Here is a 57671-nt window from a genome sequence, read left to right as displayed (position 1 = left end):
AACCCTGGAGATCTTTGCCCCCATCGCCAACCGGCTAGGTATTCACACCATGAAGAACGAGCTGGAAGAGCTCGGCTTCGAGGCGCTCTATCCCATGCGCTCCCGGGTACTGCGCGAATCAGTGCGTCGCGCCCGTGGCAATCGCCGGGAGATCATCGATTCCATCCAGAGTGAAATCCAGGGTCGGTTGCAGGAGTCCGGCATCGAGGCGCAGATCAGCGGCCGCGAGAAGAACATGTTCTCCATCTATAACAAGATGGAGAAAAAAGAGCTGCAATTTCATGAGGTAATGGATATCTATGCCTTTCGCGTCAAGGTGAAGGACATAGACACCTGTTACCGGGTGCTCGGGCAGATGCACAACCTCTACAAGCCACGCCCCGGCCGCTTCAAAGATTACATCGCCATCCCCAAGACCAACGGCTATCAGTCGCTGCACACCTCCCTGGTCGGGCCCCACGGGGTGCCGGTCGAGGTGCAGATCCGTACCGAATACATGGATCAGATGGCCGACAAGGGGGTTGCCGCCCACTGGGCATACAAGCAAGATGGCGACAGTTCGGGCACCACGGCCCAGATCCGCGCCCAGCGCTGGATGCAGAGCCTGCTCGAACTGCAACAGAGCGCCGGCAGCTCGTTCGAATTCATCGAGGGGGTCAAAACCGATCTCTTCCCGGACGAGATCTATGTGTTCACCCCTGAGGGTCGCATCATGGAGCTGCCCACCGGCGCGACACCGGTCGATTTTGCCTACACAGTCCACACCGACATCGGCCATGCCTGTGTCGGCGCCAGGGTCGACCGCCACCCCTACCCGCTGAGCAGCCAGCTTCAGTCCGGTCAGACGGTGGAAATCATCACGGCGCCCGGTGCGCGCCCCAATGCCGCCTGGCTCAACTTCGTGGTGACCACCAAGGCCCGCTCCAAGATCCGCCAGTTCCTCAAGAACCTGCGTACCGAAGAGTCAGTGGTGCTCGGCCGCCGCCTGCTCAACCATGCCCTGGGTGCCAAGAATATCGAAGACATTGCCGAGAGCCGCATCAAGCAGGTGCTGACCGATACCAAGCATGAGAACCTGCAGGGGCTGCTGGCCGATATCGGTCTGGGCAACGCCATGAGCGTCATGGTCGCCCGCCGCATGCAGGATGAGGGGCTGTCCCAGGGTGATCAGCCCAAGAACAGCAGCAAGAAGATGCCGATCAGGGGTGCCGATGGCATGCTGGTCACCTTCGCCAACTGTTGCCGCCCCATTCCCGGCGATGCCATCATCGCCCACATCAGCCCGGGCAAGGGGCTGGTCATCCACCAGGAGTCCTGTCGCAACATCAAGGGTTACAGTCGCGAGCCGGACAAGTACCTGCCGGTACAGTGGGAAGTGGATACCGAGCAGGAACAAGAGTTCAAGACCGGTATTCACATCGAGATAGTCAACCATCAGGGCGCCCTGGCCGAGTTGGCCAACGTGATTGCAGCCACCGGTGCCAACATTCACGCCATCAGCACCGAAGAGAAAGATGGTCGCGTCTATCTGGTCACCCTGCTGATCACCACCAAGGGCCGCATTCATCTTGCCAACATCATGCGCAAGATCCGCGTCATGCCCAACGTGCTCAGGGTTGGCCGACAGAAGAACTGATACCACAGGCGGCGCAAGCCGCCTGATGCTTTCATTGAGGCGCCAAGGCCCGCTCATGCACGAGCGAGCGCCCGTGCCAGATAGCGGCACAGGCACCACAGACTTGATAGAGACAGCCATGACCCCCGAACGTTACCAACGTATCTCCAACATGCTGGCCATGCGCCAGCTCGACCTGACCGTCTGTCTGGAAGAGGTCCACAAGCCTCACAACCTGGCCGCCATAGTACGTACCGCCGATGCAGTGGGGATCCACAGGGTTCACGCGGTCTGGCCGAAGAACAGCATTCACAAGCGCAAAGGCACAGCCCGCGGCAGCCAGAACTGGGTCGATATCTCGCTCCATGGTGATATCCAGAGCGCCATCACCGACCTCAAGGCCTCCGGCATGCAGATCCTGGCCACCCACCTGGGGGAACAGTCGGTGGATTTTCGCGAGATTGATTACACCAAGCCCACCGCCATCCTGTTCGGCCAGGAGAAGTTCGGCATCACTCCGGAGGCGCTGGCCCTGGCCGATCACCATATCGTCATCCCCATGGTCGGCATGGTGCAATCCCTCAATGTCTCGGTCGCCGCGGCCGCCATCTTGTATGAGGCCCAGCGCCAACGTGAGCTGGCCGGTTGCTATCAACGCGGCTGTCCCCTCGACGCCGAGGAGCAGAATGCCATCTTGTTCGAGGGGGGCTACCCCATCTATGCCCAACTCTGTAAAGAAAAAGAGATGCCCTACCCGCAGCTGGGTTCCCAAGGCGAGATCCTGGCCGATGACGCCTGGTGGCAACGCATGCAGCTGACCCGCAAGGGCTGGGCTGCGCAACAAGATGACCCCCTGGATATGGAGTGTCCATCCGATGAAATTTAGCTGCCTGCCCCTGCTGGCCCTGACCCTGCTATCCGCCGGAGCCCTAGCCGTGAACAATCCCTATCAGCTCACTACAGAAAGTGAGGTTCCCGCTCTCCATCAACAGATACTCCCCGAATTCTGGCGCGACCACGCCCGCGAGGGGGAGTTTCAGGGCAAGGCTGGGATCCCCATCCGCTACGCCGTGCTGCGCAATCCAGACAGCGATCGCGCCATCATTATCGTCAACGGCCGGGTAGAGACCTACCTCAAGTATCAGGAGCTGGCCCGGGATCTGTGGCGTCAGGGCTATAGCCTCTACCTCATCGATCACCGTGGCCAGGGGCTCTCCGGCCGCCTGCTGGCAGACAAGGAGAAGGGGTATGTGCTCGACTTCGAAGACTATGTCGCCGATCTCAAGCAGTTCCACGATCAGGTCGTCATGGCCGACAAGCCCGCCAAGCTGTTCCTGCTGGCCCACTCCATGGGTGGCGCCATCTCGGCTCGCTATCTGGAACGCTGGCCGGATGACATAAAGGCGGCCGCGCTCTCTTCACCCATGATGGGTATCAACCTGGGGGGCCTGCCCCACTGGCTCGCCAAGGGAGTCGCCGCCACCATAGGCACCGTCGGAGGCTGGTTTGGGGAGCCGCCCTATGGTCCCGGGCAGGGACGTTATCAGGATCAGGGCTTTGCGGACAACGAGCTGACCCACAGTGAAGTGCGCTATGCCGCCTTCCGCCAGCAATATGAACAGACACCTCAGGTCAAGCTGGGCGGCGCCACCGCCCACTGGATTTATCAGGGCATGGTAGGTGGCGAACGCGCGATCCAGGAGGCTGACAAGATCAAGACACCGCTGCTGCTGCTGCAAGCGGGCGCCGACAGCGTGGTCGACAACCAGGCCCAGCTCGATTTCTGCCAGCGCGCCCCCTGCGAGGGAGGCAAGCCCCTGCGTATCGAGGGTGCCTGGCACGAGCTGTTCATCGAGAGCGATGACAAACGCCTGCCCGCCCTCACCGCCATTCTCGACTTCTTTGGCCGCTATTGAACCCGGGCATGCCGCCATCTGCGTGGCGGCATACTTCACAAAACACTCAAAAGCTGCGTATTTTTTGTAACCCTAAATAAATGGGGCCAGTGGGATGGCTGGGGTAAACTGCCCCGGCATTCACGTGAAACCGAGGTAACGATGTTCAAGGTAGTTGTATCCGATCTCGACGGTACCCTGCTCAACCAGCAGCACCAGATCTCCCCCCGCACCCGCGACACTCTGCACCGCCTGGTGGCCCAGGGCATCAAATTCGTGGTCGCCACCGGCCGCCATCACGTGGATGTGCGCTCCATTCGAGACTCCTTGGGATTGGACATCTATCTCATCACCTCCAATGGCGCCATGGTGCACGATAAGCAGGATCGGCTGGTGTTCAACCAGTCCCTGCCAAGCGAAGTGGCCGCCGAGCTGATCGCTCTGCCCCGGGATCCCAGCATTCATCTCAACATCTACCAGGGGGATGAGTGGCTGGTGGAAGAGGAGCTGCCCTGGTTGCTCAACTTCCACGATGAGTCCGGTTTCAGCTATCGACTGACCGATCTCCAGAGCTGTTCGAAGGAGCAGATCAGCAAGGTGTTCTACATCGGCGAACACGAGAAGCTGCTGAGCATAGAGGCCGAACTCAATGCCCGGTATGGTGACCGCCTCAATGTCACCTTCTCCCTGCCGGATTGCCTCGAGGTGATGCACGCCGGGGTCCACAAGGGCAATGCCGTACAGGCCGTACTGGCCCAGCATGGGCTGGATATGTCCCAGGCGGTGGCCTTTGGCGATGGCATGAACGACTTCGAGATGCTGGACATGGTTGGGCGCGGTGTGGTGATGGACAATGCCCATGACCGCCTCAAGCTGGCGCTGCCCGAGCACGCACGCACCCTGAGTTCCGATGAGGATGGGGTGGCCGTCTACCTGGAGCAACTGTTCTCGCTGCCCGCCTGAATCACCCGGTCATAAAAACGCCCCTGACTGAGTTGGGGGCGTTTTTTTTATCGGATCTCAGCCAGCGGCTAGCGCTTGAACCTGTGCTCACAGGCCTTGCAGAAGAACTCCTCGGAGAGACCTCGATCCAGGGCACGCCCCACTAGCCAGCCAACGGTTCCGGCGCCCAGGCCGCCGAGCAGACCTCCACAGATAGCCCCCAGCAGAGCCCCAAGGGGGGTGCCAAGACTCCCCAAAGTTCCTCCCCAGATGGCACCTGCCTTGGCGAGGGTCGCCGCCCCCGCATAGCCCCCCGCGGCCCCAATCCCCAGCGAACAGGCTCGCCCCACCCGCTCATCCAGCACCTTGTCGACCCCCTCGCGCAAACACCTTGGACATCTCATAGCCATCCCCTCGCAGACTCAGCCCCCTGATTATTGGTCAGAAATACCTCAAGGGCTCCCTCAATGGACAAATACCGAATTTGGGCCCTCACTAACCCAAATTCCGCCATCCAGGGTCGCGATCCGTGACTCCTGTCGAGATCAAAGATTCGCCAGCTCCGATAATGTGGCCCTCCTCCCTCACCACGGCGACGCCCCCATGACCCTTCTGAACAACCTCTCGTTTACCACCAAGTTAAGGGTACCCATCCTAGTGGTGTTGCTCATCATGTCCACCGTGATGGCGGTGGCCTACCGCAGCTTCAGTGAACAGCAGCGGATCAACCGGACGGTAACCGAACAGATATTGCCGGTTCAGAGCGCCCTGGAGGATGCCTACCGGGATCTCTACCAGATAGTGGCGGCGGGCCAGGGGTTGATCGTCGGTGGTCTCACCGAGCGCAACCTCGCCTTTCAGCATCAGGAGTTCATCGACAACAGCAGCAAGGCCAGAGCCCGGCTAGCCGACGTACAAGGCCTGATCGCAAGCGGCCTGCTCGGGGCTGAGCATCAGGCCAGCCTGGATCTGATGCTGGCAGAGTTCGATCGCTGGTTGCCGCACTATGGCGCCCTCTGATGGCTCTGATGGCTCTGATGGCTCTGATGGCTCTGATGGCTCTGATGGCTCTGATGGCTCTGATGGCTCAGGGTGAGCCTGATCAGCTCTGTGGCTTGAATAACTCCTTGTCCAGATTATGTTTTTTCATGCGCAGGTAGAGTTTTTTACGGGGGATACCAAGGTAGTTGGCGGCCTCGGCCACCCGGCCGGAGAAGAGGAAGAGCGTGTCCTCTATGATGCGCTTTTCGTACTCTTCGACCAGGTCGTCGAGGGGCTCCCGGGCATTGGCAGCCGGTATGGCTCGCTCAACCCCGGCCAGCTTGATGATGCCCACGGCATAGAGCTCGGCCACGTTGCGCAGCTCCCGGATATTGCCGGGCCACTGGTGGCGCTTGAGGGTCTCGAGATAGGGTCTGTCCACCTGGGGCAGGGGCCGGCCTATCCGCTTGCAGCCCTGACGCAGGAAGGTGCGAAACAGGGGAATGATGTCACAGCTGCGCTCGGCCAGGCGAGGCAGCTTGATCCTCACCTGAGAGAGATAGTAATAGAGCTCGGGCATCAGCAGATGCCGCTCCACCAGCCGCTCCGGGGCCTCATCAAACAAGGCGATGGTGCGCTGCGCCTTGCTGCCATTGCGCTCCTGCTCCAGCAGATAACTCCCCAGCCAACGCTGGCTCTCCGGGCTGAGCCGGGCGGGAGCCTGTAAGACCAGCGTCCCCTTGGCACAGAGGGTCAGGCTCGCCCTGATCTCGGCCAGTTCGGGGGAGGTGGCGCCATCATGGACATGCAGGGGACCCTCCTTGCGATCGCTGATGCTGTGCAGCAAGGTGGCCAGAGTATGGCGTCCGCAGCCAGGCTCCCCCTCCAGCATCAGATCCTTGTCGGTCTGGGCCAACTGGTTGAGCTGCTGGCGGATGGCCACTATCTGCGGACTGGTGCCGATCAGTTGATGATCGACCGCCGTCTGGATCTCGCTGCGATGGGACAGTATGTTGCGCCTCTGTTCGAGCGCCCTGGCCAGCAGCGCCAGCAACGCCTCCGGGTTCAGGGGCTTCTCCAGAAAATCGAAGGCACCCTGCTTGACCGCCTTGACCGCCAGCGGTATGTCGCCATGGCCCGTGATCAGGATCACCGGGATCTCGGCATCGATCCGTTGCAGCTCGGCCAGCAGATCCAGGCCATTCATCGCCGGCATATAGATGTCTGAGATCACCACTCCGGGCCAGTGCGCGTCCAGCAGGGCCAACCCCTCCTCCGGACTGGTGGTCGCCTTCGGCTGATAGCCGGACAGGGTGAGCAGATGGCAATAAGAGTCCAGCACATCTTCATCGTCATCCACCAGGAGCACATCGGGGATACGACTGCGGGTTAACAACATGGGCAATACTCCGTCATGCATGGCCATCGGCGCCCGTGGACACATCGACCTTATCGGCAACAAATTCCAGCACCACCATGGCGCCCCCGGACAGGGCAGAGCCCAACCAGACTTGACCATGGCAACGTTCCAGCAAGGAGCGGCAGATGGTCAGCCCCAATCCCAGCCCCACCGCTTTGCTGGTGGTGAAGGGGGTGAACAGCTTGGGTAACATGGCCTCGTCAAAGCCGGGACCACTGTCGCAGATCGCAATGCCCAGCCGCCCGCCCCCCAATTCGATTGCAAACAGGTTGATCTCCCGTCGCTCCCGGCCAGCGATGGCATCCAGCGCATTCACCAACAGATTGACCAGTACCTGCTCCACCAGACCCGGGTCGGCCTGGATCCAGAGCTCGGCGGGCAGCTCATTGGACAAACGACAGCCATCACGCTTGGCCCTGTTCTCCACCAGCAGCAAGGATTGCTCTGCCAGTTCATGCAAGTCTAGGCGGCACAAAGCACTGGTTGTTGGCGATTTGCGGGCAAAATTGCGCAACGCCGTGATGATGCGGCTCATGCGCTGGGCCAGCCGCTCTATCTTGTCCAGCTCTTCGCCCAACCCCTGACCCTCCTTGGCCGCCAGCTTCACCCGACTGGTATAGAGGTAGGTCATCATGGCGGACAGGGGTTGATTGAGTTCGTGGGCCAGGCTGGTCATGGCCTGACCCACCACCGCCATCTTGGCGGCCTGGATCAGTTCATCCTGGGTTTGCAGCAAATGGCGCTGCGCCTGCTCCCGCTGGGTTACCTCCTCGGCCAGCCGCTGGTTATTCTCGGTCAGCGCCAGGGTGCGCTCCGCCACCAGCCGCCCCAACTCACGGGCCGTCAGCTCCTGGCGGGTCACGTCCGTGATGGTGATGATGAACTTTGGCCTCCTGGCCTGTTCGAAGCGGCGGAAATTGAAATGGAGAAAGCGCACCTCTCCCACCAGCTCGGCCGAGAGGGTGCACTCACTGCTGCCGGTCTGCAGCAAGGGCTGATCGGGTTGGAATTGTGCCGCCAGTTGGGCGCCAGCCTCCCCGGGGAACACTTGCCAGAGCGGCTGCTCCGGCTCGATGGCTGTCTGCTGAAACAGGGCCAGCGCACTGGGGTTGACCGACTCTATGGTGCCATTCGGATAGCAGGTGATCAGACTGGCCTGGGTATTGTTGATGAGATTGAGGGCATTGGTTCTCTCCATCTGCTGCAACTGCTCGCAGAAGCTGCGCAGGCTCTCCCCCAGCCGCCCTATCTCGTCACGCCCCATCGTCTTGATGGGCTGATCCAGTTGGCCGGCCGCCACCCCGGCCAGATCCTGGCTGAGGATATCGAGGCGCTGGATCAGCCGCCGTCCGATCAATACCACCAGTACGAAGCCACTGATCAGCACCGAGGTACCCAGTACCACCAGGATCACCCGCTTGCCGGTTGCCACCTGACGACTGCTGTCCTGCGCCAGGGTACGCAGGGCATGGTTGGCATCGGTGACCAGCAGGCTCACCCTGGCATGGTAGCGGGAGACGGAGCGATCGAGCAGGGGACCTAATGCGATGAGCTGTTGCTGGGTGCGCACATCCTCCGCCAGCAGCCGTTGCAGCTGGCCACCGGGTTTGACCAGGGTCACTATCTCTTTGAGGATCTGACGATAACTCACCGTCGAGGGGTAATCGGCGAGACGGGCCGTCAGGGTGTTTATCTCTGCTATTTTGTAGCCAATGAACAGGAAGGCGCTCTCCAGATCCTGTTGATAGCGTTGGCTGATCACCTCCTCCACCAGGCTCTGCAGCTCATTCTCCTTGAAGGTGAGATCCTGCAGGGTGGAGAACTCCTTGATGACCTCCCCCAGGAAACCATGCTGTCCCCCGTCTTCGACCATGCCGGTCAGATGCCATTCCATCTCTTGCAGCAGAGGGGCCACCTCATCCACCAGATCCTGATGCAGCCAGGCACTGCGTTTTTGTATCTGTGCCAATGTGGCCTGATGATCCATCTGCTGACGCAGGTAGTCCCCATGACGCTCTACCTGCCCCCCCAACTCGGCGAAGGTCTGACGTTGGCTCGGGGTTTCCTTGTTGTCAGGGGAACTGGCGAGGGAGGCCTGGCGCATCTCCTGCAAGGTCGTCGATACCTGACGGGAGAGGCGCTGATAGTCACCCAGATCCTCCGTGTCCCTGAGCTGGGCCAGCTGCAACAGCAGGCGCGAGCTGGCGCGCTCCAACTGGTAGGCCCCGTCGATAGCCGGCAGGTTCTCCTCGACGATCATCCCGACCTGGCGACCGAGCCTGTCCCACATCACATAAGCGGTGCCCCCCATGCCAAGGGTCAGTATCGTGATGGCGATGAAGGCCAGGGTGAGCCGCCGTCCCAGGGTACTGGGCCAGCGCAGCCACCAGCCTCTGCCCCTCATGGCTGCGCCGCCTGTTCGACCAGCGCCATGGCCGCATTCAGGTTGTCCTGGGTGAGTTGACGCCATTGATGCAGCATGCGCTCCGCCTGCGGGCTCGCCTTGTCCCCTTCGTAGAAATCGTCAAACAGCGCCAGCAGTGCCGGATCCTGCGCCTGCTGTTCGGTAAGCGGCGGTGTGCTGGCCCGCACCCTGGCCTGCGCGATCAGGGCGGCCCCTCTGCCGCTCCCGTTCCCATCGGCTTCGTCGATGCCTCGCCAGGTCAGCCGCAAGCTGGGCAGTTGCTGGGTGATGGTCTGCTCGAACAGCACTTTTAGCAGACTGGCACGGCGATAGAGCAACTCCTTGTCGAGCACGAAGTCCGTCTGCTGCGCCAGTTGCGGTTCTGTGAGTGTCACCTTCGCCATCTCGGAAGTACCGACCACGGCCTGTCCCTCGGCGGAGAGCAGGAAGTCGATGAACTGACCCGCCAACGCCGACTGTTGGCTGCCCTGCATCACCGCCAGGTAGGTCGGTAGTATCGCGCCCTGACGCAGGGGGGTGAAACCTATGTAGTCGAAGTGCGCCTGACTGGTGCGGGCATAGCTCTCTATGACCAGCCCCGCCCCTGCCAGGCCACGGCTGATGCCATCACTGACCCCGAAGCTGCGCGCCGTGATAGCGGAGAGATTGCCGCCGATCTGCATCAGGATGGCCCAGCCCTGCCGCCAGCCATATTGCTGCAAGATGCTCTCCACCATCATATGAGTCGTGCCGGACTGGGAGGGAGAACTCATCATCACATGCCCCATGAACACCGGATCCGCCAGACTCTGCCAGTCGTGCGGGACCGGCAGCCGGTATTTCTCGAGATAGCGCCTGTTATACATGATGCCGATCCCGGAGTAACCGACCACGGCCACCTTGCCGTCCAGGCCGAGAATATGCGGACTCAACCAGGCGGGAGGCTGGGTGTGCACGGGCAAGCGGGCGAGCAGGCCCGCATTGTCCAGTGAGTGGAAGAAGGTGGGGGAGGAGGAGAGCACCATGTCGACAGGGGCGCTATCCCACTGGCTCAGCAGCCGCTGGGCCGAGAGGGTGCGTCGGTAGATAACCTCAATCTTGACCTCGGGATGACGCTGGGTAAATCCCTCTACCATGGCCTGAGTCGGGCTCTCCGAGAAAGAGGTCAGCACGGTCAGCGCTGCCGCCTGAACCCCAGCGCTGCACAGCCAGCAGGCGATAGTGAGTATGAACAACGGTCGGCAAGGGCTCTGCATAAGGGGGGACGCATCCTGTGGTGAACGGATTTTGTGCGACAGCTCAAAGATCCGGAACATGGTGAAATATTCGTGGTCGGTGGCATGAGCCACTCCTGACCCATTCCCCCCCATTCATCCCTCTCATTTTCGGTGATCCCCCCAGATCGAACCAGCCGGAAGATGTCATTTATGACTCATCAAATCAGTCAGTTGAGTCATCTCTGACCCAAATTCTCGGCTTTGCTGACCTCTGTTATCCCTACCTACTATGCCAAGGACGGCAGAGCAACTTTGCACTATGGCAGAACATCTCTGCACTACAGCAGAGCATCTCTGCACATTAGTACCCAATTATTCACGGAGAGTACCATGTTCAACTTCTTCAAGACGCGAGCCGACCTTCCGGTCATGGACGCCTCGCCGGACAAGATAAGGTCCATCTATCGCAAGTATCAGTGGCAGGTCTTCCTGGGCCTGGTACTGGGCTACGCCATGTTCTATGTGGTTCGCATGAGCCTTAACGTGGTCAAGAAACCGTTGCTGGATGCCGGGATCGTCACCCTGGATGAACTGGGTGTCATCGGTTCGGCCTTCCTGTTCACCTACGCGGTCGGCAAGTTCTCCAACGGCTTCCTGTCGGATTACGCCAACATAGGCCGCTTCATGTCGGTCGCCCTGGGCGCCTCCGCCGTCTGTACCATCTTCATGGGCATGAACACGGCCACCTTCTTCCTGGTGCTGATGTGGGGCCTGAACGGCTGGTTCCAGTCCATCGGCTCGGCGCCCTCCTGCGTCTCCATCTTCCAGTGGTTCTCCCCCAAGCAGCGTGGCTCCGTCTACTCCATCTGGGGCGGCTCCCGCAATATAGGTGAAGGCATCTCCTGGATACTGACCGCGACCGTCGTCAGCTACTTCGGCTGGCAAGCGGGCTTCATCGGGGCCGGTATTGCCTCCGGGATCGCCGCCATCTTCATGTTCCTGGCCCTGAAGGACCGCCCGCAGACTTATGCTCTGCCCGAGCCTGCCGTCGCCTTCGGTGAAGAGCCGGAGATCGCCAAGAAAGTCGAGCCGGCCGAGATCCGTCGCGCCCAGATGTTCATCCTCAAGCAGCCGACCGTCTGGCTCATCGCCGCCGCCTGTGCCTTCATGTACATGTCCCGCTACGCCATGAGCTCCTGGGCCGTGCTCTATCTGCAAGAGCAGAAGGGATACAGCCTGATCGATGCCGGCTTTGCCATGTCCGCCTACCCCATCGCCGGTTTCGTCGGCGCCATCCTGGCCGGGGTCATCTCCGACAAGGTATTCAACTCCAACCGCCACATCCCGACCCTGCTGTACGGCTTGGCCAACATCGCCGGTATGTGCCTGATGTTCTGGGGCCCCCAGAGCCGCATGATGGACGCCGTCGCCCTCTCCCTGATCGGTTACTCCATCGGTGGTCTGGTGGTGTTCCTGGCCGGTCTGACCGCCTGTGACCTGATGCCCAAGACCGCCGTCGGCGCCGTGAAAGGCTTCATCGGCCTCTGCTCCTACATCGCCGCCTCCGGCCAGGAGCTGGTCTCCGCCGCCCTCATCAAGACCAGCGTGGTCGACGGGGTCACTCACTACGACTTCAGCAGTGCCCAGTACTTCTGGCTTGGTGCTTCGGTCATCTCCATGTTGCTCGCCCTGACGGTGTGGAAAGCCAAAAAAGTCGTCAACTACTGACCATCACGCAAATGAACCCAATAAAAAAGGTGGTCTCTTGACCACCTTTTTTATGTCACGCCCCCAGACAGAGAGCCCACCCCATGCGTAAAACCAAGATTATCGCTACCCTAGGCCCGACCAGCTCCTCCAGAGAGATGGTGGAAAAATTGATCCTGGCGGGAGCCAATGTGTTTCGACTCAACTTCTCCCATGGCTCCAGTGAACAGCATCAGCAACTCGCCCGGCGGATCCGCGAGGTTGCGACCCGGCTTGGGGTGCACATCGGCATACTGGCCGACCTGCAAGGCCCCAAGATCCGGATCGCCAGCTTCGCAGAGGGCAGCATACGACTGCTGCCGGGGGATAGTTTCATTCTGGATGCCAGTCTGGATCCCGCCCAAGGCAACCAGGAGCGCGTCGGCCTCGATTACCCCGAACTGGTCAATGAGGTCAGGGTCGACAACATATTGCTGCTCGACGATGGCCGCCTGCAGTTCAAGGTGGAGCACATTGCGGAGAACCGGGTCTACACCCGAGTATTGATCGGGGGCGTCTTGTCCAATCGCAAGGGGATCAACGTGCTGGGGGGCGGCCTGAGCGCACCGGCCCTGACTGAAAAAGACAAGCTGGACATTGTGACGGCACACCAGTTGGGCGCCGACTTCGTCGCCGTCTCCTTCCCGCGCAGTGCGGCAGACTTGCAGGAGGCGCGGCAATTGATCCGGGCCACCGGCAGCAGGGCCGCCATCGTTGCCGAGGTGGTCGCCTCCATCGAGGCCATGGATGACGTCATCCGCGCCGCCGACATCATCATGGTGGCCAGGGGGGACCTGGGCGTCGAGATAGGCGACGCCAGACTGCCCGGCGTCCAGAAGAGACTGATCCAGCGCTGTCGCCTGCTTGGCCGCCCGGTGATCACGGCAACCCAGATGATGGAGTCCATGATAACCAACCCCATGCCGACCCGGGCCGAGGTGCTGGATGTCGCCAATGCGGTCATGGACGGTACCGACGCCGTCATGCTTTCGGCGGAATCTGCCGCAGGCAGTTATCCGGTTGAAGCCGTTGAGGCCATGGCCCGCATCGCCCTCGGTGCAGAGCAGGAGGCGCTATTCGGGCAGCCACTCTGGCAGAAAGTCGGCTCACAGGAGCAACCCGACCACGGCATGGCGCTGGCTGCCATGACCTCGGCCTTCGGGCAGAACAAGGGGTGCGGTATTGCCGTGCTGACCCCCCAGGGCGCTGCCGTCATCGCCCTCTCCCGCACCCTCCTCGACAACCCGCTATGGGCCCTCTCCAGCGATAGGCCTTTGCTCAATCAGATGGCCATGCTGCGTGGCGTGCGTCCCATCTACTTCGAACAGACGCAGACAGATGGTCACCATGACCACTTGATCGCCACCTTGCGCCAGGCTAACCAGCTGACCGGGCTCGACTCTCTGTTGATCAGCCAACTTGATGCCTTGGAGGGATACGGTCATGAGGATGTCTGTCGCTTGGTGCCCCTGAGCACTGATCCTGTGGCGTTTGCCTGCTGATGGTGAGGCCTGGCTCTGAACAGAGAGGGCCAAATAGCAGGATCCTGAATGCAAAAAACCCCGCCTAAGCGGGGTTTTTCTAAAGATGGTCGGTGATAAAGGATTCGAACCTTTGACCCTCTGGTCCCAAACCAGATGCGCTACCGGGCTGCGCTAATCACCGAGAAATTTTTTTAACAGCAAAAAACAACTTTCGGTCATCTCATGCTTACAGTCAGTATGGTGCGAAGAGAGGGACTCGAACCCTCACACCCTAAGGCACTAACACCTGAAGCTAGCGCGTCTACCAATTCCGCCACCTTCGCATACCGAACTAACTGTCACTCTACAGCTTAATGGGGTGGCTGATGGGGCTCGAACCCACGACAACCGGAATCACAATCCGGGACTCTACCAACTGAGCTACAGCCACCACAGCTGTTTTGTTCCACAACACGCCCGCTAATTCAGCGCACGTTTGATGGTGCGCCCGACAGGATTCGAACCTGTGACCTCTGCCTCCGGAGGGCAGCGCTCTATCCAGCTGAGCTACGGGCGCCACGCTGTCGAACGGGGCGGATTATTCACTACCTGAGTCGGCTTGTCCACTCTTTTTTCATTCAATTGATTCAACCGCTGTTTTTTCAAGCACTTGACTGCATTTGCAACGACTAATCGGCTACTCAGCCAGGTTCGACACCCAGCGCCCCTGTTTCTACAGCTTAGGTGTCCTTGACTTGCCTCCATATGCCCCTAAAATGAATGAACGTTCATTCAGTGATACCGCAAGGACCATGAATAAGAAAGAGCGCATTTTCGATGCGGCACACGATATTCTCGCCGAGCAGGGCTTTCATGGACTCTCTATTGCCATGGTCGCCAAGCAAGCTAAGGTGGCAACTGGAACTATTTATCGTTACTTTAGCGATAAGGAAGATCTGATCCGCCAACTTTATCGGCACACCATCATGGGGTGCCGTGAGCAGATACTGAATGACGTGAATATAGAAGAGACATCTTTCGAGCAATACCGACAGTTGTGGCTCAATATTCATCACATTTTTACTTCCGACCCGAATGCCATCATCTGCAAACTGCAGTATGAGTGCTCGCCTTTGGCCTCGGAACTGGAACGCGACCCCGTCATCATGGCGCTATGGGAACCATTAGATCGGTTTTTTGAGCGAGGTCGTATAGCAGGGCTGTTTATCGATCTACCGCTGAGGGTGCTGCAATCCCTCAGCCTGGACAGTGTTGCCCTCTTGCTACAACAATGCAGGGGGCATCAGTTGACTCTGACCGATACCCAGCAGGAAGCCGTGATACGCGCCAGCTGGCAAGCCATATTACAACCCTAAAATTTCTCTAATCAGGAATCTGTTCATGAAAAAGTGGATGGCCATCATGTTGCTGATCGCGCTGGCCCTGTTTGGCAGCGTTATCGGTTTCAATATGTTCAAGCAGAAGAAGATCGCCGAGTTCATGGCCAACAGGCCCGAGCCCGAATTCCCGGTCACCGCCATGGTCATCAAGTCCCAGGATTGGACCCCGACCATCGAAGCGATCGGCTTCGTCGAACCGAACCAGGGTGTCACGTTGTCGACCGAACTGGCGGGTACTATCGATCAGATAGCCTTCGAGTCAGGCATGGACGTCAAGGCCGACCGACTGCTGATCAGTCTGGACTCCAGCGTCGAGAAGGCCAATCTGCGCTCTTCCACCGCCAGACTGCCTGCCGCCCGAGCCAAGTTCGAGCGCTACAAGAACCTCTATACGAAGAACTCCATCTCCCGTGACCAGCTCGATGATGCCGAAGCCAGCTATCGCTCCCTGGAGGCCGACATAGAGAGCCTGAAGGCGACCATAGCCCGTCGGGAAGTACGAGCGCCTTTCGCGGGCGTCGTGGGTCTGCGCAATGTCTTCCTCGGCCAATACATGGAGCCGGGTACCGAGATAGTGCGTCTGGAAGATATCAGCGTGATGCGTTTGCGCTTTACCGTACCCCAGACCGATATCAGCAAGATATCCCTGGGTCAGACCATCAAGATCAGCGTGGATGCATACCCGCAAACCGAGTTCAGCGGCAAGATCAGCGCCATCGAACCGGCCGTCAACTATCAGAGCGGTTTGATCCAGGTGCAGGCTGACATCCCCAACAATGGCGGCAAATTGCGCTCCGGCATGTTTGCCCGCGCCAGCATTGTTCTACCCACCATCAAAGACCAGGTCGTGCTGCCACAAAATGCCATTACCTTCACCCTCTATGGCGAGAACGTCTACGTCATCCAGGAGAAGGACGGCGTCAAACGTGTCACTCAACATGTAATCAAGGTTGGCGAGCGCCGCGGCAATGATGCCCACATCCTGAGCGGTATCAAAGCCGGTGATGAGGTAGTGCTGTCCGGACAGGTGCGATTGAGTAACGACACCAAGGTCAAAGTTGAGAAAAACGATGCCCTGGCTGTCCCGGCACAAGCCCCGATGCTGTAAGCGCGGAGATCTGTAATGCGATTTACTGACATATTCATAAAGCGGCCTGTGCTGGCAATCTCGATCAGTTTTCTGATCGCCTTGCTTGGCTTCCAGGCCATCTTCAAGATGCAGGTGCGCGAATATCCCGAGGTGATCAATACCGTCATCACGGTCAACACCAGCTACTACGGCGCCAGCTCGGATCTGATCCAGGGGTTCATTACCCAACCCCTGGAACAGGCGATAGCCCAGGCCGACAACATCGACTTCATGACCTCGTCCAGTCAGCTGGGTAGCTCGACCGTGACGGCATTCATGAAGTTGAATACCGATCCGAACGCCGCGCTGTCAGACATTCTTGCCAAGGTGAACTCGGTACGTTCCCAGTTGCCCAAAGAGTCGGAAGACCCTTCGGTCACCTCTTCCACCGGTTCCACCACCGCGGTGCTCTATCTGGGGGTCACCAGTCCAGAGCTGAACTCGAGTCAGATCACCGACTACCTGGAACGGGTCGTCAAGCCCCAGCTGTTTACTGTGGGCGGCGTCTCCAAGGTGGATCTCTACGGCGGGACCGAGTTTGCCCTGCGCGTCTGGCTGGATCCGGCCAAGATGGCCGCCTTCAACCTGACCGCCAGTGACGTGATGACGGTGCTTAACAGCAACAACTATCAGTCGGCAACCGGCCAGTCCACCGGCTACTTCATGTTGTTCAACGGTGATGCCAAGACACAGGTCACCAATACCGCCGAACTGGAACGACTGGTTGTATCGACCCGGGAAGGCAAGGTGATCCGTCTGTCCGACATCGCCAAAGTCAGCCTGGAGAAGAGCCACGACATCTATCGCGCCACCGCCAATGGCCGTGAAGCCGTGGTCATGGCAGTCAACGCCTCGCCGACTGCCAACCCGATCAACATAGCCCACGACGTGTTGGCGATGCTGCCAAGCCTCAAGCGCAACATGCCGAGTACCATGGAGCTGAACATCCTCTATGACTCGACCGTGGCCATCAATGAATCGATCCACGAGGTTATCAAGACCATCATCGAGGCTGCGGCCATCGTACTGGTGGTGATCACCCTGTTCCTGGGCTCGTTCCGCGCCGTTATCATCCCCATCATCACCATCCCCTTGAGTCTCATCGGGGTCGTGATGGTGATGGACATCTTCGGCTTCTCCATCAATCTCATGACGTTGCTGGCCATGGTGCTCGCCATCGGTCTGGTGGTGGATGACGCCATCGTCGTGCTGGAGAACGTGGACAGGCACATCAAGGAGGGGGAGGAACCGTTCCGGGCCGCCATCATAGGTACCCGGGAGATAGCCGTCCCCGTCATCGCCATGACCCTGACTCTGGCAGCCGTGTACGCCCCTATCGCACTGATGGGTGGCATCACCGGCTCGCTATTCAAGGAATTTGCGCTGACCCTGGCGGGAGCCGTGTTCGTGTCAGGCATCATCGCCCTGACCCTCTCCCCCATGATGTGTTCCGTGATGCTCAAGGCCAATGCCAAGCCGAGCAAGTTCGAAAGCACTGTGCATCACCTGCTCGAACGCATGACGGATCGCTATGACCGTATGCTGCACGCCGTGATGCAAAAGCGCATCGTGGTCATCATCTTCGCGGTCATCGTCTTTGGCAGTCTGCCGCTGCTGTTCAAGTTCATCCCGAGCGAACTGGCGCCATCCGAAGATAAAGGCGTCATGGCGGTGCTGGGCACGGCGCCCTCGAACGCCAATCTGGACTACATCGAATCCACCATGAAGGATGTGAACAAGATCCTGGACGACCAGCCAGAGATCGCCTACTCACAAGTCTTCTCCGGTGTATTCAATGCCAATCAGGCGTTCGGTATCGCCTCTCTGAAGCCTTGGAGCGAGCGGGAGGCTAGCCAGAAGGAGGTGCTGGATCGCGTCGGCCTGCAAGTCAAAGACATCCCCGGCATGTCCATCACCACCTTCCAGTTCCCCGAACTGCCAGGTGCATCCAGCGGCTTGCCGATCCAGTTCGTCATCACCACACCAAACAGCTTCGAGAGCCTGTTTATCGTGGCAAGCGAGGTGCTGAGCGCAGCCCAGGCCAGTGGCCAGTTTGTCTACTCGGATCTCGATCTGAACTATGACTCTGCCACCATGAAGATCAACATCGACAAGGACAAGGCCGGTGCCTACGGCATCACCATGCAGGACATAGGCGTCACCATGGGCACCATGATGGCGGATGGCTACGTCAACCGTATCGACCTGGATGGCCGCTCCTATGAGGTGATCCCGCAGGTGGAACGCAAGTACCGCCTCAATCCCGAGTCAATGAAAGGCTACTATGTTCGCGCCGCCGATGGTCGCTCCGTGCCCCTTGGCAGCCTGATCACCATAGATGTAGTCGGTGAGCCGCGCGCCCTGCCCCACTTCAACCAGCTCAACTCGGCGACCATAGGTGCAGTGCCTACCCCGGGTGTTGCCATGGGCGATGCGATCGGCTGGTTAGAAACGGAAGCGGCTGCCACCCTGCCCCAGGGTTATCGTTACGATTTCATGGGCGAGGCTCGTCAGTTTGTCACCGAAGGCAATGCGCTCTATGCCACCTTCGCGCTGGCACTGGCCATCATCTTCCTGGTGCTGGCCATCCAGTTCGAATCCGTCCGTGACCCCCTGGTGATCATGGTGTCGGTCCCATTGGCTATCAGTGGCGCCTTGATCGCGCTGGCCTGGGGTCTGGCAACCATGAACATCTACTCCCAGGTGGGATTGATCACCTTGGTGGGCCTGATCACCAAGCACGGCATCCTTATCTGTGAGGTGGCCAAAGAGGAACAGCTGCTGCACGGCAAGAACCGGATGGAAGCTGTGATGCAGGCGGCCAAGGTGCGACTGCGCCCCATACTGATGACCACGGCGGCCATGATAGCCGGCCTTATTCCGCTGCTGTACGCAGCGGGGGCTGGCGCCGCCCAGCGCTTCAGTATCGGTATCGTCATCGTTGCCGGTCTGGCCATAGGTACCCTGTTTACGCTGTTCGTACTGCCGGTTATCTACACCTTCCTGGCGTCCAAACATGAGCCGCTCAAGGAGTTCGACGAGTCGATTCCTCCCAAGGCGATGGGTGGTCACTGATCCCATGCTCCATATAAAAAAGGCCCCGCGAGGGGCCTTTTTTCTGGGCGGGGATTGAGCTTTCAATGCAGAGTCTTCAACAATAAGCGCAGCTCGGGGTCATCCCCGATCATCACCCATAAAAACGGCCACCCGCTGGGGTGGCCGTTTCTGGATGAGCAAAGCGGATGCGTTTAGCGCAAGGATTTGACCGAGCGGCGCACTATCAGCTCGGGCTGCACCGTCATGGACTCGACTTCCAGCTCCTTGTTGCGGATCCTGCTCACCAATTGTTGCACCGCCAGCAGGCCCAGTTCGGCCTTGGGGTGGCGAATGGTGGTGAGCGGCGGGCTGGAGAAACGCGCCATCTCCACATCGTCATAGCCGATGACGGATATATCGTCCGGCACCTTGACCCCGGCCTCCCAGGCCGCGCAGATGGCACCTATCGCCATGGGATCGTCGAAGGCAAAGACCGCGGTCGGGCGCGGCTCTAGCGCCAGGATATGCAGCATCTGGTCGAAACCGCTCTGGCTCTCGTAGTCCCCCTCGAAGATCTGCTCGCTCTTCAAGGTGAGCCCCTGCTCGGCCAGGGCATCGCGCACCCCATCCAGTCGCTGCTGAGTGGTTGGCTTGTCGAGCTGACCCGTGATGCAGGCGATATTGCGATGGCCCTGCTCCAGCAGATGGCCGACCGCCATGCGGGCACCGATGCGCGCGTTGTCATTGATGACGTTGGCAAAATCGCACTCGGTTCCCCAATCCAGCACCACCTGGGGCACTGACTTGTGGATACGCAGCATGTCGCGCAGCGGCGTGTCTATATCGGTACCCAGTACCAGCAGGCCATCGACCCGCTTCTCCATCAGCATCCGCAGATAGTGTTGCTGACGAGGTGGCTGGTTTTCGGTATTGCACAAGATCAGGCTGTAGCCCTGCTCGAAGCAGTAAGCCTCCACCCCGCGAACCACCTCCGCGAAGAAGGGGTTGGCACTGGTGGTGACCAGCATGCCTATGGTCTTGGTCGAATTTATCTTGAGGCTGCGCGCCACCGAATTGGGTGCGTAGTTGAGTTCTGCCACCGCCTCAAGCACGTTTTGGGTTGCTTCTTCGCTGACCCGACGGGTGTGATTGAGTACATGTGAGACGGTGGAGATGGATACGCCTGCGCGCGCGGCGACATCTTTAATAGTGGCCATCTCTGTCTCCTGAATATCAAAAGCGGAACCTTAGCAGATTTCCCGAATAAAGGCTTGAAATTAACGGGAACTGTCAGGCGATTGCCGATGCTGGCTAATCTAGGTGCCGCCCTGAGTTTGCGCAAACAGATTTTGAACGAAATGGGAGCCTCATCAGAGTAAAAACTCGTCAGGTTTTTCCGCTATCAAATCAACACACCCCAAATGTTAACCTTATGTTACCTATAAAAAACAGCATTAAACACCAAGCAAATGTCTATACATAGTCGTAAGCTTCATTCAACCCCCACCCAGTGCCCCTTATGCCATATCTTTAACAGCTTGTTATTACTGGGGCAGGAATGATAGAACCTTAGCTATTGCCGGATAAGCGGGAAGTCTGTCCGGTGTGAAACAATCCACTGATTAAAGGGACGAATCTATGAATAACTGGAGCAAGGTTGCAGTCAGGGCAGCGGTTTCTATGGCGCTGTTTGGTTCTGTTTCCATGGCCTATGCCGCCGACACCATCAAGATTGGCATTGCAGGCCCGGTCACCGGCCCGGTCGCTCAATATGGCGACATGCAATTCACCGGCGGCAAGATGGCCGTCGAGATGATCAACAAGGCTGGCGGCATCAAGGGCAAGCAGATCGAGGCCGTCATCTATGATGATGCCTGCGATCCCAAGCAAGCGGTCGCGGTCGCCAACAAGGTGATCAACGACGGTGTCAAATTTGTGGTTGGCCACCTCTGCTCCGATAACACCCTGCCCGCCTCCGACATCTATGAAGACGAAGGCGTGCTGATGATCACCCCCGCCTCCACCAACCCCAAGATCACCGAGCGTGGCTACCAGATGGTGCTGCGAACCATAGGTCTGGATAGCGATCAGGGCCCGACTGCCGCCAAGTACATCATTGACGTGGTCAAACCCCAGCGTGTCGCCGTCATCCATGACAAGAAGCAATATGGTGAAGGCATCGCCTCCAGCGTGAAAGCCACATTGGACAAGGCTGGCGTCAAAGTCGTTGCCTTCGAAGGTATCACCGCCGGTGACAAGGACTTCTCCGCCCTGATCGCCAAGCTGCAGAAAGAGAACGTCGATTTCGTCTACTACGGCGGCTACCACCCGGAATTGGGTCTGATCCTGCGTCAGGCAAATGAGAAAGGCTTCAAGGCCAAGTTCATGGGTCCGGAAGGGGTAGGTAACAAGGATATCTCCGCCATCGGCGGTAAGGGCTCCGAAGGTCTGCTGGTCACCCTGCCGAACAAGTATGACCTGGTGCCGGCCAACGCCCCGATCGTCGCAGCCTTCAAGGCCAAGGGTCAGGACTCCTCAGGCCCCTTCGTCTGGACCACCTATGCGGCAGTCCAGACCCTGGCTGCCGGTATAGCGAAAGCCGGTGAAGACCCGGTTGCCGTGGAAAAGGCTATCAAGAGCAGCACCATAGACACCGTCATGGGCCCCCTCACCTGGGCACCGAATGGCGACCTGAAAGGCTTCGAGTTCGGCATGTTTGAGTGGCATGCCGACGGCACCTCTACTCAACTCAAATAATAAATCTGCCGGAGGGGGTGAGCATGCTCACCCCCTCACGTCTTTGCGGGCAAGTACAGGGAACGCAGTATGTCCGAACATATTCTTTATTTGGTTCAGCAATTGCTGAACGGATTAACCATAGGCAGTACCTATGCGTTGATCGCCATCGGCTATACCATGGTCTATGGCATTATTGGCATGATCAACTTCGCCCACGGCGAGGTTTACATGATTGGCTCCTATGTTGCCTTCATGGTCATGGCCGCCCTCATGATGATGGGTATAGACACCACAGCCATACTGCTTGGTTCTGCCTTTCTCATCAGTATCATAGTGACCGGCACCTATGGCTGGACCATAGAGCGGGTCGCCTACCGCCCCTTGCGCGGCGGCAACCGCCTGATCCCCCTCATCTCCGCCATCGGCATGTCGATCTTCTTGCAGAACATGATGCGCATGGCACAAGGATCCCGGGACATCGCCATGCCGACCCTGATCAGTGGCGGCTGGAACTTTGGCGCTGAGGATGGCTTCCAGGCCAGCCTCTCCTACATGCAGCTCATCATCTTCGTGGTGACCTTCATCACCATGCTGGCGCTGACCCAGTTCATCAACCGCTCCCGCATGGGCCGCGCCTGCCGCGCCTGCTCGGAAGACATCAAGATGGCGAACCTGCTGGGCATAGACACCCATGTAGTCATCTCCATCACCTTCGTGCTGGGGGCCACCCTGGCCGCGGTGGCCGGTGTGCTGCTTGGTATGTATTACGGTGTGATCAACCCCTACCTCGGCTTTATGGCCGGACTGAAGGCGTTTACGGCGGCTGTTTTGGGCGGTATCGGCAGCATTCCGGGCGCCGTGATCGGCGGCCTGCTGCTGGGGGTGGTCGAGGCGCTCACCGCCGGCTACCTCAGCACCGAGTACAAGGATGTCATGGCCTTCGCCCTGCTCATCCTGGTACTGCTCTTTATGCCCACCGGCATCCTGGGTCGCCCGGAGGTCGAGAAAGTATGATGAAACGTCAACTCATTCACGCCTGCGTCGCCAGCCTGGTGCTGATGCTGCTCTCTTTCTGGCTACTCGGCTTCAAGCTCGAAACAGACGGCACTCGCTTGCTGGTCATCAGCAGGCTCGATGTCTCCCTGGTCTGGTTGCTGGGTGGGGCGGCTCTGGTGTTCTGTTTCCAGCTGCTGCGCAGCCAGATCCTGGGGCTGTTCAAGGGGTCCACCAGCGGTGTCTCCAAGCTGGTTCTGCCCAGTCCGGAGCAGGCGCCACGCCTCTACAACACGGCGGCGCTCATCGCCCTGCTGCTGGCGGTAAGCTGGCCCTTCATGGCCTCCCGTGGTGCCGTAGATCTCGCCACCCTCACCCTGATTTACGTGATGCTGGGTCTGGGTCTGAACGTGGTGGTCGGTCTGGCGGGTCTGCTCGATCTGGGCTATGTCGGCTTCTACGCGGTCGGTGCCTACAGCTATGCCCTGCTCAACACCTACTTCGGGCTCAGCTTCTGGGAGTGCCTGCCCATCGCGGGGGGCATGGCCGCCCTGTTCGGCTTCCTGCTCGGCTTCCCCGTGCTGCGGCTGAGGGGGGACTATCTGGCCATCGTCACTCTGGGGTTTGGCGAGATCATCCGTATCCTGCTCAACAACCTCACCTCCCTCACCGGTGGCCCGAACGGGATATCCGGCATTCCCAAACCCACCCTGGGTGGCCTGGAATTCAACCGCACCGTCAAGGATGGCGGCTTCGGCACCTTCCACGACTTTTTTGGCATCACCTATAACGCCAACCACAAAGTGATCTTCGTCTATCTGATGGCCTTGTTGCTGGTCATCGCCACTCTGTTCGTCATCAACCGTCTGCTGCGTATGCCACTCGGCCGCGCCTGGGAGGCACTGCGCGAAGATGAGATCGCCTGTAAATCTCTGGGGCTCAATCCCACCATCATCAAGCTGACCGCCTTCACCATAGGCGCCTGCTTCGCGGGCTTCGCGGGCAGCTTCTTTGCTTCGCGCCAGGGCTTCATCAGCCCTGAATCCTTCGTGTTCATCGAGTCGGCCATCGTGCTGGCAATCGTGGTGCTGGGTGGCATGGGATCTCAGATTGGCGTGGTGCTGGCCGCCATTGTCATGACGGTACTGCCCGAGCTGGCTCGCGAGTTCAACGAATACCGCATGCTGATGTTCGGTCTGCTGATGGTCTTTATGATGATCTGGCGTCCTCAGGGTCTGCTGCCCATGACCCGCCCCCATCTGGAGCTGCAAAAATGAATCAGAAGTTATTAGAAGTCTCTGATCTGTCGATGCGTTTTGGTGGTCTGCTGGCCGTCAACGGCGTAAAGCTTGATGTCGACCAGGGTGAGGTCATCTCCATCATTGGCCCCAACGGGGCTGGCAAAACCACTATTTTCAACTGCCTGACCGGCTTCTACCGGCCAAGCGGCGGCACCATCCGCTACCGTGGCGAGGAGATCCAGGGGCTACCCGGCCACCTCATCGCCCGCAAGGGGGTGGTGCGCACCTTCCAGCATGTTCGGCTGTTCAAGGACATGACGGCAGTAGAGAACCTGCTGGTCGCCCAGCATCGTCACCTCAACACCGGTTTTCTCTCCGGCCTGTTCAAGACCCCGGCTTTTCGCCGCGCCGAACAGGAGGGCCTGGATCAGTCCGCCTTCTGGCTGGAAAAAGTGGGCCTCAAGGACCTTGCCAACCGTCCCGCAGGCAACCTGGCCTATGGCCAGCAGCGCCGCCTGGAGATAGCCCGTTGCATGGCTACCAAGCCAGCGCTGTTGATGCTCGACGAGCCGGCAGCCGGCCTCAACCCCCATGAGACCGACGAGCTCAACGAGCTGATCGTCGGGTTGCGCGACGAGTTCGGTGTCTCGGTGCTGCTGATAGAGCATGACATGAAGCTGGTGATGGATATCTCCAATCGCATCTTCGTGGTCAACCAGGGCACGCCGCTGGCTCAGGGTAAACCGGAGGAAATTCGTAACAATCCGGCAGTGATCAAGGCCTATCTGGGCGAGTCGTAAGGACAAAAAGATGTTAGAACTTCGCAACGTATCGACCCATTACGGCAAGATCCAGGCCCTGCACGACGTCAGTGTCGAGGTAAAAGAGGGAGAAATAGTCACCCTGATCGGTGCCAACGGCGCCGGTAAAACCACGCTGCTGATGACCCTCTGTGGCGAACCCAAACCCAGTAGCGGCAGCATCTGGTTCGAGGGAGAAGAGATAACCCCCCTTACCACGGCTCGCATCATGCGCAAGGACATTGCCGTGGTGCCTGAGGGGCGACGCATCTTCGCCCGATTGACGGTGGAGGAGAACCTGCGCATGGGCGCCTTCTTCGTCGACAAGCATGAGCAGGAGGATTTGCTGCAACAAGTGTTCGCCATGTTCCCCCGCCTGCACGAGCGGCTGGAGCAACGGGCGGGCACCATGTCCGGGGGCGAGCAGCAGATGCTGGCCATAGGTCGCGCCCTGATGAGCAAGCCGCGCCTGCTGCTGCTCGACGAGCCCTCCCTCGGCTTGGCCCCCATTATCATCCAGCAGATCTTTGACACCATTTTGCAACTGAGGGAGAAGGGTATGACCATCTTCCTGGTTGAGCAGAATGCCAACCAGGCACTCAAGCTGGCAGACAGAGGCTATGTGCTCGAGAACGGCCGCGTGGTGTTGCAGGACTCGGGAGCCGCCCTGCTCTCCAATCCGGCGGTGCGCCAAGCCTATCTGGGCGGCTGACATGGTTCCTATACCGGTTCCATTGCAGCAAGGATCCAGATATCGCTCGGTGGTGAGGTCGTGAGGCAACCCAGGGTCACCCCGGACAATCACAAGTTTTGGCGTGACCCTGAACTACCTTTTATCGAGGCACGCTCGGTGCAGGATGGCCGGCGCGTCTGCTACGACAAACACAGTCACCCCCACTTCTCCATCGGTGCCATCACCGGCGGCCACAGCAGCTATCTCAATCAGCGCAGCTGGCAAAGTGTTGGCACCGGCAGTCTGGTGCTGATGAACCCGGAAGAGGTGCATGCCTGCAATCCCATCTCGGATCAGCCCTGGTCCTATCTGATGTTCTATCTCGATCTCGACTGGCTGGGTTGCCAGCAACAAGAAGCGGGTCTTGGCAACGAATTTCGCCCCTTCGACATGACGGCCAGTCGGGATCCCTTGATCTATTCTCTCTTGCGGCAGCTCTATCGCACCCTGGTCGATAACAGCCAGGATACCCTGGCCAGGCAGGTGGCCTGTCACACCTTCGGCCACCAGCTACTCCAGCGCCTGACCCCGGCTCACTGGGATGACAACCCTCCCTCACGCCTGCAACGGGCCGCCGAGCTGATGCAAGACGAATACGCCAATGCGCTCAGCTTGCAGCAGCTCAGCGCCATGGCCGAACTCAGCCCTTCCCACTTCGTGCGAGCCTTCAATCGTCATTACGGCATGACCCCCCACGCCTACCTGCTCAACCAGCGTATTCGCCGTGCCCGCATCCTGTTGCAGCGGGGACAATCCCTGGCCGACGTCGCCCTCGCGAGCGGCTTCGCCGATCAGGCCCACTTCCAACGCCAGTTCAAGCGCCTGGTCGCCGCCACCCCAGGCCAGTACCGGGCCCAGATGGCGGATGTCCACGGCGCCTAGTCGTGGAAAACAGCCACAAAGACCGCCTATCGAATGATGGGGAGATCGCCAGCGCGTCCATTCAGGGCTCCATCACCAGATAGAGGCCGCTGAGCAGAAGCAACGCCGCCATGGCCCGATTGAACCAGCGCAATCTGCGCTGGCACAGCAGCGCTCCCCGCAACTGGCTGCCAGCGTAGGCCCAGCAGGCAATGGACGCCAGACAGATCACCAAGTACAGCAGACAGAACAGCAGTACCTGCCCCGGACCGCCGATAGCACCGTAGGCACCCGCCCCCATGCTGGCGGCCAGCCAGGCCTTGGGGTTGAGCCACTGCATCACGGCCCCATGCCAAAACGCCGGAGATCGACTCGCTTTGGCACTCAAGCGCCCTTCATCCCCCAGCAGCAACCAGGCCATGTGGCAGAGGAAGAGCACCCCAGCCCAACGGATCCCGCTACCAAACACCGGCCAGCCCGATAACAGGGCGCCAAGACCCAATCCCATCAGCAATAACAACAGGATAAAGCCCAGGGTCGCCCCGACCACGTGGCGCAGGCTGGCACGAAAGCCATATCTGGCGCCGTTGCTGAGGGCCACCAGATTGACGGGCCCCGGGGTAATGGACATGGCCAGGGCGAACCCGGCCATGGATAACAGCAGACTCGTTTCCATGAGCAACACTCCAAAAAGATGAGAGGAGCCCACCCTAACCGCCCTGCTCTGCCAGGGTATTGAAGGAAATTGCGCACCACAGGCGCACAGCGGTGCATTGCACGCTTAGCGCGGGCTCGCCCATGGGGTAAACTGCAACCTTCTCGTTACTAGCAGGACAATGTCATGGATCAGTTTGCCCACATCAGCGCCCAGGATGCCTACGCCAAACTCGCCGCAGGCGAGGCCCGCCTGGTCGATATTCGCGATCCCCAGTCATTTGAGACATCCCATGCGGTGGGCGCCTTTCACCTGACCAATGGCAGCCTGGTACGCTTCATGGATGAGGTAGACTTCGATACCCCGGTGATCGTCATCTGCTACCACGGCAACAGCAGCCAGGGCGCCGCTCAATATCTGTTGCAACAAGGCTATGACGAGGTCTACAGCCTGGATGGCGGCTTCGAAGCGTGGCGCAAGGAGTTCCCCATCCAGGCGGGCGATGCATGAGCGGCGCCGATGAACGCGCCCCTACTGGCATGATACAACTGCTGGTACTGGACAATGCCCGCATGGCCCAGGCGCTGGTCGACTACCTGGCTACCTTGGGCATCCCTTGCGAGCTGACCCAGTCAGAGCTTGGCGTCAGTGTCTGGCTCGCCGACGAGCAACGCCTCGCCCAGGCCCAGCTTGAGGTGAAGCGTTTCCTGATCGAGCCCAACCACCCCCGCTACATGGAAGCCTCCTGGCAATCCGGGCGGGCCGATGCCCGCATCGACTACAGCAAGGGGATGGCGGACCCCGTCACCGATTTCCTGCACCATGCCGGCCCCCTGACCCTGCTGGTGATCATCGCCTGCCTCGCCATCTATGCCCTGCAGGCCATAGGCCTACCCATCTTTGATCTGCTGGCGTTTCACCCGACCCTGGCCCAGTTCTCCGATTGGCAAGCCTGGCGCTACCTGACCCCGGCCTTCATCCACTTCTCCATACTGCATCTGGTATTCAACCTGCTGTGGTGGTGGTATCTGGGTGGCCAGATAGAGCAGCGGCTCGGCAGTGGCAAGCTGTTCATCCTGCTGCTGGTCGGGGCGGCGCTGCCCAACATCGCCGAGTTCTTCGCCAGTGGCCCGCTGTTTGGCGGCCTCTCCGGTGTCGTCTATGCCCTGCTCGGTTACCTCTGGCTGCGGGGTCGCCTGCAACCCGAATCCGGCTTAGCCCTGCCCCCGGCGCTGATGGGTTTCATGCTGTTCTGGCTGGTGCTCGGCTTCTTCGACCTGCTCGGCACCAGCACGGCCAACATCGCCCATCTGGTCGGCCTGCTGGTTGGCCTGCTGCAAGGCTGGCTGGACCGCCATCACAAGCTGAGCTGAGTGGTATCCAGCCCCATAAAAAACGCCGCCCCGAGGGGCGGCGTTTTGCTGTGTGCTTCTGCCAGGCTGAGGTTATTGCTTGACCAGGCTGGGATCCGTGACCTTGACAGCAGTGCCGCCGCTCATGAAGAAGCTGGCGAACTGGGTCTGCAGCTCGGTGGTCACCTTGCCGGTCGGATCGAAGTTCTCGTCCGGTGCCAGCAGCGAGCTGTGACCACCGGCCAGGATACGCACCGCATGGTGGCTGGCCGCACCGGTTGCCGTCAGCGGCTGCAGGCCGAGCAGCTTGAACAACGGCTCGGTGCCGCCCAGCGGCGCCGTGCTGATGCTGTTCGGGATCACCTGATCCGGCAGGCTGCTGGCGCCATCGCCCACGATCTCGGAGGCAAACAGCGGGAAGTCCGCCTTAATGCCTGCCACCAGGTTGACCGGGTCAGCCGAATCCAGCACCGACTGGGCGGCGAAGCTGTAGCTTTGCAGGGTGCTGGCCGCCGTCGCCTGGCTGGCCGCATCCAGGCTAGGCAGAAACTCGTTGACGAAGCAGGTCGGCACCGCCGTCTGGCAGCTGGGCGCATAGGCGGTAAAGCCAGCCTTGAGCGCCGGGCTGCCTGCGGTCAGCACGCCCATCTTGATGGTCGGGCCGAAGGTCGGCGAGTTGAGCAGCAGGGGCGCTATGCCGCCACCCGGCATGGCCAGGCCGCCGGTGTCGAACTTGAACAGGGCATTTGCCAAGGGGTTGCCGATATCCTGGTTGGAGACGGAGAGCAGATCGGCTCCCGAGATGGCCCCCAGAGAGTGCCCCAGGAAGTGTACCTTGAGCCCGGCGCCGCCGAGCTGGGTGCCCAGGCCTTTGGCATTGGCCAGCCCCACCGCCAGACGCAGACCGAGCAAGTCGGCCACGCTCTGTTTCAGGTTGTCCCGCGCCACCGTCAGGTAGCTCAGATTCAGATAGGGGGTCGGATTGCTCTCGGTCGTGACCGAATCCATGCTGCCGGTCAGGGCGTAGCCGCGCTCCCCGTGCAGCGGATGATCGATCACCACTATGGCCACATTCTTCATGGCCTGCAGGCCAGCGCCAATCTGGCTCAGGGCGATGGCGTAGGCATTCTCCTTCACCGAGGTGACGCCATGCTGGTAGATGATGACGTCTGTGATGGCTGTCAGCGGCGCGGCGGCGAAGATACGCATCGGCACCGACTGCACCTCGGTCAGGGCAGGCAACGGGTTGAAGCGACCAATATTCTGCTCGGCATCCAGCGGCTTGCCGCCCGAAGTGAGAGTCACCCCGATCAGCTTGCTCGCCTCGGCCAACAGCTCGGCCTGACGGGTAGGATCGGCAATCAACTCGCCCAGCAGGGCCGGATCCACGCTGGCACCGACCAGACCGCCGATCACCTCGCTGTCGTTCGCCTTCAGCGCATTGGCGATGGCGTAGAGGCTGGGGATGGCACCGTGCCAGGACTGGGTCTTGGCCTTGTCCCAGGAACCGGCGCTAGCCGGAGTTGCCAGGAAGTAAGGCAGCTTGACCGCCCCCGTGTAGACCTTGGTCGCAGCCGCGATACCGCTCAACTGAGGGTTGGCGCCAATGACGCTCTCCAGCAGGGATTTCTGCTCGTCCGGCAGGAAGGGCTCGGCAGCCAGCTGAGTCAGGAAATCGACCCCGCCATTGAGGTCCGTCATGGTGTAGGTCAGCGGCAGGCTGTCATTGCCCTCGGCATCCTGTTTCCACAAAGCGGCCGCATCCAGGGTCGGGCTCTTGAGAATGGAGGCCGCAGCCCCTTTCACCGCCAGCAACACATCGGCGCCGGACTGGGTACCGAACCAGTCGGAGAAGATGACATGGTCGCTGCTTACCCCGGTGGCCCCCTTGAACAGCGCCTCCTGCAGGGTCACCAGACCGTGTATGGTCTGCTCCTGAGCCGTGCTGCCTGCGCTGCCCTTGAAGTTGCTGTAATCGCTACCGGCCTGCAGCGCCTTGCCTTCGCTGTCTTTCAGGCTGTCGGTGGCGACGATCATGTAATAGGAAGAGGGGTTGAGTGGCTTGAGCGGCACCAGGTTGAGCTTGCCTCCCGCACTGGCGACCACGTAATCGCTGCCGTAGGTCAGCACCTTCTTCACGCCGCTCGGACGCAGAGCTGCACTGTCGAACGCCAGCTCCAATAGATAGAGGGGAGCGACCGAGGCGCCGAATTCAGCCGCAGCGGGAGCAGGCACCTGGGTGCCCGAGCCGGTGACAGGGACAATCTGGATAGCCTGGGTGGTGGACCAACCATCCAGGGTAGACAGAGCTGAAACCGGGTTGGAGAGATCCGCCGTCTCGGTGGAAAACTTGAGGGTACCATCGCTGGCTCGTGCGGCCAGGGCGCTAGGCCGCACCGCATTGGAGCCAGTGAGCAGGTAATCCAGGTAGCTGGACGTGTCGTCATCCTTACTGTCACTGCCACCACAACCCGCCAGCAGAGCACTGAGCACGGCTACATAAACAAGCTTCTTTTTCATATCCATGTCTCTTCTAGTTGTTATCCATACGAGTCGACGCTTCATCGTCGCCACCAACATATTAACAGGCAAGCAACAATTATCACTCATCTGGTCAGTCATCTGATCTGCTTTTTTTGTGTACAAGGTCAAGGAATTGCATTTTCAACAGACTCAATAGGTTATCAGTGACAGCGCCTTCCCCTACCCCGACCAGCCAGCAAAACCGGACGGCTTCGCAAAAATCCCCCTGGGATCGGCAAAGCAGGCAAATAGTCGGTAGAATAACGGCCATCAGATGAGGAGAAGATGTGATGATCGACCCGAAGAAACTGGAAGATATTGCCAAGCAGGTTCAAAACGCCCTGCCCCCCGGCATTCGCACCATGGGTGAAGAAGTAGAGAAGAAGATCCGCCAGGTACTGCAAGCGCAGCTCGGCAAACTGGACCTGGTCAGCCGCGAAGAGTTCGATGTGCAGACCAAGGTACTGCTGCGTACCCGTGAGAAGCTGACCGCTCTGGAAGCCAAGCTGGAACAGCTCGAACAGAAACTGGGTGGCAAGGGCGAATAGCCCCAGGGCTGCCGCGCCAGAAAACGAAAAACCCCAGCCTGGCTGGGGTTTGTTCTATCCACGTGTTCATCTGCAGGTTGAGCCGCAGAGCATTAGATGAATTCGTAAGCGTCGCCGAAGATGCGCTCAGGCTCGGCACCCAGCAGTTTGAACTCTTCCCGCGCCGCGCCTGCCATCTCGAAACGGCCCGCCACATAGATGTCGTAGTCATGCAGACTCACGAAGTCATCCATGATCGCCTTGTGTACCAGGCCGGAGCGACCAGCCCAGTCAGCCTCGGGCTCCTGCACCACGGGGATGAAGGTGAGCGGTTCGTAGCTGGCAGCCCAGCGCTCCATTTCGGCCTGCTCATAGAGCCAATGGGCCTGACGCACGCCCCAGTAGAGGAAGACGGGGCGCTTGCTGCCGTTGGCAATCAAGGACTCCAGTATCGAGCGGGCATAGGAGAAGCCGGTGCCCCCCGCCATCAGGATCAGCGGGCGGGGCGAGCTGTCTCGCAAGAAGGCCTTGCCAGCCGCCAGTTCCACTTCTATTTCACCCTGCTCGCGCATGCGGGCCAGCACCTGGCCGGCATAGGCATTCTCGGGGGTAGCCCCGATTTGCAGCTCCAGTACACCATCCCGGGTCGGCGAGTTGGCGATGGAGAAGGGTCGCTTGTCCGAATCGCTCATCACCACCAGCAGATACTGGCCCGGCTTGAAATTCACCTCTTGCAGTGGCGTCAGAGCCACGTGCCAGATGGTATCGACATATTCACGCAGCTCCGCTACGCGGCACTTGATACGTTGCATTCTATTCCTTGCGACGGGCCGAGCGACCCGCTCCTTTCATTGATTCAGACTCATGACCCAAGGGTCGTATGGTCGAGGATACCCAATTCCGTCCGAATGATATCCATCTTTCCGCCACCGCGATGCTAAGGCCACGCCTATCCAAGTCAGCCGAGAATATTCAACTCTGACCAGATGGCATCAATCTTTTGTTTGACGGCTTCATCCTGAACTATGGGTTGACCCCACTCGCGATTGCTCTCCCCCGGCCACTTGTTGGTGGCATCCAGTCCCATCTTTGAGCCCAGCCCCGAGACGGGCGACGCGAAGTCGAGATAGTCGATGGGGGTATGCTCGATGAGTGTGGTGTCCCGCGCAGGATCCATGCGGGTGGTGATGGCCCAGATCACATCCTGCCAGTTACGGGCATCGATGTCATCGTCGCAGACGATCACGAACTTGGTGTACATGAACTGGCGCAGGAAGGACCAGACCCCCAGCATCACCCGTTTGGCGTGGCCTGGGTAGCGCTTCTTGATGGTCACCACCGCCATCCGGTAGGAACATCCCTCCGGCGGCAGATAGAAGTCTACTATCTCCGGGAACTGCTTTTGCAGTATGGGGACAAATACCTCGTTGAGCGCCACGCCGAGCACGGCAGGCTCATCGGGCGGACGGCCGGTATAGGTACTGTGGTAGATGGCATCCCGACGCATGCTGATATGGGTGATGGTGAACACCGGGAACTCATCCACTTCGTTGTAGTAACCGGTGTGGTCGCCATAGGGCCCTTCCGGCGCCATCTCACCCGGCTCAAGATACCCTTCCAGCACGATCTCGGCGCTGGCTGGTACCTCAAGGTCGCAGCTCAGGGCCTTGGCCACCTCGGTGCGGCTGCCCCGCAGCAAGCCAGCGAAGGCATACTCGGAGAGCGAATCAGGCACCGGCGTCACGGCCCCCAGTATGGTGGCGGGATCGGCACCGAGTGCCACCACGACCGGGAAGCGCTTGCCCGGATGTGCCTCCTGCCATTCGCGAAAATCGATGGCACCGCCGCGATGATCGAGCCAGCGCATGATCAGCTTGTTCCTGGCGATCTTCTGCTGGCGATAGATGCCGAGATTCTGGCGCTGCTTGTAAGGACCACGGGTGATGGTGAGCCCCCAGGTGACCAGCGGGGCAACGTCTCCTGGCCAGCAGTGCTGGATAGGCAACTTGTCCAGATCCACCTCATCCCCTTCCAGCACGAGCTGCTGACAAGGGGGCGATGAGATCCGCTTGGTCGGCATGTTGAGCACCTGCTTGAAGATGGGCAGCTTCTCCATCAGCTCCTTGAGACCACGAGGCGGCTCGGGCTCCTTGAGATAAGAGAGCCAGGTACCGACCTGACGCAAGGCACTCACGTCCTGCTGCCCCATTCCCATGGCGACGCGATCCGGGGTGCCGAACAGATTGGTCAGCACGGGCATCGAATAACCCTTGGGATTCTCGAACAACAGCGCCGGGCCACCGGCCCGCAGAGTACGGTCGCTGATCTCGGTCATCTCCAGGTAGGGATCGATCTCCTGGCTGATGCGCTTGAGCTGGCCTTTCTTTTCGAGCTGCGCAATAAAATCACGCAAGTCCTTGTATTTCATGTGGGTACCGGCTGGATTCAGGAGGTTAGGCATTATAACCCCGGCGGGGTCCCTGTTGTACCCGTATTGGGCGCCAACAGCAGGGAGATGTTCGGTCGACGTTCCATGCGTGTCAATTCATCGGCCAATCGTACCAGCAGTCTGGGTTCATCGACCTCGAGCAACAGGCTGGCGACCAGACCGCCATATTGGCTGTTGCCAAGCTCGGCCAGCAGGAAATCCTGGGCCTTGATGGGCAAGGGCGAGAGTTGGCTGAGAGCCTTCAGCGCGGGTCGTTTCAGCTTGGGACTCTTGGTTGCGGCGATGAGCAGATCGCTCGCCGTTTCCCCATGTTGCAGGGAAGACAATGCCTTGAGAGCCACCAGGCTGTCATCGTCCACTGGCTGGCGCCACAGCATGAGAAAGAGTGAGGGTTCGCCCGTGCGCAGCAGCAATTGGCTCAGCAGCCGGTTATCGGGCAGAAATATGTTCAGCTTGCCCAGCGCTTGCGCCTGCTTATACAGCAAACCGGCCGGCAGCTGGGCTATCGCCTGGAGCAAAGCCTGCTGCTGCTGTGCCAGGAGGGGATTGCGGCTGTTGTAGATGCTCTTCCATTCGAAGCTGCCATTACTGAGTGCCTGTCGGTACTGTGCCTGCCAGTTCTGCTGTTGCCAATGGGTGAGCAACAGACGGGCCTCGGCGGGAAAATCATAGGCTGGCAGTTGCATCAGGAAGCCATCGACCTCCCCCTCGACCAGCCATTGAGGTGCCTTGGTTGACTGGGTCTGTACCCAAGATTGCAATAGTGCCGTGGCGGGTATGTGCTGCAGGTCTCTGATCAGCTGGTAGAGCAGAAATTCACGCTGCCCCAGACTGAGGGAGGCGAGCAAGGTATCCACCGCATCAAACTGACCGGCCTTGAGGTGCTCGAGCAGATAGCGCTGACTCTCGCGCAGTCCCTCATCGGCGACCAGGGCGCTCTTGATCGGGGGTGGCTTGCTGACAGGAGTGGCCATGGCCGTTCCCGTCAGCAGACTGGCCAGCAACAACAAAATCAATCCTTTCATGACGTCTCTATCCATGTGACATCCAGGCTTCATAGTACGGTAAATCCTTTACCAAAAACCGCGATCCCACGCGGATTGCGTCATCTTGTGGCCAAATAGGCCAATCCATCCGCCATCCAGGGACAACGCCGACTGGCTGACCGGGGCCAGCCGCCTGCCCCAACAAGGCACCAAGGCGCGAATAAACAAAAACCGCGACCAAAGGTCGCGGTTTGCACAGGGCTCGGCGAGTGCTTACTTCTGCTGACGACGCATGGAGTCGAAGAACTCGTCGTTGGTCTTGGTCGCGGCCAACTTGTCGATCAGGAACTCGATGCTGTCGATCTCACCCATGGGGTGAATGATTTTACGCAGGATCCACATCTTCTGCAGCTCATCGGGAGCGGTAAGCAGCTCCTCTTTGCGAGTGCCGGAGCGGGTGATGTCGATGGCAGGATAGACACGCTTCTCGGCAATCTTGCGCGAGAGGTGCAGTTCCATGTTGCCGGTACCCTTGAACTCTTCGTAGATAACCTCGTCCATCTTGGAGCCGGTATCGACCAGTGCGGTGGCAATGATGGTCAGGCTGCCGCCTTCCTCGACGTTACGTGCCGCGCCGAAGAAGCGCTTGGGCCTGTGCAGGGCGTTGGCATCCACACCACCGGTCAGCACCTTGCCGGATGAGGGGATGACGGTATTGTAGGCGCGCGCCAGACGGGTGATGGAGTCCAGCAGGATCACCACATCCTTCTTGTGCTCGACCAGGCGCTTGGCTTTCTCGATCACCATCTCGGCGACCTGGACGTGACGGGAGGCGGGCTCGTCGAAGGTGGAGGCGATCACCTCTCCCCTCACCATGCGCTGCATCTCGGTCACTTCTTCCGGGCGCTCGTCGATCAGCAGGACGATCAGTTCACAATCCGGATGGTTGTAGGCGATGCTCTGGGCGATGTTCTGCAGCAGCATGGTCTTACCTGCCTTGGGCGGCGCAACTATCAGGCCACGCTGGCCACGACCGATGGGGGACGCCAGATCCAGCACACGTGCCGTGATGTCTTCAGTCGAACCGTTGCCACGCTCCATGCGCAGACGCTCGTTGGCGTGCAGAGGGGTCAGGTTTTCGAACAGGATCTTGTTGCGGGCGTTTTCCGGACGGTCGTAGTTGACCTCGTTGACCTTGAGCAGCGCGAAGTAGCGTTCGCCCTCTTTCGGTGGCCGGATCTTGCCGGAGATAGTATCACCGGTACGCAGGTTGAAGCGGCGGATCTGGCTTGGGGAGACATAGATGTCATCCGGGCCAGCCAGATAGGAGCCGTCTGCACTGCGCAGGAAGCCAAAGCCATCGGTCAGGATTTCCAGCACACCGTCACCAAAGATATCCTCACCACCCTTGGCGTGAGCCTTGAGGATCGCGAAGATAATATCTTTTTTGTGGGCCCGAGCCAGATTTTCCAACCCCATGGTTTCGCCGAGCTTGACCAGCTCAGACACAGGAGTGTTCTTTAATTCAGTCAGATTCATAGTGGTGAAAGTCTGTAAGCAAGGATTGAATGGGGACGAGACAGTCTGCTGGATTGATGCCGATAGGATGGATTCGCCAGACTGTTGTTAAGCAAAGCGTCAGACAAAACGGTTAGCAAACGAGCGTTAAATTAGCACCAATCGGGGTGAGCGTCTAGGTCATAAAACACAAGGAGCGCATTATTGCAATGCGCTCCTTCTTGATAATTACAGATTGCCGTCCAGGAACTCTTTGAGTTGGGTCTTGGACAGGGCGCCGACCTTGGTGGCAGCCACTGCGCCGTCTTTGAACAGCAGCAGGGTGGGGATACCACGGATGCCGTACTTGGGGGCGGTTTCGGCGTTGTGGTCGATGTTCAGTTTGGCCACTGTCACACGACCTTCATATTCTTGGGAGATTTCGTCCAGGATAGGGGCAATCATTTTGCAAGGACCGCACCATTCTGCCCAGAAATCGACCAGAACAGGGCCATTGGCTTTGATTACATCTGCCTCGAAGCTGGCATCGCTCAGCTGAACAATCTTGTCACTCATCTCCAACTCCAGTCAGTAAATAAGGCCTTAATTGAGACGTCAACAAAGGCAATAGTTGCCCTATTTGAAATGATCCTGTTTATTATTGCAAGCCTAACCTGATAACCTACCGCCATGAGCAAAACACACTTAACGACCGATAAATTCGCCCAAATGGGCCTCGAACCCGAAGTTCTGGCTGGTCTGGAATCAAAGGGATTTCACTATTGCACCCCCATCCAGGCACTGTCTCTGCCCCTGCTGGTCGAAGGTCATGACCTCGCCGGCCAGGCCCAGACGGGTACCGGCAAGACCCTTGCCTTCCTGGCTGCAACCTTCAACTATCTGTTGACCCACCCGCTGACCAAGCCGCGCCTGGTCAACCAGCCTCGCGCCATTATAATGGCACCAACCCGCGAGCTGGCGGTGCAGATTTACAACGATGCCGAGAGCATGTCTGCCTCGACCGGGCTCAAGCTCGGCCTCGCCTACGGTGGTGAAGGCTACGACAAACAGCTGGCCGTGCTGGAACAGGGTGTCGACATCCTGATCGGTACCACGGGTCGCATCATCGACTACTTCAAATCCAAGGTCATCGATCTCGGCTGCATCCAGGTTGTGGTGCTGGACGAAGCGGATCGCATGTTCGATCTCGGCTTCATCAAGGACATTCGCTTCCTGTTCCGCCGCATGCCAGATGCCACCGAGCGTCTGAACATGCTGTTCTCCGCCACCCTCTCCCTGCGGGTACAAGAGCTGGCCTACGAACACATGAACCACCCGGAACATGTGCAGATCGAGCCGGAGCAGATGACGGGCATCCGCATCAAGGAGGAGCTGTTCTACCCCTCCAACGAAGACAAGATGCTATTGCTGCTCTCCCTGATGGAAGAGGAGTGGCCGGATAAAGCCATCGTCTTCGCCAACACCAAACATGTCTGCGAAGACGTGCAAGCCTGGTTGGAAAACGACGGTCATCGCGCCGGTCTGCTGACGGGCGACGTGCCCCAGAAGAAGCGGATGAAGATCCTGGAAGATTTCACTCAGGGTAAGCTCGACATCCTGGTCGCCACCGACGTGGCCGCCCGTGGTCTGCATATCCCGGACGTGACCCACGTCTTCAACTACGACCTGCCCGACGATGCCGAAGATTATGTGCACCGTATCGGTCGTACCGGCCGCGCCGGCAAGAGCGGTCACTCCATCAGCCTGGCCTGTGAAGACTATGCCTTCAACCTGCCGGCCATCGAGGAGTACATCCATCATGCCATTCCGGTCAGCAAATATGACCGAGATGCGCTGCTGGATGATGCAACTGCACCGAAACGGATCCACCGCAACCGCCAGCCGGTGAACCGCAACATGCGTGATCGCCAGGGTGGTAGCAACAGCAACAACCGCCGTCGCCCACCTCGCAAGAGCTAAGGGCAACCAAGTTGCACAACTCGCCGCTCTATGCCGCCATCGACCTCGGCTCCAACAGCTTTCACATGCTGGTGGTGCGCGAGGTCGCTGGCGCGCTGCGTACCGTCACCAAGGTCAAGCGCAAGGTGCGCCTCGCCGCCGGTCTCGATCCGGAATTTCGCTTAAGCCAGGCCGCCATGGCCCGTGGTTGGGACTGCCTGCGCCTGTTCGCCGAACAGTTGCAGGATATTCCCCCCGACAACATCCGGGTGGTAGGCACGGCGACCCTGCGTCTGGCAACCAACGTCGATGAGTTCCTGAGCGAGGCCGAACGCGTCCTCAATCACAATATCGAGGTCATCTCCGGCGAGGAGGAGGCCAAAACCATCTACGAAGGGGTCTCCTGGACCTCGGCGGGAGAAGGCAATCGATTGGTGATAGACATCGGCGGCGCCAGCACGGAGCTGGTGATCGGCGAACACAGCGAGGCGAAACTGCTCAACAGCCTGCACATGGGTTGCGTCACCTGGCTCAATAATCACTTTGGTGATGGCGAGCTGAGCGAGGTCCGCTTCAACCAGGCCATTGCCGCCGCCAAGGCGGTGCTGGAGAAGGTAGCGGAAGATTATCGCGCGCTCGGTTGGCGCACCTGTGTCGGCGCCTCGGGCACTGTCCAGGCGCTGCAGGAGATCATGCTGGCTCAAGGCAAGAGTGAGCGGGTTACCCTGCCCAAGCTGCAAGAGTTGATGGGTCAAGCCATCAGCTGTGGCCGGCTCGACAAGCTGCAACTGGAGGGGCTGGCAGCCGAACGGCTGACTGTGTTCCCCTCGGGTCTGGCCATCCTGATCGCCATCTTCGAGGTGCTTGGCATCGAGAGCATGACCCTGGCGGGTGGCGCCTTGCGCGAGGGGCTCATCTACGGGCTGCTTGGCAACAATCATGACTGTGATGCCAGAGATCGCACCGCAGACAGCCTGATCAGCCGCTACCAGCTCGACCGGGAACATGCCGAACGAGTCAGGGATACGGCAGTCGAGGCATTCAACCAGCTGCAACCTGCCTGGCGTCTCTCCAAGCGCTATGGTCGCCCCATCTTGCGCTACGCTGCCCTGCTGCACGAAATTGGTCTGTGCATCGAGTACAAGAAGGCGCCGCAACACGCGGCCTACATCATCGACAACATCGACATGCCGGGGTTTACCCCTGCGCAGAAAAAGCTGTTGTCGGCCCTGCTGCTCAATCAGCGGGATGAATTCAAGCAGGAGCCACTGGACCGTCAGGGGGCCGTCACCGCCCGCCAGGCCACTCGCCTTGCCCGCATACTGCGCATCTCGCTGATCCTCTGCATGCGCCGCACCCAGGGCACTGTGCCCCAGTTTACCCTGACCGCAGACGAGGATGCCCTTACCCTCAGCCTGCCCAAGGGCTGGCTGGACGAACACTACCTGCGGGCCAGCGAGCTGCGGCTCGAGGTGGAGCGCCAGCAGAAGCTCGGCTGGCCAACCCGGCTGCTGGAAGCCTGAGTCTGCACCACTCCCATCAAGGAGCGCACACCGTGACAGAGTACCAGCCCATCAGCTGTGACCTCTACGACTGGCTAGAGATTGCCGCCCGCTGGCAACTGCCGGTGACCCTCGCTAGCCGGGATGGTCGCCAGTGGGCAGACATGATCAGCACCATAGAGGCCAGGGAAGGTGTCGAATATCTGGTGCTGAAGGGTGGCGTGCGGCTCAGCTTGGCTGATCTGGCCAGTCTCGATCTGGAATGGCAGGGAGAGGTGCGCCATATCCATTTCAGGGCCCAGACCGACTGATGTGGACCAGCCTTCAGCTTGAACGTGGAGTAAGGGTTGATTGCTGCGGTTAGTCGTGTTCAGTCTGGGCCAGCGCCGCCATCACATAGACGTCAAAGCGGTTGCTCTTGGTCTCGATCGCCATGCTGGGCTTGTGCTCGTTGAGCCAGCCCGCATAGGAGGGCCGCTTCACCACCACCCGCCGCTGCGCCATCTTGAGCGCCGCAGGTAACAGAACATCCGCATCCAGATCCGGACCCACCAGGGACTGGAACACCCTCATCTCTTTCTTCACCAGCGCCGACTTTTGCTTGTGGGGGAACATGGGGTCGAGGTAGACCACCTCGGGGCGCTCGGGCAGTGCCAGCAACTGCTCGGCCGCTGGCCCCTGGATCAGCTGCATCCGCTCGCTCACCCAAGGGCCTATATAGGGATCTTGCGCCGCCCGCACCAAGCCGTCCGCCAGCAAGGCCGCCACCACAGAGCTGCGCTCTATCATGGTCACCTTGCAGCCCAGCGACGCCAGCACGAAGGCGTCGCGCCCCAAGCCAGCGGTCGCATCGACCACAGTCGGATTGGCACCCGCCTTGAGCCCAACGGCCTTGGCAATGGATTGACCCCGGCCGCCGCCAAATTTTCGTCTGTGGGCTACGGCCCCCTCCACGAAGTCGACAAAGACGGCCCCCAGCTTCTCTTCATCCAGTTTGCGCAGCTCCAGTCTGGTCTCGGTGAGGACCAGGGCGAAGGGAGCGGCAAAGCTGACCCCGGCCAGCCGTTGATGCAGGTCATGGAGCTCGCCATCGCGGGCGGGGGCTTCACAGGAAACCAGGATAGGGTACATGGGGGGACTCACGGCAACGGACATGGCGGCCATGATAGCAGAAGCGGCAACTCAGCTCACGATGGGCAGACTCATGCCGTTTCGATTCAGTTCCAGATAATTCACCAGATCATCGAAGGCCAGCGGCCTGCTGAGCAGATAGCCCTGAGTAAAGGCACAGCCCTTGTGACAGAGGAAGTTGAGCTGCTCCCGGGTCTCCACCCCCTCGATCACCACTTGCATGCCGAGGTTGTGCACTATGTTGATGATGCCATCGAGCAACAAGCTGTCCTGCTCGTTGAAGGGAATGTGGCGCACGAAGCTGCGATCTATCTTGACCAGATCCACCGGGAAAGTACGCAAATAGGTGAGTGCCGAATAGCCAGTGCCGAAGTCGTCGATGGCCAGCTTGCAACCGGCCTGGCGCAGGGCCTCGATGCGGATCCTGTGCTGATCGCTGCTCTCCATCAACAGAGATTCGGTGATCTCAATGATGATGTCGCTCGGGTTCAGCTCGAAGTGCTCTATCACCCTCAGCCATTCGGAAGCCTGGGGATCTATGGTCTGGAACTCCAGGGTTGAGCGATTGATGGACATCTGCAACTCGGGGAAACCCGAGCTCTGCAAACGGGCCAGATCGCGGCAGGACTGCCACAGCACCAGGGCCCCCAGACTCTGAATGAGACCCGCCTCTTCTGCCAGCGGAATGAAGTCAGCCGGTGATACCTGGCCCCATTGCGGGTGATACCAGCGCACCAGCGCCTCCAGCTTGGCGACCCGACCACTGCGGTTGTCCCAGATTGGCTGATAGGCCATGGTCAGCTGCTCCTGCTTGATGGCCTCCGCCAGATCCTGCTGCATCTGGTGGCGCTGGCGCACCTCTTCACGCATGGAGGCACAGTAGCTGTCGAGGGGCCGCCCCAGCCGCTTGGCGGCAAAGAGTGCCTGCTCGGCATTGCGCAGCAGCTCGTCGCTCTCGCTGCCATCGCTCGGGCAGAGAGTGACCCCTATGGTGGCGGTCACATAGAGTTGCTGATTGGCCAGCATGAAGGGGCGGGCAAAACTGCCCTGCACCTGTTTGGCAAAGACTTCCGCCTGGCGGCGGCTGACGATGCCAGGCACCAGGAAGGCGAACTCGTCCCCTCCGATACGGGCCACCAGATCCTCGGTGCGTACCCGGCTCACCAGTCGATCGGAGACCTCCCGCAGCAGGGCATCCCCCACATGGTGATCCATGCTGTTGTTGACGGCCTTGAAGTTATTGAGATCCAATACCATGAGCGCGAAGCGCTCGCCCCGCTCGCAGAAGCGGGTCAGGCTGCGGCTGAACAGCCAGCGATTCGGCAGACCGGTGAGGTTGTCGTAGTTGGCCTGGGTAGCAATTTTCTGCTCGGCGAGCTTGGTCTGGGAAATATCGCTGAAAATGGCGATATATTGGCTAATTTTACCGCCTTCGCGCAGGGCGCTGATCATCAGCTGCTGGGGATATAGCTTGCCATTCTTGCGCTTGTTCCACACCTCGCCACGCCAGATGCCGACCCGTGACAGGGTATGGTACATGTCGGCGTAGAAGGCCTCGTCATGCAGACCCGACTTGAGCAAGCTGGGGCGCTGACCACAGGCCTCCTCGCTGAGATAGCCGGTGATCCGCTCGAAGGCCGGGTTGACCGAGATGATGCGACTCTCGGCATCGCACACCAGTATGGCTTCGGAGAGATTGTCATAGACCCGGTGGGAGAGCTTGAGCTGCTCGGCATGACGGCGGGCGTCATCTATGTTCTCCAGCAGCAGCATCAGATGCTCCGGCTCCTGGCGATCGTTGCGTACCAGGGTCAGGGTGACCCGCCCCCAGAGGTCATGGCCCTGCTTGTGGCGGTAGCGCTTCTCCAGGGTGACAGCACTGCGTTCCCCACGCACCAGCTCGCCGTAGCTGGCCAGGCTGCGCAACCAGTCCTCCGGGTGGTGAAGCTCGGCGGCCGTCCTGTGCAGCAGCTCCTCCTCGCAATAACCCAGGATGTTGGCGATGGCCGGATTCGCCCACAACAGCCGGCCCTGCAGATCCAGCTTGCCGATCCCGACCGGGGCATGAGCCAGCATGGCATCCATGGCGAGGGGAGGCAGGGTGGGCGGATTCAGGGTCTGGGGCAGGCAGAGAGCCAACTCGCGACCGGCCAGAGGGGCCAACAGGCGTAGCACACTCATCACCCTGTCCATGCACTCTTGTCCCTGATGGAACCAGAGACTGCAGAGGCCTATGGTTTCGCCATGGGCATTCTTGAGCGCGATCCCGGCATAGCCGCGTACCGCATCATGGGTCATGAAGATGGTGGCGAGGGGAAACAACTGGGGCAAGCGATCGCTGAACCAGGCTTCGCCTTGCTGCAGCACTATCTCTCCTGGCGTGGCGGCGATGGGGAACACTCCCCCCCTCATGCCCAGGGTGGCCGGATAGGCGGCATGGATCTCGAACGCCAGCCCGCTGCTATCGCGCCCCGCGACCAACACAACGTCTGCCTGCGTCGCCGCCGCGAGCTCGGTCACGAAGCTGTCAAAATACCCCAGCCCACTGGTGTGGGACAGGTTTGACATGATCCGGTAGACAGATGTGAGTGCTCGCCTCATGGCAAGATGCATTCTCTCCTTTAGGTGTGAAGGCCGACTCTACTCAAGAGCGCAGGTCAGTGCAATTCGGGTCATCGCAAGGCATTCAAATTACGTTAAAAAAGGGACCAAAGGTCCCTTTTTATTGTGAAAATCACGCTGCGATCCCGCTATGGCGCAACAGTGCATCCACTTGAGGCTCTCGTCCCCGGAAGGCGCGGAACAACTCCATGGGCTCCTTGGATCCGCCCTTCTCCAGAATATGGGTCAGGAAAGCCTGGCCTGTCTGGGGGTTGAAGATCCCCTCCTCCTCAAAGCGGGAGAAGGCATCAGCCGACAGCACTTCGGCCCATTTGTAGCTGTAATAGCCAGCCCCATAACCACCGGCGAAGATGTGGGTGAAGCTGTGTTGGAAGCGGTTGAAGGCCGGTGGCGTCAACACGGCGACCTGGCTGCGCACCTCGGCCAGCAGCGCCGGGATCTGCTCCGGGTTGGCCGGATCAAACTCCTGGTGCAGGCGGAAGTCGAACAGGGCAAATTCCAGCTGACGCAGCATCTGCATCGCCGCCTGGAAGTTGCGAGCGGTCAACATCTTCTCCAGCAAGTCCGCAGGCAGCGGCTCCCCGGTTTCATGGTGGCTGGAGATGAAGGCCAGTGCCTCCGACTCCCAGCACCAGTTCTCGAGGAACTGGCTAGGCAGCTCGACCGCATCCCAGGCCACGCCGTTGATGCCAGCTACCCCAGCCACGTCGATCTGGGTCAGCATATGGTGTATGCCGTGGCCAAATTCATGGAACAGGGTGACCACTTCGTTGTGGGTGAACAGGGCCGGTTGACCATCGACCGGACCGTTGAAGTTGCAGGTGAGATAGGCCACCGGGTTTTGCAAGGAGCCATCCTGGCGATAGCGACGGCCCAGACAGACATCCATCCAGGCTCCACCCTGCTTGTGCTCACGGGCATAGAGATCCAGATAGAAGCTGCCACGCAGTTCATCTTCACTGTCGAAGATATCGAAGAAGCGCACATCCGGATGCCAGGTCTCGATGCCGTACCGTTCGCGCACCTTCATGCCAAAGACCCGGCGTACCACCTCGAACAGGCCATTGACGACCTTGCCCGCCGGGAAATAGGGACGCAGTTGCTCGTCCGAAATGGCGAACTTGTGCTGCTTGAGCTTCTCGGCGTAATAGGCGAGATCCCAGGCAGACAGGTCACTCTGGCCATGATGTTCGGCGGCGAAGGCACGGATTTCGTCGAGTTCGACTCGTCCCTGGGGTAGGGATTTCTCGGCCAGGTCGGTGAGGAAGCCCACCACCTGTTCCGGCTTGTCCGCCATCTTGGTGGCCAGGGACAACTCGGCGTAATTGGCAAAGCCGAGCAACTGAGCCAGTTCGCGACGCAAGGTGAGCAGCTCGGTCATGATGGTGGAGTTGTCCCACTCGCCCGCATTGGGGCCCTGATCAGAAGCGCGAGTACAATAAGCTGCATACAACTCTTCGCGCAGCGCCCGGCTGTCGGCATACATCATCACCGGCAGGTAGGAGGGAATATCCAGAGTAAAGAGCCAGCCCTGCAGCTCCCGCGCCGTTGCCTGCTGTTTGGCGGCAGCCAGTACGCTCGCGGGCAAACCGGCCAGCTCGGCCTCGTCCGTCACCAGCTTGCTCCAGCCCTGGGTGGCATCCAGAACATTATTGCTAAAGCGGGAAGCCAGCTCGGACAGCCGGGCCTGGATCTCGCCGTAGCGCAGCTTCTGCTCTGCGGGCAGGCCTATGCCGGACAGACGAAAGTCGCGCAGCGTGTTCTCTATCTCCTTGCGCTGGGCGGCGCCAAGGCGAGGGAAATCATCGCTCTTGGCCAGCTCGTGGTAAGCCTGGTAGAGTCCTTCATGCTGACCGACATAGGTCTGGAGTTCGGATAACAGTGGCAGGCAGGCATCGTGGGCACTGCGCAGCGCCTCGCTGTTCATGACGGAGTTCAGATGGCTGACCGGTGACCAGATGCGGGCCAGGCGATCGTTGACCTCTTCAAGCGGCGCGATCAGGCTGTCCCAGGTGTGGGATTCACTCTGGGCCAGGACATCCTGGATCTTCTGTTTGCTATCGGCGATGGCCTGCACCACGGCAGGCTGGATATGCTCAGGCTGAATGCGGCTGAAAAGCGGCAAGGAGTCCATTGTCAGCAAAGGGTTATTCATCCTGTCGTACCTCATCTCTAAGCCCCTGCTGTCCAGAAGCCTTATTATTTTGCTTGGACCACCTAAGATGTAGGCTCCGACGGTAATAATCAAGCCTTAGCCTGCAAACCCTCGGCTCGCGCACAGCTTGTAGCAAACCCCCACGACAGCCGGATACTAAGCGGTTAGACTGAGACCCTACCTATCCAGACCGCAAGGACGCCATGTCAGGACTCTTCCCCCAGACCGCAAAAGCCTTTGGCTTTAACGGACTATCCTATCGGCTGCTCTCCTATATCCTCATCTGCAGCACAGCCCTAGCTCTCATCATCACGGCCCTGCAGCTCGTCTGGGACTACCGCAAGGATGTGGCGCTCATCGAGGGCAGCATTGACCAGATTCAAGCCTCCTTTCTGCAGCCTATCTCCGCCAGTCTGTGGAACCTGGATGAAGAGCAGGTCAAGGTACAGATAGAGGGCATCATGAACCTGCCGAACATGCAGTTCGTCATGGTCAAGGAGATGCTGGGCACCTCGGAAGTGCCGCTGCTGACCCAAGGGGTAGAGCGGGACGGCTACGACATCTCCCGCGAGTTCAAGCTGACCTATCAGGGCGAGATGGTCGGAAAATTGTTCGTCGCCGCCTCACTGGATCAGGTTTATCAACGACTGATCGAGAAGTCCGTGCTGATACTGGTCAGCCAGACCATCAAGACGCTGGTGGTCTCGTTTTGCATACTGATCATCATCTACTATCTGGTGATCAGACACCTGCACCGTATCGCCCAGTACACGGAGCAGTTCAATCTGGATCGCCTCGCGATCTCGCTCACCCTGGAGGGGCGCCCCCTGCCCCGCAAGAAGCCCGATGAGCTCGATACCCTGGTCGCAACCCTCAACGAGATGCGCAGCCGCTTGCAGGACGAACTCATGGCCCGCCATCAGTCCGCCGAGCAGTTGCAGCAAGAGCGCGACTTCTCCGCCACCCTGATCAACTCGGCCAACATGGTCATCTGCTGCCTGGATCCCGATCTCACCATCGCCAGCGTCAACCCTGCAGCCATACTGCTCACCGGCTACCACCAGCAGGAGATCCAGGGTCACAACTGGCTGGAACTCTTCGTGGATGAGGCTCAGCGTGACCCAATCCGGACTCGGATTGCGGCCCAGGAGAAGATTGAGGATGAGGAGTTGCCGATGCGCGCCCAGGACGGCGACGAGCTCACCTTGCAATGGACCTTCGCCCCTTTCTACGAGGGAGAATCGCTCAAGTACTTGATTGGCTTTGGGTATGACATCACCCGCCTCAAGCGGATTGAGCGGGAAATCACCGAATTCAGCGAACAGCTCGAAGGGAAAGTGCAGGAGCGTACCCGCAGCCTGAGCGACACCAACGAGCAGCTGGGTCAGGCCTATGACGAACTCAAGCGTGCCCAGCAAACCCTGGTCGAGTCGGAAAAAATGGCTTCACTGGGCTCACTGGTGGCCGGTGTTGCCCATGAGATCAACACCCCGATCGGCATCAGCGTGACCGCCTCTTCCTATCTGCAGGAGCAGGTGGCAGGCTTCAAGCAGCACCTTGATGCCAAGCAGCTGTCGCGCAGCTATCTCAATGAATTCACCCTCAATCTGGATGAGTCCATGCAGCTGTTGCAGAGCAACCTGCGCCGCGCCTCTGAGCTGATCGCCAGCTTCAAGCAGGTGGCGGTCGATCAATCTTCGGAGGCGCGTTACAGCTTCAATGTCTCAGACAACCTGCATCAGGTGGTGGTCTCCCTCGGCCACAAGCTCAAGAAGGCCCAGTGCGAGCTGGATATTCAGTGCGATCCCAAGCTCAGCCTCTACTCCTTCCCGGGCAGCTTCACCCAGATCTACTCCAACCTGATCCTCAACTCCATCCATCACGGTTTCGACGACTGGGACAGACCGAAGAAGGTCACCATCAGGGTAGAGCGCCAGGATGACATGCTGGTTATCGACTACTCGGACAACGGCCGCGGCATCCCGGCCGCCATACTGCCACGCATCTTCGATCCCTTTGTCACCTCCAAACGGGGTCAAGGGGGCAGTGGGCTTGGCTGTCACATCATTTATAACCTGGTGGTGCAACTGTTGCGCGGCCGCATTCACTGCAGCAGCGAACCAGGCCATGGTGCCCAATTCCATATCAGCGTGCCCATGCAGGTCAGCTGAGTCCGGTCTTGGCCCGACGGATGCGGGCGATCGATGGCCCCCATCGACAGATAACTGGACATCGACTCTTGTGAGCCGGTGCTTTTGTCCCCATCATCGGGTATTGCACCCTAAACAAGTGGAGAGCCACGACCATGGCACAGCATTTTGACTATATCGCCATCGGCGGCGGCAGTGGCGGTATCGCCTCGGCCAACCGCGCCGCCATGCATGGCAAGAAAGTAGCCCTGATCGAAGCAAAAGAGCTGGGGGGCACCTGTGTCAACGTCGGCTGTGTGCCCAAGAAGGCCATGTGGTATGCCGGCCAGATTGCCGATGCGCTCAAATACGGCGCCGACTACGGCTTCGATACCACGCTCAACCACTTCAGCTGGGCCAAGTTGGTCGAGTCCCGCCAGGCGTATATCAGCCGCATTCACGACTCTTACGAGAAGGTACTGGGCAAGAACAAGATCACTGTCATCAAGGGCTTCGCCCGCTTTATCGATGCCAAGACGGTCGAGGTCAATGGCGAGCGCTACAGCGCCGACCACATCCTGATTGCCACCGGCGGTCATCCGGAAGTCCCCGGCATCCCGGGTGCCGAACACGGCATAGATTCGGATGGTTTCTTCGCCCTTGCGAGCCAGCCCAAGCGGGTAGCCGTGGTCGGTGCAGGCTATATCGCAGTCGAGATAGCCGGGGTGATGCAGGCGCTGGGCTCAGAGACCCATCTGGTAGTACGCAAGCACGGACCGCTGCGCAGCTTCGATCCCATGGTTCAGGAAACCCTGGTCGAGATCATGGCCGCCGAGGGCCCCAAGCTGCACACCCATGCCGTGCCCAAAGCCATCATCAAGAACGCCGATGACAGCCTGACCCTGCAACTGGAAGATGGTCGCCATCTGACCGTCGACTGTCTGATCTGGGCCATAGGCCGCGCCCCTGCCACCGACCAGCTCAATCTGGCCGCCACCGGCGTTGCGCCCGATGCCAAAGGCTATATCCAGACCGACAAGTTCCAGAATACCCAAGTGGCCGGCATCTATGCGGTGGGTGACAACACCGGCCGCGTCCAGCTTACTCCGGTCGCGGTCGCCGCGGGTCGCCGCCTCTCCGAGCGGCTGTTCAACAACAAGCCGGACGCGCACCTCGATTACGATCTGGTGCCGACAGTGGTGTTCAGCCACCCCCCCATTGGCACCATAGGCCTGACCGAGCCGGAGGCCATCGCCGAGTATGGCGAGAGTCAGGTGAAGGTGTACCGCAGCCAGTTCACCGCCATGTATTCGGCCCTGACCCAGCATCGCCAACCCACTCGCATGAAGCTGGTCTGTGTCGGGCCGGAAGAAAAAGTGGTCGGTCTGCACGGCATAGGTTTTGCCATGGACGAGATCCTGCAAGGCTTCGGCGTCGCCATGAAAATGGGGGCCACCAAGGCGGACTTCGACAACTGCGTCGCTATCCATCCGACCAGCGCGGAAGAGTTTGTGACCATGCGTTGAGAACGAGTAACGGGAAACTGCGTTCCCCTTCCCGCCCCACCAGCGCCGAAGAGTTCGTGATCATTCGCCAAGACCCATGATGGAGTCTCAAACCCGGCCAAGCGCCGGGTTTGTCTTTTTTCCTCGCCGGTGAGTCAGGCCGCGACACAACGCTTTAACCTTATCTTTTTACGGCAATTTTACGCCAACAGCCAGCCACTTTATGGCGCCTTTACGCCCTTGTTCCATATGCTTCCAGGGTCAAATCCGACCTTGAGAAATCGCTATGGAGTCGCTATGAACTGGCTGTATCTGTTGCTTGTCCTCGCCCTCGTCTGTTACCTCGCTCGCGCCCTGACGCGCAGCCATGAGTGAGGAGACCATGATGTGGCAAGCATATCTTTACCCGGCCGCCTTCGTGCTGCTGGTACTGCTCCCCGCCCCCTGGCTGGGCGCCTATCTTCACCGGGTATTCGAGGGGCGGGTTAGCTGGCTGGCCCCCCTTGAACGCCTCACCCTGGCCTGCTGCGGCACAGATGGTCGGGAGCAGGACTGGAAGTCCTATGGCCTGAGTCTGATCGCCTTCAACGGCGCAGGTGCCGGTCTGCTGTTCCTGATCCTGATGGCCCAGGGACTGCTGCCCCTCAACCCGCAAGCTCTGCCAGGGCTTGACTGGCCGCTGGCCCTTAATACTGCGGTCAGCTTCATGACCAATACCAACTGGCAGGCCTATTCCGGTGAGGCCAGTCTCTCCTATTTCAGCCAGATGGTCGGGCTTACCACCCAGAACTTCGTCTCGGCCGGTACCGGGGCCACTGTGGCCATCGCCCTGTTCCGTGGCCTGTCCCGCCAGCAGACCCATCATCTGGGCAACTTCTGGCGCGATCTGGTGCGCTTCTGCCTCTATGTCTTGCTGCCCATGGCGCTGATCATGGCCCTGCTGCTGGTCTGGCAAGGGGTTCCCCAGAGTCTGTCTGCCTACCTGCCATTCCATGGTGTGGAAGGACAGGAGCAGTTGATGCCGCTGGGCCCTGCCGCGTCGCAAATCGCCATCAAGCAGCTCGGCTCCAACGGTGGCGGCTTCTTTGGGGTCAACTCGGCCCATCCGTTCGAAAACCCGACGGCCCTCAGCAACTGGCTGGAGATGGTGGCCCTGCTGACCCTGCCCGCCGCCCTGGTCTGCACTCTGGGACGCTACGTGAAGGATGCGGGCCACAGTCGCGCCATTCTGGCTGCCATGACACTGCTGCTGGTGCTGGGGCTCTGCCTCTCCATCAGTCAGGAGCTGAAAGCGGATCCGAATCTGGCGCAACTGAGTGGTCAGGCAGGCAACTGGGAGGGCAAGGAGAGCCGCTTCGGCCCCGTACTTTCCAGTATCTGGGAAGTGGCGACCACAGCCGCTTCCAACGGTTCGGTCAATGCCATGCATGACAGCTTCACCCCCCTGGGCGGCATGGTCGGCATGATCAACATGCTGCTGGGAGAGGTGGTATTTGGCGGCGTCGGCGCAGGTATCTACGGCATGATGCTGTTCGTGCTGCTGACCGTCTTCCTGTGCGGTCTGATGGTGGGGCGCACACCGACTTATCTCGGCAAGCGGCTCGGTATCACGGAGATGAAGTGGGTCGTCGCCAGCATGCTGGTCATGCCGGTCGGCGTATTGGTGATCGGCGGCCTGACCCTGCTGCTGCCCGGCTCGCAAGCCGTCATTGGCCATGAGGGCCCACACGGTCTATCCCGCCTGCTCTATGCCTATGCTTCGGCGACCGGCAACAACGGCTCGGCCTTCGCCGGTTTTGGCGCCGCCGACAGCTGGCAATGTATTGCCATCGCGCTGGCCATGCTGCTCGGGCGTTTTGGTTACATCATCCCGGTACTCGCCATCGCCGGCCAACTCGCCAAGGCCCCCACCCAGGACCGGGGAGACGGGGATTTCCCGGTACGCGGCCCGCTGTTTATCACCTTGCTTATCATCACAGTCCTGCTGATGGGCGGCCTCTCCTTCCTGCCCGTACTGGCACTGGGACCCGTCGCCGAACATCTGCTGCTAGGAGTTCAACCATGAACCTGTCCAATGCCAACTCGCTGACCGAGGAGATCACCAGCGGCAAGAGCCGTTCCTTGCTGGTTCAGGCCGCCATCACGGCGCTGCGACGCTTCCATCCCAAGGCGCTGCTGGCCAGCCCCATCCTCTTTACGCTCTGGCTGGCGGCGCTGATGGCCACCATAGAGTCCCTGCTTGGCCAGCCCATCTCCGGAGTGCAGGCCAGCCTGGCCTGGCAGCTCACAGCCTGGCTGTGGCTGACCCTCTGGTTTGCCAACTTCGCCGAGGCTCTGGCCGAGGGACGAGGCAAGGCCAGAGCCGACAGTCTGAAGGCGGGTATGAGCCAGCTCCAGGCTCGCTGGGTCAGCTCCCCGGATGACAGCCTGGGCAGCTGGATCCCTGCCAGTCAATTGGTGAAGGGGGATATGGTGCTGGTCTGCAGCGGCGAGACCATACCGGCGGATGGCGAGGTCATCGCCGGGATCGCCTCGGTCAACGAGGCGGCCATCACGGGAGAGTCGGCCCCCGTCATTCGCGAGTCCGGCACGGATCGCAGTGGCGTCACCGGCAACACCCAGGTGGTGTCGGACAGGATCTGGGTGCGAGTCACCCAGAACCCGGGCGAGAGCACCCTCGACAGAATGATAGCCCTGGTCGAAGGGGCAAAGCGCCAGAAGACCCCGAATGAGATGGCCCTCGATGCCCTGCTGGTCGGGCTGACCCTGATCTTCTTGCTGGTGGTCGCTACCCTGCCCTGGTTCCTCGCCTACAACGGCAGCCAGGTGCCCAGGATCTATCTGATCGCGCTCTTTATCACCCTGATCCCGACCACCATAGGCGGCCTGCTCTCCGCCATCGGTATCGCCGGCATGGACAGGCTGGTAAAGCTCAATGTCATTGCCAAGTCGGGGCGGGCGGTCGAAGCGGCCGGGGATGTACGTACCCTGTTGCTCGACAAGACCGGCACCATCACCTTCGGCAACCGCATGGCGGATGAGTTCATCCCGGCGCCCGGCATAGAACCCGGCCTGCTCGCTCAGGCAGCCATGCTGGCCTCCCTGGGCGATAACACCCCTGAGGGGAAATCCATCCTCACCCTGGCGGCCAAGAGCCAGACTAGGCCGAGTCTGGATCCGGATGACAGCTTGATCCCCTTCAGTGCCGAGACCCGACTGAGCGGGCTGGATCGGGGCCATCACCGCTATCGTAAAGGCGCCGTGGATGCCGTCCTCGCCTATCTGGGGATGACCCCCAAGCAGCTCGTTGAGCCGATCCGCCTGGCGGTGGAGCGCATCGCGCGCCAGGGTGGCACCCCGCTGCTGGTCTGCAACCAGGAGAAACTGCTCGGCGCCGTCTACCTCAAGGACATCATCAAGCCCGGCATCAAGGCTCGTTTCCAGATGCTGCGCCATCTCGGCATCCGCACTGTGATGATCACCGGGGACAACCCGCTCACCGCCGCCGCTATCGCCGCCGAGGCCGGGGTGGATGACTTCATCGCCGAAGCGACGCCGGAGAAGAAGCTGGCTTATATCCGTCAGGAGCAGGCAGGCGGCAGGCTGGTGGCCATGTGCGGCGATGGTGCCAATGATGCCCCAGCCCTGGCCCAGGCGGATGTGGGTCTGGCCATGAATGAGGGGACCCAGGCCGCCAAGGAGGCAGGCAATCTCATCGATCTGGACTCCAACCCCACCAAGTTACTGGACGTGGTGCAAGTCGGCAAGCAGCTGCTGGTGACCCGGGGAGCCCTGACGACGTTCTCCATCGCCAACGATGTGGCCAAGTATTTCGCCATACTGCCGGCCCTGTTCATTGCCGCCTATCCCCAACTCGATGCGCTGAACCTGATGCAGCTCGGCAGTCCCCAGAGCGCCATCTTGTCGGCCATCATCTTCAACGCCCTGATCATTGTGGCGCTGGTGCCTCTAGCCCTGCGCGGTGTCAGCCTGAGTGGCAGTGCCGCCAGCCTGCTGCGTCGCAACCTGCTGGTCTACGGCCTCGGCGGTCTGCTGGTTCCCTTTATCGGCATCAAGCTCATCGATCTGGTCGTCACCGGCTTTGGCCTGGTGTAGCAAAACCCCATGGGGGCCGTCGATGCTGGCCCCCGATTCATCGCGTTCGCCGTCACCGGCCGAACGCCTGGAAGAAGGAAGAATCATGATTGCCATCAGAACACTGCTCACCCTGACCCTGCTGCTCGGTGTCGCCTATCCGCTGACGGTCACCTTGCTGGCCCAGCTCGCCTTTCCCTGGCAGGCCAATGGCAGCCAGCTCATCAACCGGGACAACCAGCTGGTCGGCAGCGCCCTGCTGGCCCAGCCATTCACCAAGGCGGCATACTTTCACTCCCGCCCCTCCGCCAGCGCCCATGCCACTCTGGGGGGCGGCGGCAGCAATCTGGGAATGAGCTCGCCACAACGGAGCGAGTTTGCCCAGCAGCAAGCCGCCGCCGGGCAGGGGCACTCCCCCACCATGCTGACCCGCTCTGGATCCGGGGTAGACCCTCAACTGCCCCTTGATGCCGTGCTGGCTCAGGTGGCCCGGGTCGCCCAGGCCCGGCAACTGGATCCAGAACAGTTGACGGAGCTGGTCAAGTCCCGGGCGCAAGCTGGTATCCTAGGCCCGCAGATCGTCAATATTCTCGAGCTGAATCTGGTACTCGATAAGGAAAAGGATGCGTGATGAGCAGAGGGCGGATGCCCTGCTGGCCAGCCTGGCAGAGGAGAGCAAGGGCAGGCTGAAGGTATTCCTCGGCGCGGCGCCTGGCGTAGGCAAGACCTACGCCATGTTGCTGGCGGCGCGGGAACAGGCCAGAGAAGGGACGGACATACTGATCGGTGTGGTGGAGACCCATGGCCGCCAGGAGACGTTGGCCCTGCTCGATCAGCTGGCCATCTTGCCACGCAAGACTCATCTGCACCGCCAGCAACGACTCGACGAGATGGATCTGGATGGCTTGCTGACCCGCAAACCCGCCATCGCCGTGGTTGACGAACTGGCACACAGCAACGCCCCGGGTAGCCGCCACGAGAAGCGCTGGCAGGATGTGCAAGAGCTGCTCGATGCAGGTATCGACGTCTACACCACCCTCAACGTGCAACACCTGGAGAGCCTCAACGATCTGGTGTGGCAACTGACGGGAGTCAGGGTCAGGGAGACTCTGCCAGACAGTGTCTTGCTGGAAGCCGACAGCCTGGTACTGATAGATCTGCCCCCCCGCGAGCTGCTCGATCGCCTGCGCGAGGGCAAAGTCTATGTGCCACAGCAAGCCATGGCGGCCCTGCACTCCTTCTTCTCTCTCAACAACCTCACCGCCCTGCGCGAGCTGGCGATGCAGACTGCCGCCAGCCATGTGGAGGGAGATCTGCAACTGCAGTGGCAGGCCGCCGGCAAGAGTACCCAGCCGCTGCGGGGCAAGTTGATGGTCTGCCTCGGGGAACAACATGGCCCGGCCCTGGTACGCCACGGCCATCGCCTCGCCCAGCGCCGCCAACTGCCCTGGCTGGTGGTGCATGTGGATAGTCGTGGCCAGCGCTCGCCCCAGCTTGAACAAGCGCTGGCACTGGCCGCCCAACTGGGTGCCAAGGTGTTGACTCTCTCCAGCCCGGCGGTAGCCGATACCCTGATGGAGACGGCTGCCCAGCAGCAAGCCTCGCAACTGCTGCTTGGCAAGCCCCACAAGGCCCCCTGGCGGCGCTCTCTGGTACAGCATTTATTGCAACGGGCCCGCGGACTGGAGATCACCCTGGTCGATACAGGCCCCCACCACGCAGGGCCCATTCTGCGCGAGGCGCCGCCCGGGCAGATGAGACAGTGCCTGCTGGCGGTCGCCATCATGGCCATCACTTCGGCCATGGCCTGGGGTCTCTCCCATTGGCTACCTGCCGCCTCCCTGCCATTGCTGTTTGTACTGGGGGTGCTGGCCACGGCGCTCACCACCAGTCAACTGCCCGCGATTCTGGCCGCCATTCTCGGCTTTCTCGCCCATAACCTGCTGTTTACCGTGCCCTACTTCTCCTTGACGGTACACAGTCACAGCGACCTGCTGACCCTGTTCGTGCTGCTCATCGTCGGCATAGCAGCGGGGCGGCTCGCCTCTCGCCAACGTCAGCAATTGATCGGGCTGCGTGAAACTCAGCAGCTCGGCACCGCCCTGCTCTCCCTCAGTCAGGAGCTGGCCAGCGCCAATGGTCCGGAGGAAGTGTTACGCCAAGGTGCGCAAGCCATCTCCCTTGCCCTGGCCCAGCCAGCCTTCGCCATCGACAACCTCTATCAGGATCGCGCCGGTACCACCCCTTACCTGCCTGGTCAGACCGACAAGGCGGCCATCGACTGGAGCCTCTCCCAGCAGCAGAGCGCCGGCGCCTACACTGCCACTCTCAACGCCGCCGAGGCCCAATATCACCCGCTCACCCGTGAACTGGTCCTCGGCATTCGACTGGCTCAACCCCTCTCCGCGTCGGCCGAACACCAATTGCAGGCTCTGCTGACCGATATCCGCGCCGCCCTTGCCCGTATCGAACTGAATGAACGGCTGGCCCAGAGTCAGCTGCAAGCGGAAACGGACAGGATGAGAGCCGCCCTGCTCTCTTCCGTCTCCCATGACCTGAAGACGCCACTGGCCGCCATCATGGGGGCTGGCAGCACACTCCTGGCCTACGGCGACAGAATTGGCCAACAGGACAGGGATGAACTGCTGCTCTCGATACAGGAAGAGGCTCAACGCCTGCACAGTTATGTGCAAAACCTGCTGGATATGACCCGCATTGGTTCGCCGGATTTCCAGCTCAAGCGAGACTGGGTAGATCTGGCCGAACTGGTAGAGAACGCCCGCCGCCGCCTCGATACGTCCTGGCGTCAGCACGCCCTGTTGATCCACTTCGACCAGACTCCGCCGCTCCTCTATGTCCATGGCGCCCTGCTCGAACAAGTGCTGGTCAACATCCTGGACAACGCCTCTCGCTACTCCCCAGCCGGTACGCCCATAGAGTTCAGAGTCATGCTGGCCGAGCCCGATCTCATCCTGGATGTCATCGACATTGGGGTCGGCATCGCCGCCGCAGACAGAGACAAGATCTTCAATCTCTTCTACACCCAGCCGGTGGGAGACAGTGGCAGTCGTGGCACCGGGCTTGGCCTCGCCATCTCCCGCGCTATGATAGAGGCCCATGGCGGCCGTATCTGGGCCTTCGCCGGTCCCAACGGCAACGGCACCTGCATGCGTATCTCCCTGCCGCTGGCCCTCAATGCCCCTCACGGCCAGGAAGGATGAGATGGCCTTCACACTTCACACGGATTGAACATGCACTTCAGGAGAGCAGATGGCCCATATATTGGTCATAGATGACGAAGTCCCGATCCGGCGCTTTTTGCGCATCAGCCTGATCGCCGAGGGTCATCAGGTGAGCGAGGCGGCCAGTGTGCAGGAGGGGCTAACCCAGTATCGTCACCTCAATCCTGATCTGGTCATTCTGGATCTGGGTCTACCCGATGGTGATGGCCTGGCGGTGTTGCAAGCCATTCGGGCCCACCACCCTCATCCGGTCTTGATCTTGTCGGCACGGGATTCGGAGCAGGAAAAGGTACGACTGCTGGATGCGGGCGCCAACGACTACATGAGCAAGCCGTTCGGCATTGGGGAGATGATGGCCCGCATCCGGGTGCTGCTGCGGCAGCGAGCCGGGGCCAGCAGTGGTGACAGCCGCCACTTCCCCCAGTGCGATCTGACCCTGGAGATAGGCAACCACAAGGTGAGTCTGCGTGGCCAGGAGATCGCGCTCTCGCGCAAGGAGTTTGCCCTGTTGCAGACGCTAGTCTGCCACCCGGGAAAACTGGTCTTGCAGACTCAGCTACTCAACGAGATCTGGGGCCCCAGTCACAAGGAAGATACCCACTACCTGCGTATCGTCATCGCCAGCCTGCGCAAGAAGCTGGGAGATAACCCTCAGCAACCCAGCCTGATCGAAACCGAATCTGGCATCGGCTACCGTTTTATCGGCAGCTGATGTTTCACGTGGAAC

Annotated in this window: 44 protein-coding genes, 4 tRNA genes and 1 pseudogene (2 of these 49 cut by a window edge); 29 read left to right on the top strand and 20 right to left on the bottom strand. The window is 60.1% G+C overall.

Features of this window, described 5'->3' with window-relative positions:
• From spoT to ACSMDR_RS20960, 4 genes are all read left to right on the top strand, one after another.
• Window positions 1–1636, top strand: partial view of a bifunctional GTP diphosphokinase/guanosine-3',5'-bis pyrophosphate 3'-pyrophosphohydrolase gene (gene spoT / locus ACSMDR_RS20975; protein WP_005897951.1) — the 3' portion only. The gene continues 482 nt to the left of window position 1, outside the view; the window shows 1636 of its 2118 coding nt (coding positions 483–2118); the start codon falls outside the window, past its left edge; the stop codon is at window positions 1634–1636.
• Window positions 1637–1754: 118 nt separating this feature from the next.
• Window positions 1755–2501 carry a tRNA (guanosine(18)-2'-O)-methyltransferase TrmH gene (gene trmH / locus ACSMDR_RS20970; RefSeq protein WP_436469569.1) on the top strand — a complete coding sequence of 249 codons (747 nt, stop codon included), beginning with the start codon at window positions 1755–1757 and terminating at the stop codon, window positions 2499–2501.
• The gene (locus ACSMDR_RS20965) at window positions 2491–3531 is read left to right on the top strand and encodes an alpha/beta fold hydrolase (protein ID WP_436469568.1); all 1041 of its coding nucleotides are present in this window, start codon (window positions 2491–2493) and stop codon (window positions 3529–3531) included. Before trmH ends, ACSMDR_RS20965 begins: the two co-directional genes overlap by 11 nt.
• A gap of 141 nt (window positions 3532–3672) precedes the next feature.
• Window positions 3673–4473, top strand: a complete 801-nt coding sequence (locus ACSMDR_RS20960; RefSeq protein WP_436469567.1) for a Cof-type HAD-IIB family hydrolase — start codon at window positions 3673–3675, stop codon at window positions 4471–4473.
• Window positions 4474–4541: 68 nt separating this feature from the next.
• Here the strand turns inward: ACSMDR_RS20960 and ACSMDR_RS20955 are convergent, their stop codons facing one another.
• Window positions 4542–4856: a hypothetical protein gene (locus ACSMDR_RS20955; protein ID WP_436469566.1), complete on the bottom strand. Its 315-nt coding sequence runs from the start codon at window positions 4854–4856 to the stop codon at window positions 4542–4544.
• A gap of 199 nt (window positions 4857–5055) precedes the next feature.
• Here ACSMDR_RS20955 and ACSMDR_RS20950 point away from each other — a divergent pair, with 199 nt between their 5' ends.
• Window positions 5056–5472 (top strand): hypothetical protein, encoded by a 417-nt coding sequence (locus tag ACSMDR_RS20950; protein ID WP_436469565.1) that lies wholly within the window; start codon window positions 5056–5058, stop codon window positions 5470–5472.
• 82 nt (window positions 5473–5554) lie between these two features.
• On the opposite strand, the gene ACSMDR_RS20945 is transcribed toward ACSMDR_RS20950, so the two are convergent.
• The 3 genes from ACSMDR_RS20945 to ACSMDR_RS20935 are packed head-to-tail and all read right to left on the bottom strand — an operon-like array spanning window position 5555 to window position 10492.
• Window positions 5555–6832, bottom strand: a complete 1278-nt coding sequence (locus ACSMDR_RS20945; RefSeq protein ID WP_436469564.1) for a sigma-54-dependent transcriptional regulator — start codon at window positions 6830–6832, stop codon at window positions 5555–5557.
• 13 nt (window positions 6833–6845) lie between these two features.
• Entirely contained in the window at window positions 6846–9257 is a 2412-nt protein-coding gene (locus ACSMDR_RS20940) for an ATP-binding protein (protein WP_436469563.1), read from the bottom strand.
• A complete protein-coding gene (locus ACSMDR_RS20935) occupies window positions 9254–10492 on the bottom strand; it encodes an ABC transporter substrate-binding protein (protein WP_436469562.1) in 1239 nt (412 codons plus the stop codon). The genes ACSMDR_RS20940 and ACSMDR_RS20935 overlap by 4 nt, the downstream gene beginning before the upstream one ends.
• Before the next feature lie 372 nt (window positions 10493–10864).
• Here ACSMDR_RS20935 and ACSMDR_RS20930 point away from each other — a divergent pair, with 372 nt between their 5' ends.
• The gene (locus ACSMDR_RS20930; RefSeq protein WP_042041249.1) at window positions 10865–12202 is read left to right on the top strand and encodes an MFS transporter; all 1338 of its coding nucleotides are present in this window, start codon (window positions 10865–10867) and stop codon (window positions 12200–12202) included.
• Window positions 12203–12285: 83 nt separating this feature from the next.
• Complete coding sequence (pyk, locus tag ACSMDR_RS20925) at window positions 12286–13722, top strand: pyruvate kinase (protein WP_436469561.1); 1437 nt, start codon at window positions 12286–12288, stop codon at window positions 13720–13722.
• A gap of 86 nt (window positions 13723–13808) precedes the next feature.
• Here the strand turns inward: pyk and ACSMDR_RS20920 are convergent.
• The 4 genes from ACSMDR_RS20920 to ACSMDR_RS20905 all read right to left on the bottom strand — a co-directional run bounded on the left by ACSMDR_RS20920 (window position 13809) and on the right by ACSMDR_RS20905 (window position 14260).
• Window positions 13809–13885, bottom strand: a tRNA-Pro gene (locus ACSMDR_RS20920).
• Window positions 13886–13942: 57 nt separating this feature from the next.
• Window positions 13943–14027 (bottom strand) — tRNA-Leu (locus tag ACSMDR_RS20915).
• Between the two features lie 31 nt (window positions 14028–14058).
• Window positions 14059–14134: transfer RNA gene (locus tag ACSMDR_RS20910), tRNA-His, on the bottom strand.
• A 49-nt stretch (window positions 14135–14183) separates the two neighbouring features.
• Window positions 14184–14260: transfer RNA gene (locus tag ACSMDR_RS20905), tRNA-Arg, on the bottom strand.
• Window positions 14261–14495: 235 nt separating this feature from the next.
• On the opposite strand from ACSMDR_RS20905, the gene ACSMDR_RS20900 reads away from it, so the two are divergent.
• Genes ACSMDR_RS20900 through ACSMDR_RS20890 form a run of 3 tightly spaced genes read left to right on the top strand, consistent with a single transcriptional unit; the run spans window position 14496 to window position 19287 of the window.
• Window positions 14496–15059: a TetR/AcrR family transcriptional regulator gene (locus ACSMDR_RS20900; RefSeq protein ID WP_436469560.1), complete on the top strand. Its 564-nt coding sequence runs from the start codon at window positions 14496–14498 to the stop codon at window positions 15057–15059.
• Between the two features lie 25 nt (window positions 15060–15084).
• Complete coding sequence (locus tag ACSMDR_RS20895) at window positions 15085–16191, top strand: efflux RND transporter periplasmic adaptor subunit (RefSeq protein WP_005897962.1); 1107 nt, start codon at window positions 15085–15087, stop codon at window positions 16189–16191.
• Between the two features lie 15 nt (window positions 16192–16206).
• A complete protein-coding gene (locus tag ACSMDR_RS20890; RefSeq protein ID WP_436469559.1) occupies window positions 16207–19287 on the top strand; it encodes a multidrug efflux RND transporter permease subunit in 3081 nt (1026 codons plus the stop codon).
• A 173-nt stretch (window positions 19288–19460) separates the two neighbouring features.
• On the opposite strand, the gene ACSMDR_RS20885 is transcribed toward ACSMDR_RS20890, so the two are convergent.
• On the bottom strand, window positions 19461–20465 hold the full coding sequence (locus tag ACSMDR_RS20885; RefSeq protein WP_436469558.1) for a substrate-binding domain-containing protein: 1005 nt from the start codon (window positions 20463–20465) through the stop codon (window positions 19461–19463).
• Between the two features lie 421 nt (window positions 20466–20886).
• Between ACSMDR_RS20885 and ACSMDR_RS20880 the strand changes: the two genes are divergently transcribed.
• From ACSMDR_RS20880 to ACSMDR_RS20855, 6 genes are all read left to right on the top strand, one after another.
• A complete protein-coding gene (locus tag ACSMDR_RS20880) occupies window positions 20887–22005 on the top strand; it encodes a branched-chain amino acid ABC transporter substrate-binding protein (RefSeq protein WP_436469557.1) in 1119 nt (372 codons plus the stop codon).
• 69 nt (window positions 22006–22074) lie between these two features.
• On the top strand, window positions 22075–23001 hold the full coding sequence (livH, locus tag ACSMDR_RS20875) for a high-affinity branched-chain amino acid ABC transporter permease LivH (protein WP_005897971.1): 927 nt from the start codon (window positions 22075–22077) through the stop codon (window positions 22999–23001).
• Window positions 23001–24257 carry a high-affinity branched-chain amino acid ABC transporter permease LivM gene (locus ACSMDR_RS20870; RefSeq protein WP_436469609.1) on the top strand — a complete coding sequence of 419 codons (1257 nt, stop codon included), beginning with the start codon at window positions 23001–23003 and terminating at the stop codon, window positions 24255–24257. The genes livH and ACSMDR_RS20870 overlap by 1 nt, the downstream gene beginning before the upstream one ends.
• Window positions 24254–25021 carry a high-affinity branched-chain amino acid ABC transporter ATP-binding protein LivG gene (livG, locus tag ACSMDR_RS20865; protein ID WP_436469556.1) on the top strand — a complete coding sequence of 256 codons (768 nt, stop codon included), beginning with the start codon at window positions 24254–24256 and terminating at the stop codon, window positions 25019–25021. Before ACSMDR_RS20870 ends, livG begins: the two co-directional genes overlap by 4 nt.
• 10 nt (window positions 25022–25031) lie before the next feature.
• Window positions 25032–25733, top strand: a complete 702-nt coding sequence (locus ACSMDR_RS20860) for an ABC transporter ATP-binding protein (RefSeq protein WP_005897977.1) — start codon at window positions 25032–25034, stop codon at window positions 25731–25733.
• Between the two features lie 60 nt (window positions 25734–25793).
• Window positions 25794–26636 (top strand): AraC family transcriptional regulator, encoded by an 843-nt coding sequence (locus ACSMDR_RS20855; RefSeq protein WP_436469555.1) that lies wholly within the window; start codon window positions 25794–25796, stop codon window positions 26634–26636.
• Between the two features lie 61 nt (window positions 26637–26697).
• On the opposite strand, the gene ACSMDR_RS20850 is transcribed toward ACSMDR_RS20855, so the two are convergent.
• Window positions 26698–27291: a LysE family translocator gene (locus ACSMDR_RS20850; protein WP_436469554.1), complete on the bottom strand. Its 594-nt coding sequence runs from the start codon at window positions 27289–27291 to the stop codon at window positions 26698–26700.
• 165 nt (window positions 27292–27456) lie between these two features.
• On the opposite strand from ACSMDR_RS20850, the gene glpE reads away from it, so the two are divergent.
• Window positions 27457–27780 carry a thiosulfate sulfurtransferase GlpE gene (glpE, locus tag ACSMDR_RS20845; protein ID WP_005897984.1) on the top strand — a complete coding sequence of 108 codons (324 nt, stop codon included), beginning with the start codon at window positions 27457–27459 and terminating at the stop codon, window positions 27778–27780.
• Window positions 27781–27809: 29 nt separating this feature from the next.
• Window positions 27810–28643, top strand: a complete 834-nt coding sequence (glpG, locus tag ACSMDR_RS20840; protein WP_436469608.1) for a rhomboid family intramembrane serine protease GlpG — start codon at window positions 27810–27812, stop codon at window positions 28641–28643.
• Between the two features lie 72 nt (window positions 28644–28715).
• Here glpG and ACSMDR_RS20835 read toward each other — a convergent pair whose 3' ends face one another.
• Entirely contained in the window at window positions 28716–31142 is a 2427-nt protein-coding gene (locus ACSMDR_RS20835) for a VolA/Pla-1 family phospholipase (RefSeq protein ID WP_436469553.1), read from the bottom strand.
• A 293-nt stretch (window positions 31143–31435) separates the two neighbouring features.
• Between ACSMDR_RS20835 and ubiK the strand changes: the two genes are divergently transcribed.
• On the top strand, window positions 31436–31693 hold the full coding sequence (gene ubiK / locus ACSMDR_RS20830; RefSeq protein ID WP_005897990.1) for a ubiquinone biosynthesis accessory factor UbiK: 258 nt from the start codon (window positions 31436–31438) through the stop codon (window positions 31691–31693).
• A 92-nt stretch (window positions 31694–31785) separates the two neighbouring features.
• Here the strand turns inward: ubiK and fre are convergent, their stop codons facing one another.
• The 5 genes from fre to trxA all read right to left on the bottom strand — a co-directional run bounded on the left by fre (window position 31786) and on the right by trxA (window position 37180).
• Window positions 31786–32484, bottom strand: a complete 699-nt coding sequence (gene fre / locus ACSMDR_RS20825) for an NAD(P)H-flavin reductase (RefSeq protein WP_436469552.1) — start codon at window positions 32482–32484, stop codon at window positions 31786–31788.
• A 146-nt stretch (window positions 32485–32630) separates the two neighbouring features.
• Window positions 32631–34100, bottom strand: coding sequence for a 4-hydroxy-3-polyprenylbenzoate decarboxylase (gene ubiD / locus ACSMDR_RS20820; protein WP_436469607.1), 1470 nt, complete (start codon window positions 34098–34100; stop codon window positions 32631–32633).
• A gap of 32 nt (window positions 34101–34132) precedes the next feature.
• Window positions 34133–35146, bottom strand: coding sequence for a hypothetical protein (locus ACSMDR_RS20815; RefSeq protein ID WP_436469551.1), 1014 nt, complete (start codon window positions 35144–35146; stop codon window positions 34133–34135).
• A gap of 234 nt (window positions 35147–35380) precedes the next feature.
• Entirely contained in the window at window positions 35381–36646 is a 1266-nt protein-coding gene (rho, locus tag ACSMDR_RS20810) for a transcription termination factor Rho (RefSeq protein WP_042043959.1), read from the bottom strand.
• Between the two features lie 207 nt (window positions 36647–36853).
• Window positions 36854–37180, bottom strand: a complete 327-nt coding sequence (trxA, locus tag ACSMDR_RS20805; protein ID WP_005908277.1) for a thioredoxin TrxA — start codon at window positions 37178–37180, stop codon at window positions 36854–36856.
• A gap of 114 nt (window positions 37181–37294) precedes the next feature.
• On the opposite strand from trxA, the gene rhlB reads away from it, so the two are divergent.
• From rhlB to ACSMDR_RS20790, 3 genes are read left to right on the top strand one after another with little or no spacing between them, the layout of a single operon-like run.
• Window positions 37295–38584, top strand: coding sequence for an ATP-dependent RNA helicase RhlB (rhlB, locus tag ACSMDR_RS20800; protein WP_005908276.1), 1290 nt, complete (start codon window positions 37295–37297; stop codon window positions 38582–38584).
• 11 nt (window positions 38585–38595) lie between these two features.
• Entirely contained in the window at window positions 38596–40086 is a 1491-nt protein-coding gene (gppA, locus tag ACSMDR_RS20795; RefSeq protein ID WP_436469550.1) for a guanosine-5'-triphosphate,3'-diphosphate diphosphatase, read from the top strand.
• A gap of 32 nt (window positions 40087–40118) precedes the next feature.
• Window positions 40119–40376, top strand: a complete 258-nt coding sequence (locus ACSMDR_RS20790; protein ID WP_436469549.1) for a Rho-binding antiterminator — start codon at window positions 40119–40121, stop codon at window positions 40374–40376.
• Between the two features lie 49 nt (window positions 40377–40425).
• On the opposite strand, the gene ACSMDR_RS20785 is transcribed toward ACSMDR_RS20790, so the two are convergent.
• The 3 genes from ACSMDR_RS20785 to prlC all read right to left on the bottom strand — a co-directional run bounded on the left by ACSMDR_RS20785 (window position 40426) and on the right by prlC (window position 45973).
• Window positions 40426–41196 (bottom strand): class I SAM-dependent methyltransferase, encoded by a 771-nt coding sequence (locus ACSMDR_RS20785; RefSeq protein ID WP_436469548.1) that lies wholly within the window; start codon window positions 41194–41196, stop codon window positions 40426–40428.
• Window positions 41197–41247: 51 nt separating this feature from the next.
• Window positions 41248–43797: a putative bifunctional diguanylate cyclase/phosphodiesterase gene (locus tag ACSMDR_RS20780; protein ID WP_436469606.1), complete on the bottom strand. Its 2550-nt coding sequence runs from the start codon at window positions 43795–43797 to the stop codon at window positions 41248–41250.
• Window positions 43798–43930: 133 nt separating this feature from the next.
• Window positions 43931–45973: an oligopeptidase A gene (gene prlC, locus ACSMDR_RS20775; protein ID WP_436469547.1), complete on the bottom strand. Its 2043-nt coding sequence runs from the start codon at window positions 45971–45973 to the stop codon at window positions 43931–43933.
• A gap of 203 nt (window positions 45974–46176) precedes the next feature.
• On the opposite strand from prlC, the gene ACSMDR_RS20770 reads away from it, so the two are divergent.
• The 7 genes from ACSMDR_RS20770 (at window position 46177) to ACSMDR_RS20740 (ending at window position 57656) form a co-directional block, all read left to right on the top strand.
• The gene (locus tag ACSMDR_RS20770; RefSeq protein ID WP_436469546.1) at window positions 46177–48144 is read left to right on the top strand and encodes a sensor histidine kinase; all 1968 of its coding nucleotides are present in this window, start codon (window positions 46177–46179) and stop codon (window positions 48142–48144) included.
• 134 nt (window positions 48145–48278) lie between these two features.
• Window positions 48279–49628: a glutathione-disulfide reductase gene (gene gorA, locus ACSMDR_RS20765; protein ID WP_436469545.1), complete on the top strand. Its 1350-nt coding sequence runs from the start codon at window positions 48279–48281 to the stop codon at window positions 49626–49628.
• A gap of 364 nt (window positions 49629–49992) precedes the next feature.
• Window positions 49993–51672 (top strand): potassium-transporting ATPase subunit KdpA, encoded by a 1680-nt coding sequence (gene kdpA / locus ACSMDR_RS20760; protein ID WP_436469605.1) that lies wholly within the window; start codon window positions 49993–49995, stop codon window positions 51670–51672.
• A complete protein-coding gene (kdpB, locus tag ACSMDR_RS20755) occupies window positions 51669–53723 on the top strand; it encodes a potassium-transporting ATPase subunit KdpB (RefSeq protein ID WP_436469544.1) in 2055 nt (684 codons plus the stop codon). The genes kdpA and kdpB overlap by 4 nt, the downstream gene beginning before the upstream one ends.
• 85 nt (window positions 53724–53808) lie before the next feature.
• The gene (locus tag ACSMDR_RS20750; RefSeq protein ID WP_436469543.1) at window positions 53809–54333 is read left to right on the top strand and encodes a potassium-transporting ATPase subunit C; all 525 of its coding nucleotides are present in this window, start codon (window positions 53809–53811) and stop codon (window positions 54331–54333) included.
• Window positions 54326–56923, top strand: coding sequence for a DUF4118 domain-containing protein (locus tag ACSMDR_RS20745; protein WP_436469542.1), 2598 nt, complete (start codon window positions 54326–54328; stop codon window positions 56921–56923). The genes ACSMDR_RS20750 and ACSMDR_RS20745 overlap by 8 nt, the downstream gene beginning before the upstream one ends.
• Before the next feature lie 49 nt (window positions 56924–56972).
• Entirely contained in the window at window positions 56973–57656 is a 684-nt protein-coding gene (locus tag ACSMDR_RS20740; RefSeq protein ID WP_005906987.1) for a response regulator, read from the top strand.
• 4 nt (window positions 57657–57660) lie between these two features.
• Here the strand turns inward: ACSMDR_RS20740 and ACSMDR_RS20735 are convergent.
• Window positions 57661–57671 (bottom strand): annotated as a pseudogene (locus ACSMDR_RS20735) (MFS transporter) (its annotated part continues 472 nt past the right edge of the window); the annotation flags it as partial.

Source organism: Aeromonas molluscorum (genome assembly GCF_051376105.1).
Lineage (GTDB): Bacteria > Pseudomonadota > Gammaproteobacteria > Enterobacterales > Aeromonadaceae > Aeromonas > Aeromonas molluscorum.
The sequence above is the reverse complement of the archived record's forward strand: the minus strand, read 5'-3'. Positions and strand labels throughout refer to the sequence as shown.

Coding starts and splice junctions, on each gene's coding strand:
- trmH (WP_436469569.1), top strand. CDS start 1,755: ATGACCCCCGAACGTTACCAACGTATCTCCAACATGCTGGCCATGCGC.
- ACSMDR_RS20965 (WP_436469568.1), top strand. CDS start 2,491: ATGAAATTTAGCTGCCTGCCCCTGCTGGCCCTGACCCTGCTATCCGCC.
- ACSMDR_RS20960 (WP_436469567.1), top strand. CDS start 3,673: ATGTTCAAGGTAGTTGTATCCGATCTCGACGGTACCCTGCTCAACCAG.
- ACSMDR_RS20955 (WP_436469566.1), bottom strand. CDS start 4,856: ATGAGATGTCCAAGGTGTTTGCGCGAGGGGGTCGACAAGGTGCTGGAT.
- ACSMDR_RS20950 (WP_436469565.1), top strand. CDS start 5,056: ATGACCCTTCTGAACAACCTCTCGTTTACCACCAAGTTAAGGGTACCC.
- ACSMDR_RS20945 (WP_436469564.1), bottom strand. CDS start 6,832: ATGTTGTTAACCCGCAGTCGTATCCCCGATGTGCTCCTGGTGGATGAC.
- ACSMDR_RS20940 (WP_436469563.1), bottom strand. CDS start 9,257: ATGAGGGGCAGAGGCTGGTGGCTGCGCTGGCCCAGTACCCTGGGACGG.
- ACSMDR_RS20930 (WP_042041249.1), top strand. CDS start 10,865: ATGTTCAACTTCTTCAAGACGCGAGCCGACCTTCCGGTCATGGACGCC.
- pyk (WP_436469561.1), top strand. CDS start 12,286: ATGCGTAAAACCAAGATTATCGCTACCCTAGGCCCGACCAGCTCCTCC.
- ACSMDR_RS20900 (WP_436469560.1), top strand. CDS start 14,496: ATGAATAAGAAAGAGCGCATTTTCGATGCGGCACACGATATTCTCGCC.
- ACSMDR_RS20895 (WP_005897962.1), top strand. CDS start 15,085: ATGAAAAAGTGGATGGCCATCATGTTGCTGATCGCGCTGGCCCTGTTT.
- ACSMDR_RS20890 (WP_436469559.1), top strand. CDS start 16,207: ATGCGATTTACTGACATATTCATAAAGCGGCCTGTGCTGGCAATCTCG.
- ACSMDR_RS20885 (WP_436469558.1), bottom strand. CDS start 20,465: ATGGCCACTATTAAAGATGTCGCCGCGCGCGCAGGCGTATCCATCTCC.
- ACSMDR_RS20880 (WP_436469557.1), top strand. CDS start 20,887: ATGAATAACTGGAGCAAGGTTGCAGTCAGGGCAGCGGTTTCTATGGCG.
- livH (WP_005897971.1), top strand. CDS start 22,075: ATGTCCGAACATATTCTTTATTTGGTTCAGCAATTGCTGAACGGATTA.
- ACSMDR_RS20870 (WP_436469609.1), top strand. CDS start 23,001: ATGAAACGTCAACTCATTCACGCCTGCGTCGCCAGCCTGGTGCTGATG.
- livG (WP_436469556.1), top strand. CDS start 24,254: ATGAATCAGAAGTTATTAGAAGTCTCTGATCTGTCGATGCGTTTTGGT.
- ACSMDR_RS20860 (WP_005897977.1), top strand. CDS start 25,032: ATGTTAGAACTTCGCAACGTATCGACCCATTACGGCAAGATCCAGGCC.
- ACSMDR_RS20850 (WP_436469554.1), bottom strand. CDS start 27,291: ATGGAAACGAGTCTGCTGTTATCCATGGCCGGGTTCGCCCTGGCCATG.
- glpE (WP_005897984.1), top strand. CDS start 27,457: ATGGATCAGTTTGCCCACATCAGCGCCCAGGATGCCTACGCCAAACTC.
- glpG (WP_436469608.1), top strand. CDS start 27,810: ATGATACAACTGCTGGTACTGGACAATGCCCGCATGGCCCAGGCGCTG.
- ACSMDR_RS20835 (WP_436469553.1), bottom strand. CDS start 31,142: ATGAAAAAGAAGCTTGTTTATGTAGCCGTGCTCAGTGCTCTGCTGGCG.
- ubiK (WP_005897990.1), top strand. CDS start 31,436: ATGATCGACCCGAAGAAACTGGAAGATATTGCCAAGCAGGTTCAAAAC.
- fre (WP_436469552.1), bottom strand. CDS start 32,484: ATGCAACGTATCAAGTGCCGCGTAGCGGAGCTGCGTGAATATGTCGAT.
- ubiD (WP_436469607.1), bottom strand. CDS start 34,100: ATGAAATACAAGGACTTGCGTGATTTTATTGCGCAGCTCGAAAAGAAA.
- ACSMDR_RS20815 (WP_436469551.1), bottom strand. CDS start 35,146: ATGAAAGGATTGATTTTGTTGTTGCTGGCCAGTCTGCTGACGGGAACG.
- rho (WP_042043959.1), bottom strand. CDS start 36,646: ATGAATCTGACTGAATTAAAGAACACTCCTGTGTCTGAGCTGGTCAAG.
- trxA (WP_005908277.1), bottom strand. CDS start 37,180: ATGAGTGACAAGATTGTTCAGCTGAGCGATGCCAGCTTCGAGGCAGAT.
- rhlB (WP_005908276.1), top strand. CDS start 37,295: ATGAGCAAAACACACTTAACGACCGATAAATTCGCCCAAATGGGCCTC.
- ACSMDR_RS20785 (WP_436469548.1), bottom strand. CDS start 41,196: ATGTACCCTATCCTGGTTTCCTGTGAAGCCCCCGCCCGCGATGGCGAG.
- ACSMDR_RS20780 (WP_436469606.1), bottom strand. CDS start 43,797: ATGAGGCGAGCACTCACATCTGTCTACCGGATCATGTCAAACCTGTCC.
- prlC (WP_436469547.1), bottom strand. CDS start 45,973: ATGAATAACCCTTTGCTGACAATGGACTCCTTGCCGCTTTTCAGCCGC.
- ACSMDR_RS20770 (WP_436469546.1), top strand. CDS start 46,177: ATGTCAGGACTCTTCCCCCAGACCGCAAAAGCCTTTGGCTTTAACGGA.
- gorA (WP_436469545.1), top strand. CDS start 48,279: ATGGCACAGCATTTTGACTATATCGCCATCGGCGGCGGCAGTGGCGGT.
- kdpA (WP_436469605.1), top strand. CDS start 49,993: ATGTGGCAAGCATATCTTTACCCGGCCGCCTTCGTGCTGCTGGTACTG.
- kdpB (WP_436469544.1), top strand. CDS start 51,669: ATGAACCTGTCCAATGCCAACTCGCTGACCGAGGAGATCACCAGCGGC.
- ACSMDR_RS20750 (WP_436469543.1), top strand. CDS start 53,809: ATGATTGCCATCAGAACACTGCTCACCCTGACCCTGCTGCTCGGTGTC.
- ACSMDR_RS20745 (WP_436469542.1), top strand. CDS start 54,326: ATGCGTGATGAGCAGAGGGCGGATGCCCTGCTGGCCAGCCTGGCAGAG.
- ACSMDR_RS20740 (WP_005906987.1), top strand. CDS start 56,973: ATGGCCCATATATTGGTCATAGATGACGAAGTCCCGATCCGGCGCTTT.